Genomic DNA, 48,294 nt, shown 5'->3' with positions numbered 1-48,294 from the left:
GAGGATGTTCAATTCATGCTCCAAACAAACGTATTTACTTGCGGTTGCCCCGGATAAAGTGGCGTCGTAGGTAAAAAGAACGACACCAAACGGGGTAAAGCAAAAATGACAACAAGCGCGAGAGACCATTTCGCCGTTAGTACTGCGAATCTCAGACCGGTGGGCCGTCCATCCAAACCGGCCGCAGACTCGGCGTCGCTTACTTCGTTGCTTTGGCTGGTCCTGCTGACTCCGCTTTCAGTCTGCGGAGCTGCAGGACCGCTTTCTTACGCGCCTCATCAAGCGCCTGTTCAGGGAACCCTTTCGCGATGAGATCCAGCAACATCGCGCGGATCTCTTTCTGCTCCGCAGCAGTCAGCGGCGCTTCGTTCAAGCGGCCTCCGCTGTTTCGCGTTGTCGGCGGCGCGCCGCTCGGATCACCGAGCTATGCAGCTTCTTGATCGCGTCGACGGTGTCATGCCCTGGCCGCTTACCTCGCCGCCCCGTCATCTGCTGCGAGACGGTGGACTGGGAAAGGCCTGTCCGACGCGCAATCTCGGTCTGAGTCAGACCGAGCGCCATCATTTCGGCGATGAGAAGAGGGGTGGTTTTCGTGTCCATGGAAGCCATCTTAATGCATTTGCACTTGCTTAACAAGTGCTTTGGCCATCGCTTCTAGCGCCAATGCGTTTGGCCGATCTATTACGATTGCACTATGAAAACACTCGCCGAACGCTTAAGAAGATGCCGTGAGGAATCCGGCATGTCACAAACTGAGCTCGCCAAGCGCGCTGGCGTTAGTCAGTCGACCGTTGCTAATATCGAAAGCGGACGGAATCAGGGAAGTAAGCATTTAATCCCTATCGCGGAGGCGCTTGGAGTCCGTGTCGAGTGGCTGAGCAATGGTCGCGCACCGAAGTTGATCGGTGACGCGCCCGGTGCGACGCCAGAAGATCGGTATCGCCTCCCGGAAGAAAAGGGAAACGTGGCCGTCTGGGAACACGAGGGCGACTTGCCAGACGTCGATGACGAGGATCGCGTTTGGTTGGACCGCTATGACTATCATTTTTCAGCGGGTACCGGTTTGATCCAGTGGGAAATCAGGGAGAAGAGGGCCCTCCCGTTCAACGTTGCGTTCTTCAAGGCAATCGGAAGCAAACCCAAGGACTGCAAGCTGGCGACGGCGCGAGGCGCCAGCATGGAGCCGTTTCTGTTCGATCGCGACATGTTCATGATCGACATCACGAAGGGAGCGCTGCGGGACGGAAAGATCTACGCAATCTATTTCGAGGATGAGCCTCTGGTGAAACAGGTGTTCAAGAAGCCGGGCGGACATATCGTCTTGCACTCATTCAACCCGAATTACCCCGACGTCGAAGTCGGGCCGGCCGACATGGAGAACGTTCACATTGTCGGTGAGCTCGTTTATCGCTCGGGCTCAGGATTCAGTTCGCATTAAAGTCTGCATGGCCAAAGCAGTCGGAAAGCTCGCCCGAAGAAGCCGAGCTGCAACGAGGGAAACACAATGAAAAAAACGGTACTTTCAGGAGTTGCCGCGGCGGTTGTGCTCGCCGCGTGCGGAGGAGGCGGTAGCCCGGACCAGAGCAAGATTCCGCCACCCGTGACGCCAGTAGCTGAAGCAAACGGGATCTATCAGGGCACGGACTCGAACAACGATGCCATCGTCGGCGTCATCCTCGACACTGGCGTCTACTACTTCGCCTACACGAATTCGACCAGCAACCAGATCGGCCTAGTCCAGGGCACGTCCACATCGTCGGGCGGCACGTTCAAATCGACCGATGCGAAGAACTTCTACATCGCCCAGAACACCGTGCTGAACGATACCGTCTCTGCCAACTACACGGCGAAGAGCAACATCACGGGGACGATCGCGCCCGCATCGGGCAACGGCGCAGGCATCACGTTCACCGGCACCTACAACGCGCTCTACGACCAGACCCCCAGTTTCGCGTCCCTCGCTGGAACGTACGCGGGCGCCGGCGGATCGGTGAAAGGCGGCGAGCCGATCACGCTCACCGTTGCCGCTGACGGAAGCTTCACGGGCAAAGGCCCGAGCGGCTGCACGTTCAAAGGGCTGACCGCGCCGCACAACGGCAAGAACGTTTTCGACGCGACGATCGTCTTCGGCGGCGCACCGTGCACCTACCCCGGCTCGACGATCGTCGGGATCGCCGTGCAGAACAACAACGAACTGATCGCCGCCGCCGCGTTGCCCGACCGCTCGGACGCCTTCTTGGTCGTCGCCAGCAAGTAACCCCGCCACACGCCTCCCCTGAAAACCTCGCTCCGGCGAGGTTTTTCTTTGTCCGCGCCGCCGAAGGATCGCAAAACGTTGCAAACTTGCAACGTTAAATGCAGCGAGCATCGGCCAATAGGGTTCGGTATTCCTCAGATCGCCGGCCTTGTAGCCGACCCGACAACACGGCTATGAGCGCGATTTTCTCGCACGCCGAGAAATATTGCGTTTGCACTTGCAATCCCGTAGTGCATTCGCCATAATGCACTCATGCACTTACCGATGCACTGGAGGAAGAGATGGCAGATCAAATGAACGTCGTGGCAATTGCTGTGACGATCGCCATGCTCGTGACGGTGGGTGGCATCTGGCTGATGTCGATCTGACGAAGCCTCGCGCCGCCTGGGCGGACTGCGATCGTTCTTTAAGAATGCCAGCGCGCGGAGACCCGCAAGGGAGGAATCCGCCGGCCACCGGCCCCGAGAGTGCCGGATGTCTCACCAGTGCGCCACGCGATGACGCAGCGGCAAGACAAGGAGATCGACATGAATCGTGTTTTGAACGACAACGCCCTGCTCCGCGACGTCAAGCGATTGCAGGATGCGAATACTCTGATCAAGGCGGTCGGAGTTGGCAGCCTCTACGCAATCGGCATTGCCTGCGTCTGGTTTCTGTGTGTCGCAGTTCCCGCTGGAGCGCTCTGGAAATGAAGCTCTGGCAGATCTGGGGCATGACGCTCATCGTCGTGGCCGTGTTCCTCGCCCTCGACTCAGAAACGTCGCACCGCAACGCTCAAATGGAACGCTGCGCTCACACGCGCTGCATCTAATTCACTCTCCCGAAAAGGCTCACCATGCTTTCAATCTGCGTAGGACTGCTGATCTGTGGCGCGATGGCGTATCTGCTCGTGCGCGGCGCTGATGAACGCCTGATCGACATCGAGCAGCGCAAGAACAGCATCCACTGGCCGGCAGGCAACTGATCACCATCACCGCGTGCCGACGCGTAATCCGGCAGGAATCCCTGAGAGGAGGACGGCGCGGCATGTCTCTCTGAGGCTCGCCTTGCGTGGACGAAGTGAAGCGCAAAACAGTCGTGACAGGTCGGAGAGACGGCCATCGAATTCAACCACACGATCGGAGGATCGGATGAAGAAGGCTTTCACGCAGACGCTGATGGAGTTGCGCGGCGGCGCAGTCGTCGAAGAAGCGACGAACGAACTGAACACCCTCGTCGCGATGGTCCGCGACACCGGCAAGGCCGGGAAGATCACGATCACCGTCGAGGTGAAGCCGTTCGCCAAGGTGCAGGACGCGCTCGAGGTGACCGGCAAGGTCGTCGCCACACTGCCGCGCGAGAAGGAATCGGCTGAAGTCTTCTTCCCGACCGTCGAGAACAACCTGTCGCGCCATAGCGAGCGGCAGACCGAACTGCCCGGCATCTCGCTGGCAGATAACAACGCCAACGGCCGGTCCGCCTCGTACGGCTGATCGCAGCTGCTGCGGCCCTCTACAACTCCACCAAGGAAACCTCATGCTCGAAAACTTCAATGGCGAGAAAGACGTCGCTGCCCTTCTCGCCGCCGGCGTGGCGCTCGCAGATCCGAAGAAAAGCCCGCTGCCCGATGGCAAGCCTTTCGTGATCGTCCCGGAAGGCTTCCAGGCGAAGCCCCTCGATGACGTCTTCGAGAACCCCGCCCGCGCCGCCGGCACCGTCAAGCTGCGCGACGCTGCGAGCTTCATCGCGTACTTCAACCGCCAGAAGCGCGCCGAGAGCCTCATCTACGCGTCGCTCGACCCGGCGCGCATCCTCGGCGTAATCGACGACCACCGCGCCTACGGCTCTCTCCACGGCGAGCACGACGGTGCGAACTGGCGCGCGTACCGCGTCGAGTTCCCGGTGCCCGCCTCCCGCGAGTGGAAGACGTGGACCAACAAGGATCGCCAGCCGATGGGCCAGCTTGAGCTCGCGGAACTGATCGAAGACAACTTGCCGGACATCATCAGCCCGGACGGCTCGACGATGCTCAGCATCGCGCTCAACTTCGAAGCCAGCAAGGAAGGCAACTTCGTGTCGGCAGCGCGCCTCCAAGACGGCAGCACGAACTTCGTCTGGAAGGAAGACGTGAACGCCACTGGCAACAAGATCGCGATGCCGTCGCTGATCACGCTGAGCATCCCGGTCTTCGAGAATGGCGCGCCCTACTCGATCGATGCGCGGATCAAGTACCGCATCAAGGATGGCGTGCTGAAGATCTGGTACGAGCTGATCCGACCGCACAAAGTGCTCGAAGCCGCGTTCCGCGCAGTCTGGGCGCAGATCGAAGAACAGACGGCCACGAAGATCCTGCTCGGTACGCCCGAGTAACTGTTTCCCTCAATCACTCCGCGCGCCGGCGCGTCATCCGGCGCGAACAACGTGCAGGGTTGCATCACCGGTCAGCTATCGAGGTAGCCTTCCGCTTTGCTTTCGGGCAAATGCTGACCCGCCCGCGTATGCCTCCTCTTCGCTTCCATATCGAAGAGTGCCTTCGAATCGGATCTGTTCGATTTTTCCATTTGCTCGATCAACTTCGATGCAGGTGTATGTGAATCCGCCGCCAGCCAGCGACTCGACCACTACGTGAAACTCTAGAGCTCCAATTCTCATCAGGCGCGACATTTAGAACTCCGTTAGTGAACATGCGCATTTACGGCATGCAAATTTGACCGAACGCAATAGACAAGCGCGTATTTCTGATGTGGAAGGTAGTCAAGTCGACTGACTATTCTCGTCTTCGTCGTTGATGCAGCCGTCGATGAACCTCTTAGCTTGCCGCTCCGCGTATCTGACACCCGCGTCGGGTGATAGGAAGTTCAGCTGCTCAGGCAGGCTCACTATGGGAGTAGCGTCAGGCGCAGGGAAAACAACGCACCAGGACACGGCGTACCGGAGCTGTTGGCCGTCGATTGATGGTGTCTTACTGCAAGCGACGCGAACGTCGATTGTGTACCCGCGATAGGGGACACAGGACTGGTTTTCCATGTTCGCTCCGTAATACACACCGGAAGCGGCATGTCAAACCACTATACGCCCTTCGCGATGGCTCTACGAGCGATTGCGAACGGAGGCGCATCAATCATGAGACGCGTGCCTCCACCCACTCGGCCCTTTGAATTGAATGCTTTGCTCTCTGACCGTGTTGGGTAGCCGCGCCAAGACGACAGGACAGCAGCACCATCAACCGAGACGAGAGCGTCGATGCTGATGGCGAACCTCGAAATCGGCTGCTGTTAACACAATAGGTCGTTGCGTCGTCGCATGTGACTTGGAGATAGCCATAAACAGGATCTCGACGACGTTGAACTGCAAAGCGTCTTGATCGCCGTGGTCACTCCCGTCGGAACCGAAAACATCGCGAAGGCAGCTGTGCGTGACGGCAATCCTAACAAGTTCACCTTCAATCATGTAATGAAAGTGCAGGTCGCCTCCAAAGGGAGTGGCATGAACCTCCATCCAAGAAGTCATGGAAAACCTCCTTGCTTAGAAAGAATGCGGCGCTCGCTTCCGCCAGGCCCTCAATTTGAGCAGGTCGTATCTCACTATTAGACCCCAACAGGCCGCGCCAGCTCCCTAATCCAGTTCGACGGAAGCAAGGTGGCTGTGGGGCGACAGACAAATCGATTTCATGGGGCGAACCAATAGTCAGTTCAGTGGATGAAGTACTTGATCAATGTAATCCATGGCTTTGTTTTTCGCCGTGAGCAGGGCTTCCTCCTCCGTAGAGGACGGCTGGCCGCTCGATACGCAAAATGCCTTTCTGTCGACATTGTATGCCCAACCCCACTGCCCACTTGACTCTTGTACGGCTTGAACCCTGACGCATTTGCCTCGGTATTCGAACTCGTCGGAGTGCATGTCTGTTTTTAAGCACGCGAGAAGGTATTGATTATGACCGAAAGTACTTTGTGGATGCTCCACATGCAAGGCCCGGACGACATCGTCGCCGCGCCTTCCCGCGACCAGGCAGACGCGGTCGCCGCTGCGTTCAATGAGTACTGGGGCGCGTATCTCACCAAGCAGCGCGCGCAGTCCGTTGCCGATGGCCGCAATCCGGATCACTGGCCGACCGTCTCCGCCGTCGTATCGGAGTGGCAGGGCACCGCGCGCGAGCACGCGAATAGCGTCGAGAAGTACTGGCCCGACTATGCCGAGTACCTGAAGCTCACCGCCGCCTAACCCGACCGCGCGCTCCCCGACTCCCCCGAAGCGCGCGAAACAAAGAATGAGGATGAGATGGGCGACTGGCTCAATAAATGCCATTTTGGTGACTGCCGCGACGCGATGCGCGCGATGATCGCCGACGGCGTGAAGGTGCAGACGATCGTAACGAGCCCGCCGTATTGGGGGCTGCGCGACTACGGCGTCGATGGCCAGATCGGTCACGAGCCGACGCTGCGCGACTTCATCGGCACGCTCGTCGATGTGTTCGAACTGTGTCGCGAGCTGCTCGCTGATGACGGTACCGCCTGGGTGAATATGGGCGATAGCTACGCTAACGACGGCAAGTGGGGTGGCTCGAGCGGCGGAAAGCACGTGAAGGCGCTTCACGGCAACACCGGTATTGGACGTCAAAAAGTAACGACCGGGCTGAAGCCGAAGGATTTGGTCGGCCAACCTTGGCGCCTCGCCTTCGCGCTGCAAGACGCCGGCTGGTACCTGCGGCAGGACATCATCTGGAGCAAGCCGAACCCCATGCCGGAGAGCGTGCGCGATCGTTGCACCAAGGCGCATGAGTACGTGTTCCTGCTTTCGAAGAGCGAGAAGTATTTCTACGACGCGGAGGCCGTGAAGGAACAGGCGGTATCCGGCTTAGAACCCCGCAGCGTTGGCTTTGGATTCGGCACTGACGCGGAAGAACGCGGCCGCGAGCGCGTGAAGCGTGTCCCGTCCGGATGGGATACGAGAGACGGCGGCCATCGCGAAATGACCGGCCGGTACAAGGGGCCGGGCAACAAGACGCATCGCGGCGCGGATGCCTACGAAAGCGGCGATGAGCATCACAGAACGAAGGCCGGGCTCGTCGGCTACGCATCAAAGGTGCGCGAGGCCGGCGGCACTGACCTGCGAAACAAGCGTTCGGTCTGGACGATTCCGACTCAGTCGTTTGACGGAGCGCACTTCGCGACCTTCCCGGAAGCGCTCGTCGAGCCGTGTGTGCTCGCGGGATCCCGCGTTGGCGACGTCGTATTCGACCCGTTCTTCGGCAGTGGCACGACGGGCCAGGTCGCGCAGCGCCTCGGCCGCCGCTTCATCGGCTGCGAACTGAATCCTGAGTACGAGCAGCTTCAGCGCGATCGCCTGCGGCAGCCAGGCCTGATGTTCGAAACCGCCTGACCCGCTGTCTCGACGCAGCGACAACGATATTGGGGATGACATGGGAGTTCGACGAGGACAGGGGTATGGGGTGCCCAAGCCGAAGCGCGCCCGCTGCCCGGACTGCAGAAAAAAAGGCGTGACGCAGTGGAAGCTTTCGCCGTGGAACGGCATCTGGTTTCGCGAGTGTCAGTATTGCGGCGCTTCGTGGACAGAAGCTTCGTGGAAGCTGATTCAAACGACATTGGAAAAAGCATGAGCAAGAGCCAATGGAACTACCCGCGCAAAGCCGGAAAGGTTGGACGCAAACTGGTTGCGGCCAGTCAGAACGACTTAGCCGGTTCAGCGACAACGATATTGGGGATTGAAATGATTGAAGAACTGAAGCCGTGCCCGTTCTGCGGCACCGTACCGAAGCTGGTCGAGATGGGCGACATCATCGGAATCGAGTGCGGCGGCGACTGCGACAAGACAGGGCTCTGCGTGGCGTTCGCGCCGCACAAGCGCGACACCGCGATCGCAGCATGGAACCGCCGCGCCGCTCTCGCACCAGCGCAGCCGATCTATCAGGTTCAGCAGAGGGACGGGTTCTGGTTGGACGTGTCTGAGCACATCTACATGGTCACGCCGCCGACCGCCCGACGACTTTCCGACGCAGCCCCATCGCCGTCAGGATGGATCAGCGTGAAGGATCGGCGGCCGGAAAACGATCAGACCGTTGCATTCGTTGTGAAGGCTGATCGCGAGTCGCCCAATTGGCATCTCAATGGCCACGTTCTAGGCGGAACCTATCACGAGAATTCGGGGTTTTCGACACCAGGAGTCGGTCACCGCGCGTCGCACTGGATGCCCCTGCCCGCGGCCCCGTTGCTGCCCAAGGAGACGCACGATGGCACGGCTCAATAAGGCGGATCGCGAGACTGTGCGCGCGATGTTCGGCGGCCGGTGCGCGTACTGCGGCGCCGAGCTTGCCGAGCGCTGGCACGTTGACCATGTCGAGCCGTCGCTGCGCAAGCTGGAGATCATCAAGACAGACCGCGGCACGCAGTGGCGAGCCGGCGCGACCACGCGCCCCGATCGCGATGTACTGACGAACTACATGCCCGCGTGCCCGCCCTGCAACATCGACAAGCACGCGATGTCGCTGGAGAACTGGCGCGGCAAGCTGGCGCGGACCATCCAGGTGCTGACGAACAACTCGCCCACCTTTCGGCATGCGGTCAGGTTCGGGATGCTCCACGTGCTGGAAGCGCCTGTCGTGTTCTATTTCGAGCGCTGCGTGGCGCCGCGCGCGCCGAGCAAGGACGAAGCTTCAGTGCAGGCGTGATGGTCTGAGCTGCTCAAACGGCGGCTCGATGATCGCAAGCAGGTCGATGTGCGTGTATCCGGGTGCGCGGGCCTTCACCAGCGATTCGAAGACGGCTTGATGCGCATGGCGATGCACGCCGTTGTCGTCGTCGTATTCGCCGAACTGAGCCGCGATGATGGTCTCGGCATCCTGGTCGGACGATTCAAGAATTTGGGTGGCTTGGGTCTTGTTCATGCCCGCAGTATCGGCAAGCCCGGCCAGAACTTTAGGAAATGGAATGCAGCAGCAAATCGAAGAATTCATGCGCACTACGGCGCACTATTTATGGGGAAGAGCATGCCGCGACTGATACCGCTCTCAGACTGGGCTGTCGAAGTGTTTGGGGAACACAAACCGCATCCGAGCACGCTTCTGCGCTGGGTGCATGATGGCCGCATCAGGCCACTCCCGAGGAAGATCGGTCGCACATACTTCGTCGAGCCGAAGGCTGAGTATGTGGAGATCGAATGTGACTTGCTTGAGAGGACGATGTGAACGCACGTAGACGACAGGCCGCGCGACGGAGCTGGCCGGAAAATCTCTACCAGAACGCCGAAGGGTATCTGTGGTTCAGAAACCCGATGACCAAGAAGTCAACCGGACTTGGCAGAGACTTGGTGGGAGCCATTAAGAAGGTCAAGCGTGCGAATCTCGAACTGGCTCGTAAGGTGGAAGAGCAAAATTTGCTCACACTCACGGGTGACGGACCGAAGACTTTGGAGCAGCATTGCAAAGACTACGAGAAAGAGTACGCGGCAGATAGAAAGCCGAACACCATCAAGAATTACAAGTCGCAGATTAAGGCGATTATGGCAGACGAGCGGTCTAAAAAACCAATCGATCAGTTCACGCCAAAGGATGCCGCGGACCTGATTAAAAAAGCAGAATTATCTCGTGGCGCAGCAATGGCCACAACCATTCGAACCAGGCTTAAAGACATCTTCAGAGATGCCATTACGAATGGATTAATCGAGGCGGGCAAAAATCCTGTTGAATCGGTGCGCAAGCCTAAGGCGGATGTAAAACGGTCGCGCATGACAGAGGATGATTTTTGGAAGATTCACGAGAAAGCCGAGTATTCATGGCTGAAGAACGCGCTTTTGCTCGCCCTTTTGACCGGGCAACGTGTGAGTGACATTCGGACCGTGCGCTTTGACGACGTGCGCGACGGATTCGTGTGGATAGACCAGATCAAGAAGAACGGGAAAACCAAAATCAAAATCCCGTTGGACGTATCGCTTGGTAGCCATTCCGTGGCCAGTGTGGTGTCTCAGTGCAGGGATGACGTGGTGAGCCGGTTCCTGATCCATTTCCAAGGCGGCAGGTATGCATCCATGCGAGGCAAGGCGGTGAGCTACGAAACGCTCAATGCGGCTTTCATAGCGGCGCGTGACAAGGCCGAAATTAAGACGGCGGACGGGCTGACGCCGACCACGTTCCACGAGATCCGTTCTCTCTCTGCACGGCTTCACGCCAAAGCTAACGGCGAGGACTTTGCGCAGGCCCTTCTCGGACACGGATCTAAGGCCATGACAGACCTTTATATCGACCTTCGTGGGCAGCAGTGGGTAGAGGTTCAACTGCCCAAAAAGACGGGTTGATTTTGGAAGATTGTTGAACGAATTTTGAACGCGTCTCGCAAAGCCTTGCGTCGTAAGGATAGCTAGTCGATACGGACTCCAGCACCGGGTCCGTCACGACGCGGCGCACATAGGTCTGCAGCCAGCCCGGCGAACACGCCGCCAGGATCACATGGGTATCGTAGGTGGCGCGGCCGGGCGCCGAACCCGGCGTGGCCGCGAGCCAGTGGAACAGGGCGAACGTGCCGCCGTGGCGCCGGCACACCGCGCGCATGAGTCGCGACACGTCGAGTTCGCTCGTGCATTCGGACACGTGCGCCGGATGGTGCGCCGCGCCGTGCGGATGCGCGCGGTGGGCAATGGCGTCGAGACAGGTGCGGTAGCGTTGCGCGAGCATTTCCCTGTACGGATCGCGCTCGCGGAATTCGATCAGTTCCGCCACCCCGGACACCGGCAACAGCTGCACGACGACGCTGCCGTCGCGCCGCGTGAGCACACGCTGGAGCATGACTTCGTCGTCGCCGGCATCGTCGAGCCGCAACTCGACCGACCCTTCCCGCACCACGACCCGCTGACTTTCGGCAATGCTGCCGCCCGCCTCACGGTACAGATTGTGGAGCTCACGGCTCATTGCTCAAGACTTCCGCCGGACAGTAGGTTATGTGTTGCGCGCCTGAATCCGCACGAGGCCCGAGTTGATCAGTTGCGTGTCCCAGCGGGCGGGTTCGCCAACCTCCTCGATCAGATGATCGACGAGCACCTTGATGCGCGGCGGCGTGCCTACCGTCTTGCGATACACCGCCGAAATCCGACCGCCGCACGGCGCGTAGTCCTGCAGCACCGGCACCACGTCGCCCGCCAGGATGGCATCCGCCGCGACGAAGGTCGGCAGGATCGCGAGTCCGAGCCCGGCGCGCACCGCTTCCAGCAGGACGGCGCCCGAGTCGGCGCGCATGCGCCTGCCGATGCGGAACGAGCGGTACTTGCCGTCCATCATCAGGCTCCACATGCCGTTGGGTTCGAAGTTGCAGTTGTTGAGGCCGTCGTGATGAATCAGGTCGCCGGGATGCGTCGGCGTGCCGCGCCGTTCGAGATACGCCGGACTCGCGCACACCAGCGTGTGATTGGCCGTGATCGTGCGGGCTACCAGCCGGGAATCCGGGAGCTCGCCGGTCCGGATCGCGACGTCGTACTGTCCGTCCTGCACGTTGCCGATGCGGTTCTGCGCTTCCACGTCGAGGTACAGATCGGGATGCCTTGCCGCGAAGGTCGTGAGGACTGGCCCGAAGTGCGACGCCAGCAGGCTGGTCGGCACCACGATCCGCAGCGCGCCGCGCAGGCTTGACTGGCTATCGCGCACCGACTCTTCCGCGAACTCGACTTCCTCCAGGATCTGCACCGCGCTCTTGTAGAACACGAGGCCCGGCTCGGTCGTCCGCAGCGGCCGGCCCCGTTCGAGCAATGCGCAACCGAGATAGCGTTCGAGCTGGGTGATGCGCTCGCTCACGATCGACTTGGTGGCGCCAAGCCGCCGTGCGGCCTCGGAAATACTTGCCGCTTCCACAACGGCCACGAACGTCGCCATGTCGCTGAACTTGTTCATACTCTTCTCCCCTGATGCGAAAAGCCTGTTCGCGTACCGCTTTTTTGATTCGGCATCCCTGCCTGACCCTTGCATGAAACCGGCAGTGCCGGCGCACCTCACGACGCACAGAGATGTCGATTTTGCGAGATTTTCATGGGGCTGGATCGCCACTTGATATTTTTTGGCGAGTCCTGAATCTAAAATCGTATTCAGCGTTTATTTCGCTGACCAATTCAGAAAATACTTAATGCCCATTTATAAAACACTTAACCCGTTTGCATATTAAACGTTTGAGCGCGGGTTGCCACGGCGGTTAAACCGTGAGCAAGATAAATGACAGGGAAACAAAGGAATTCGAAATTTTCGCATAGGCGCCGGCTTTACCGGGCACTTCGATCGAGGATTCCAATTCGGAGTCCGCGACGGCGCGGCTGATTCATTTCTTTTGGAAATTCATTCGAGACAGCTGGAAAATGACGCGATCACCCCCGGCCCGCGTTGCGCAGTCTACGATGCCAATCTTCGCCGCCGTTAATGATATTAATTTATAGCGGGATAACTTCGGAGAATTGCTTCGGAACGCGACCTTCATCCCAAATATTGAAGATAGCCGTGACAGGGGTGTTATTGCGGATCCAGAAAATCACCATTGCGTCACTTTGGTAATACACGTTAAAGAACGGTATTAATCCAGCAGATTTTCAGCCGCATGTCATTTCAAATCGGCCAAGTGGGAGAAGAATGCGGAACGCAGAAAAGGGCCGCAAGCCGACGGCTTGCAGCGCTCGTATAAAACTCGAATGAACCGTGGCTCGTCCCCACGAAGCCAGCGGCGCACAGGCGGATCAACGCCCTGCCGTGCGCAGATTGCGGCTTTCGAGTTGCGTAATGACCCGCTGCAACGTGCGTTCCGCGCGACCAGAGAGTTCGATGAAGCGGCAGCCGAGCACGGTGCGCGTTTGGCCGGAAGGCGTGATGCTCTGACGCGGCGCGACGATTTCGAGATTGACCGTCACCAGGCTGAACGCGCCCATTTGCAGCGTGACGTCGTTCCAGACAGTCCCGCGCGGCAGCGTTGCAAAGCGTGCGTCGGAGGTCCGCAACGCAATGCCGCCGAGCGACATGTCCTGCAGGTCGAGATCGAACGGATCGCCTTCCGCATCGATGCCGCTCGCGACGAACGGTTCGCCCACCGGCGTCTCCACGCGATGAAACTCGCGCCGCTGGACGAAATACAGCAGTGCGGGAAATGCGGCTTCGAAGGCCGGGCGGCCCTCGAAGCTCACCGGCGTCGCGCGGCCCGTGTCGAACTCCGTGCGGATGCCGCCCGGATGGCTGCGAAACGTGAGGCTGTCGGCAGCGGCCAGCGCGGCGTTGTCGCTGCGCGCGCCGCCGTAGTCGAACACGAAGCGGGCCCTCCGGGAATCGACATCGAGGAGTTGCGTGACAATCTGGCCGCCTTCGAACCCGGCCACCAGAAAGTCCCGGCGGGCCACCAGCCCGCGCAGACAAAGCGCCATCTGCAGCGGATGGCGCAACGCGTAACGCGCGTCGATCTGGCTCGGGCGCGCGGCGGTATCGGCGAAAGTGAGTTCGGCAGTCATGTTGGGTTGGTCTCAGCGTATGGTTTTTTTTCGGCGCATGAAGCGCCGCCTTTCACCATGCAGAGCCCGTGCCAACCTGCGCTGAGGCCGTCTGGTCAAGCGGGAGCGGGTTTTAGCCGCCCCCGAAGTGCCCGACGTTACGTTACGTCACGTTCCTTCGTCACGCACATCGAACCGCACGCGGCGGACTACTTCTTGCCGTCCACCACCGCGACCACCTCCTCGCGCGTGTATTCCTTGTTCGCGAGCGCGCCGGCCGGCGTCTTCGCGAGCACGGCATCGAGCTCGTCAGGCTTGACTTCGAGCACCGGCATGCGGATGTCGTGCGGCACTTTCTTGCCGGCGAGAATCTGCTGCGTGACCCAGAACGCAAACGACGACGCCCCCGGCGGAATGGTCACCGACATCGTCTGATAGCCGCTCTTCTTCTGCTCGGCCCACCACGCGAGTTCTTCCTGCCGGTTGCCGAGGATGATGATCGGCGTCGGACGGCCGGCCGCCTTGAGCGCCTGCGCCGCGCCGAAGCCGTCGCCGCCCTGCGTGACGACCGCGTCGATCTTTGGCAGTGTCGGCAGGATGCCCGCCACCTGCTTCTGCGCGACCGTTTGCGTCCAGTCGCCATGCACCGACCCGACGATCTTCATGTCCGGGTACTTCTTCAGCTCGTCGACGATGCCCTGATGGATCTCGTCATCCACCGACACCCCGGCCAGCCCGCGGATCTCCAGCAGGTTGCCCTTGCCGTTGAGGCGTTTGGCGAGGTAATCGACCTGCATGCGCCCCATGCCCTGGAAGTCCACGGCGATGCGATACGCACACGGTTCGGTCGCGATGCCGTCGAACGACACGATGGTCACGCCCGCGCCGCACGCCTGCTTGATGACGCCGTTGAGCGCCGTCGGCGAGACCGCGTCCACTGCGATCGCCTTGTAGCCCTGCAGGATCAGGTTCTGGATCTGCTGCACCTGTTCGGTGGCCTGGCTCTCGGCGGTGGTGAAGCTCGGCGCCGCCGCGACCACCTTCTGCTTGACCGCCGGATCGGCGACATTGGACCAGCTCTTGAGCATCTGCTGGCGCCAGCTGTTGCCGGCATAGTTGTTGGACAGGGCGATCTTCATCGCCGAGGTGTCGCCGCTGGCAACCTGCGCGAACGCGGATGCCGACAGTGCCGTCATGAGCAGGCCCGCGGCCAGTCGATGCAGATGCATGCTGAGTCTCCTGTGGTTGTGCTTGCCGCTCAGCGGCCCGCGCCTCGCACGCCCACGTGCAGCGAGTAGATGGACGAGGTCGCGGCAATGAACAGCCGGTTGCGGTTGAATCCGCCGAAGGTGAGATTCGCCACCACTTCGGGGATCAGGATCTTGCCGAGCAGCGTGCCGTCGGGGGCGTAGCAGTGCACGCCGTCATCGGCGCTGGTCCAGACGTTGCCGTGTTCGTCGAGGCGCATGCCGTCGGGCACGCCGCTCTGCATCTCGATGAACACGCGGCCGTTGCGCAACGCGCCGTCCGCTGCGACGTCGAATACGCGGATATGACGGGGCGCGGCGTCGTCGTGCGAGGCGCCGGAGTCCGCCACATACAGCTTCGTCTCGTCGGGCGAGAACGCGAGGCCGTTGGGCTTCACGAAGTCGTCGCAGGCAATCCGCACCTGCCCGTTCTCCGTCACGCGATACACGTTGCAGCGCCCGATCTCGCTGTCCGCGCGATAGCCTTCATAGTCGCTGAGAATGCCGTAGTCGGGATCCGTGAACCAGATTTCGCCGCGCGAATCGACGATCACGTCATTGGGCGAATTGAGCCGCTTGCCTTCGAACTTGTCGGCCAGCACGGTCACGCTGCCGTCGTGCTCGGTGCGTGTGACGCGCCTTGCGCCGTGCTCGCAACTGACGAGCCGTCCTTCGCGGTCGCGCGTGTTGCCGTTGCTGTAGTTCGACGGCGCGCGATACACGCCCACGCCCATGCCGGGCGCCCAGCGCAGCATGCGGTTGTTCGGGATGTCGCTCCAGATGAGCAGGTCCGAAGCCGGGAAATACACCGGGCCTTCGGCCCACAAACACTGGTCCGTCAGCTTGCTCAGGAACGCGTTCGGCTGCAGCAGCAATCTGAAGCGCGGGTCATGGACTTCGATATCGCTGGCTTTCATGTCTCCTCGTCCGGTTGGGTTTTTTCAAGTTGCGCGGTTCAGCGCAGCGCCTTGCCGCCCGCCGCGACCGTCACCGCGATGATGAGCACGCCATAGACGATCGAGCGCACGCCCGCGTCCGCGCCCACGGCGTTGAGCACGGCGTTGGTCAGGAACAGGAACATCGACGCGCCCCACACGCCCGCGATGCTCGCCTTGCCGCCGGTCACGAGCGTGCCGCCGATCACGACCACGGCGATCGAGATCAGCATGTACTCGACGCCCATGTCGAGCGACGCGCCGCCCGACACCGCCGCGAGCAGCAGCGCCGCGAGCGCCGCGATCATCGACGACAGCACGTAGGCGAGGCAGCGCGTGCGATGCACGTTCACGCCGGCGAGCCACGCGGCGCGCGCGTTCTGGCCGATGGCCGAAAGCCGGCGTCCGTACACCGCGCGATGCAGCAGCACGGCGAGCGCGAGAGACAACGCCAGCGCCACGAGCGCGATATAGGGCACGTCGAGCAGACGGCCCGTCGCGAACGCCCCGAGCGCGGGCGGCGGCGGCGGGAGCTGGCGGCCCTGCGTGATCGCGACCGACTGGATGATGAAGCTCGAAGACAGCGTCGCGATGATCGGCGGAATGCGCAGCAGGCGGATCAACGCATAGTTGGCGATGCCCACCACGACGCCCACGCCGAGCGCGGCCGCGACGCCGGTGGCGATCTGGGCGTTGTCGGCGTGCATCGCGTGCATGCCGACGACGCCCGCGAGCGCGATGGTCGAAGGCACGGACAGGTCGATGTTGCCGACGCCCGAGGTGATGACGAGCATCTGCCCGAGCCCGACCAGCACCATGAACACGCCGTAGGTGAGCGCCGTCTGCGCGACATTGCCCGCAATGCCCAGCCCGAAGATCCCGGCGATGGCGATCCACACCAGCACCGCGCCCACGAACGACCACGCCCAGGGCGCCTGGATGTTGCGCAGCCGCGCCCAGCCGCTTTGCGCGGAGGTGGCGACGGCGTCGCTGGAGGATTGCGGATTCATCGGCGTTCTCCTCGTTGCAGCAGCACGCGCAGCGACAGCACGACGATCAGGATCGCGCCCTGCATGCCGACCTGCCAGTCCGCCGAGATGTTGAGGAAGGCGAGGAACGACGCGGCCAGGGTCAGCGTGATCGCGCCGAGCACCGCGCCGATCACGCTCACGCGTCCGCCGACGAACTCGCCGCCGCCGAGGATCACCGCCGCGATCGAGAGCAGCGTGTAGCGCAGGGCGAGATTGGCGTCGGCGGACGTGGTGAGGCCGAGCAGCGACAACCCTGACAGCACGCCGAAGCAGCCCGCCACGCCGTACAGCGTCGCCTTGCTGCGCACCAGCGACCAGCCGAAGCGGCGCATCGCGCGCGGATTGCCGCCCGCGCCGCGAATCCGCACGCCCGCGGAGGTGCGCATCAGCAGCAGATGGCCGATGGCCGCGATCAGCACGGACCAGACGATGGGCGCGGCGATCCACGGCGTCTGATAGCTCATGGCCGTGCCGAGCCACGCGGGACTCGTGCCGCCCGGCGACGGCAGCAGCACGATGGCAAGACCGCTCCACACGAACGAAAGCCCGAGCGTGACGACGATCGACGGGATCTGCCGAAGTTCGATCAGCGCGCCGACGGCGGCATACGCGAGCACGCAGCCGGCCAGCGCCAGCACGCCGAGCCACGGCTGCTTCACGAGCAGCGTCGCGCCGATGCAGGCGACCAGGCTCACGAACGGACCGATCGAGAGATCGAGATCGTTCACGGTGATGATCGCGAGTTGCGCGAGCGTCGCAAGCACGATGGGCACCGCGAGATTCAACAGCAGGTTCGAGCCGAAGTAGCTCATCACCGCGGGCTGCATGACGAGGATCGGCACCAGCACGGCGATCAGTGAGATGGCGGGCAACGCAGCGCGCAAACGCCCTTGAGCAATGGCGAGACTCATGCGGCGTGCTCCTGGAAACTGGCGGCGAGCAGCGCTTCTTCCGTGCATTCGTCGGCGTGCAGGATCCGTGTGACCGCCGACGAGCGGAACACATAGGTACGGTCGCAATGCGACAGCTCTTCGTTCTCGGTCGTGTACCAGACGAAGGTGCGGCCCTTCGCGGCTTCGTCGTGCACGAGCTGATAGATGTCGCGCTTGGTGCCGACATCGACGCCGCGCGTGGGATCGTCCATCAGGATGAGATCGGCGTCCGAGGCGAGCGCGCGCGCGAACAGCACCTTCTGCTGGTTGCCGCCCGATAGCGACAGGATGCCCGCGCTCATCGACGCGCCGCGTATGCCGATCTTCGTGCGCCATGCCTCCACCACCGCGCGCGCCGCCGCGAAGTCGATCAAACCGCGTTTCCTGCGCGCGCCGCCGAGCAGCCAGCGCAGGTCAAGATTGCCGGCAATCGACCAGACCGGGAACACGCCGTCGCGGCCACGGTCGCCCGCGACGAACGCGACTTTTGCGCGCGCCGCGCCATGACCCGTCGCGGCCGTGTAGATGGACAGCAGCGCCTCGGTCTGCCCCTGCCCCGCCAGCCCCGCGAAGCCGACGATCTCGCCACGCGCCGCCTCGATCGCCGTGTGCCTGCGCGCGCCGACCTTCCAGTGGAACTGCGGCCCGGCCTCACGCACGGCACGCGCGCGTTGCGCGGCGGGCGTGCGTTCGGCTTCGAGATGCTGACCCATCGCCTGGATGATCGACGCACGGCTCGTCGCCTCGCGCGGCAACACGCTGACGATGCCGCCGTCGCGCATCACCACGACCCGGTCGGCCACGCGTTCGATCTCGCCCAGCATGTGCGTGATCAGCACGCACGTGATGCCGCGCTCCGCCGCCTGGCGCACGAAGGCGAGCAGCTGGTCGGCGGTGTGGGCGTCGAGCGAGGACGTGGGTTCGTCGAGAATCACGAGCCGCACCGGCGTATCCGTCACCGTGAAACCGCGCGCGATCTCCACCATCTGTTGCTGCGTGAGCGTCAGGTCGGAGACGAGTTCGTTGCCCTTCAGGCCATTGCCCGGAAAGATGGCTTCCAGCGTCTCGCGCATCAGCGCCGTCGCGCGGCGCCGCCAGCCGCGTCCGTGCAACTGCGGATGCACGATGCACATGTTCTCGGCCACCGTCAGGTTCGCGCACAGCGACAGTTCCTGGAACACGCAGCGCACGCCCGCCGCGCGCGCCGCGTTGGCGTCGTAGTGCGGCGCGGCCTGTCCGTCCACCTCGATGCGGCCGTGCGTCGGCGGATAGACGCCCGCGAGCACGGCCATCAGCGTCGACTTGCCTGCGCCGTTGTGTCCGGCGATGCCCACGCATTCGCCGCGCTCGAACGCGAAGTCCACGCCTTCCAGCGCGCGCACCCGGCCGAACGTCTTGCCGATGCCTTCGAAGCGAATCAGCGCGTCATTCATCCACACACTCCTTGCGGGCAGTTATTTCTTGTCGAGCAGCGCGACCGTCTGCGGCAGCGTGTAGGTCACGTCGGCGATGCCGCCCGGCGGCGTGGCCGCGAGCGTCGCGGGCAGTTGCTGCTGCGAGATGGCGAGCAGCGGCACGTTGATGGTCACGTCCTTCGGCAGCTTCTTGCCCGCCAGCACTTGCTGCGCGACCCAGAACGCGAAGCTCACCGCGCCCGGCGGATTCGACAGCGAACGCGACTGGTAGCCGCTCTTCGTCTGCTCGTTCCACCACTGGAGTTCGGGATAGGTGCTGCCGATGATCATCGGCGGCGCGGGACGGTTGGCCGCCTTGAAGGCCTGCGCGATGCCGAACGACATCTCGCCTTCGGTCGCGACGCCGTCCACCTGGGGGAGCGTCGGCAGGATGCCCGCGACGGCCTTCTGCGCGACCGACTGCGTCCAGTCGCCATTGACGGAGCCGACCAGCTTCATGCCCGGATGCTTCTTGAGCCCTTCGAGGACGCCTTCGTGCATCAGGTTATCGACGGAAATGCCCGCCACGCCGCGCACTTCCAGGATGTTGCCCTTGCCGTTCAGCCGCCCGGCCAGATACTCGACGCCCTGCTCGGCCCAGCCCTTGAAGTCGAAGTTCACGCGATACGCGCAGGGCTCGTCGACGATGCCGTCGAACGACACGACCACCACGCCCGCCGCGCAGGCCTTCTTGATGGTGCCGTTGAGCGCGGTGGGCGAAACGGCGTCGATGACGATCGCGTTATAGCCCTGCAGGATGAGGTTCTGGACCTGCTGCGCCTGCTCGGTGACCTGATTCTCGGCGGTCGTGAAGGCGGGCGCGGCGGCGACCTTCTTCTCCGTCACCGCCTGCTGCGACACGGCGTTCCAGCTCTTGAGCATGGACTGGCGCCACGCATTGCCGGCGAAGCTGTTGGAGAGCGCGATCTTTTTCTGCGATGTGTCGCCGGTGGCGACTTGTGCGTGCGCGGCCTGAGTGAGCATGCAAGCGGCCAGCGCGGCCGTGGCCAGCATTCCTGTGCGGAACATACCGTTGTCTCCTGCTGTTCTTGTTGAGCGAACTGCGCCGATGTTCAGCGGCGGTGACGGGATGCGCGGCAGGCGGGAAAGCGGGTGTGGCAGGCGTGGCCCGAATGCGGGAAGGACGGATGGAACGACATCATCTTGAGCACGCCTCCTTGGGAGCGCCTCGGTGCGATGACCGAAGCCTTGCTTTCGAACAGCTGCCGGAGTGTTTCCATTTTGGTCAGGCCAATCAGAGTGGTCAGGCCAGACCGCCGACGCAGTATAACGATTGCTCAACGGGCATGCAATTCGTTCGAGGAACGGCTTGAGGGCGGCGTGGAGCCTGTGCCGGAGCGGCCGCCGTCAATTTCTGTTGCCGATAGTCAGCGGAACGCCCGCTTCCCTGGAATCTTTAACCGCGCCCCCTCGGCTCCGAACATCCGCACAGGAACGCCTCATGTATCGTTTCCCCGTCAGGCTCCGAACCGCGCTCCCAAAGCGCACGCTGGCCACGATTGCGGAACAGGACGAGACACAGGCGAGTCCGTCGCTGATGCAGGACGCCGGCGCCTTAGACCCGGCTAAGCAGGTCGAAGCGGAGGCCCTCGAGTCGCGCTTGCAGACCCTGGAGAACCTGACGAATCTGCCGGAGTGGCGGGAGGTCTGTCACGACCTGGACCTGAGTGCGCCGCTGGACCACGAGCAGGAGGGCGCGGAGCCGGACGAGACCCATTCGCGCCGGGCGTTTGCCGTGGTCCGCAACCCGTTCAGGAAGGTCGGCTTCAAGTCGGCCAACAAGGTCCGTCCGGACGATCCGGCCAGCGCGCAGCGCGCCTTGACCGCCAACAACATGGTCGGCGCGCTGCTGGAATGCGTGTAGGGCACCATGCCGCCCGATTCGTCCTTCCGATGATCGGGGGCTGCGGCAATTGTGGCGAAATGAGCGGCGCCGCAGCGCGCCTCCTCCGACGCGCCGGCGTGCAGGCATCGATCCATGCGGTGGACTACGAGGGCCGTCGTGCCTTCACGCTGGTCGGCGCGAAACTCCGTCAGGCCCTGGACGACGTCGGACTGACGGACTATCACGGCTGCTGGGTCGTCGATGCATGGGCCGGCATCGTGTGCCCCGCCACTCGCTACGGCGATACGTTCCTCAGCAAGAGGAACACGTGGGCGGAGCGAGGCAAGATGATCCTGCATGGCGAGCAGTGGATCAACGCCAAATGACCCGGACTGGCTCGATACGGTCATCAAGGGGCCCAAACACCCCGCCGTCGCACATCCCTGAACTCCTTGCGCGGCAAGCACATCGCCGCCGCCCTCGCAAGCTCGATGACCCGACCGCGCGCCTATGCCGCAGGCCTGTTCCGGCGCTTTATTACATATTGTCAGGAATGTGCTCCAGCGCATATTCCGGTACAGACGTGCACGTGAAACTGGTCGCCGATCTGCTCGCATCGAAGCAGAGAAGCACAACGAGAAGTGCAATGACTCCGCACGGGACGCTACGGTTGCGCGTCCGGCAGGGGAATCACTCAAGGGGCCGGAGACATGAACAGCACATCGGATGACGGCGGTACGCTTCCAGACGGATTCACCCGCGCGGCGGACCGGAGGCTCAGCATCGAGGCCTGCCGCGACCTCGAAACCTTTCGGCAGCTGCGCGACGAATGGAACGAGCTGTCGCAGCGCGCCCAGGGCCGCTACTTCCAGTCGTTCGAATATTGTCACGGCAGTCTGCTCGCCGAACATGCCGGCACCGCGCGCACGCTGCATTGCGTCGTTGCGCGGCGTGACGGACGACTCGTCGCGGTGTGGCCGCTGCTCACGTCGACGCGGCGCTGCTGGACCTTCGCCGAGCCGCTGGCGCCGCGCAACCAGTCGCCGAGCGATATCCTCGTCGCGCCCGAACCCGACGCCGATGCCATCGTCAGAGCCGTCTGGGAACATGCCGCGCGCACGAGCCGCGCTGACGTGTTCGAGCTGTGGCGCATCCGCAAGAGTTCACCGCTGCACGCCTGCCTGAAGCAGCACGCGATGATGCGTCGCGAAGTCGATGAAGTCACGCCGTTTGCCGCGTTGCGCGAGGAGCGCGACTGGGTGGCATATTGCCGCTCGCGCCCCGCGCGGGAGCGCAATGCGCCCGAGTATCTGAAGCGGCGCCTGGCGAAGCACGGCGCCTTTGCGATCGACATGATCGAGCCGACGGATGCGCGCCTGCCTGCGCTGATCGAATGGTTTGTCGCGCAGAAGCGCAAGTGGGCCGAAGAGAAAGCGTCCGACAGTCAATGGACGTTCTCCGCAGCGAGCCAGCGCTTCTGGCACGCGTTGCTCACGACAGATGCAGGCGCGCACACCGGGTTTCGCCTGTTCGTCCTCACGCTCGACGGACAAGCCATTGCCGCGAATATTCTCGCCATCGACAGCGGTACGGTCAGCCTCGTCGCCAATACCTACGATCTCGCGCAGCGCAAGTTATCGCCGGGAACGGTGCTCGTCGATGAGTGCGTGCGCTGGGCTTTCGAACGTCAATTGGACTTCGACTTCGGGCCCGGCGAACAGCGTTACAAGACCTCGTGGAGCGCGGGGGCGGCCTATGCCAGCGCGTCGTTCGTCGTCCTCGCCACGCGTTGGGGACAAGCGGGCTACATGAGCAAGCAGGCCTTTAAGCAGGCGCGCGATCTCGTGATGCGTTGGGCCGATCGGCTCACACGCCGCCCCAATTTCAGCGAACGATTACCACGTGTGGCTTCGACAACAATCGATCCATGCACCAGCAGATAACATTTGGCAACACCTTGCATGCATTGGCAGTTACTGCATCGACACGGGATCGGCGTTGGCCGGCACATCATTGAGGTGTGTCCTTGCCTGAAGCGCTTCGCCACGCATCCCGATGTTGCCTTTGAACAGCGCTACACGACGTATCGACCTGTTCCGAACCGTACAACACTAGATAATGGTCCTGAATGTATGGAATCGACACTCGCCGGCAAATTCCCAAGCTTCGAGACGAAACACAAGTCTTCATCCAGGAAGTTCCACTTCGAAAGCGATCTTCGAACCACGCCAGGACGCGTCGATCAGGTAACCGCGCAGCCGGTCCAGGCCGAAGCGCCGGCAACGGTCATGGCCGCCCCGCTTCCCGCCCGCTCGATCTTCCATGAACCCTGGTGGCTCGACCTCGCGACCGACGGCAACTGGCAAGCGGCCACCGTCCGCCGCGGCAACGAGGTCGTGGGTGAAATGCCCTACTCGCTGCAACGCAAGGGATGGTGGACCACGTCGAAGATGCCGCCGCTCACGCGCACGCTCGGCCCGGCGTTCAGGCCATCGACCGGCGATACGACCCGCACGATGCTCGATCGCATCAGCATCACCGAGGAACTGATCGCACAGATTCCCGAGGTCGACAGCTTCTATCAGATCCTCGATCCGCGCATCGAAGACGCGCTCGCCTTCGGACTCAACGGCTTCACCGTCGCCACGCGCTATACCTTGCAGTTCGCGCCGGACCGGGACATCGAAGCCTTGTGGAAAGGACTGAACGGCAAGACGCGCAACCTGATCCGCACGGGACAGAAGTTTCTGACGGCGCGGCGCATCGAATCGCCCGAAGAGTTCAACGCGTTCTATGAAGCGAACCTCGCAGTACGCAGCCGCACGAACGTCTATGGCACGCAGCTGATGCGCCGGCTCGTCGAGGCATTCGTCGAGCGCGACGCGGGCTATCTGCTCGGCGCCTACGATGCCAACGGCAAGCTGGTTGCCGCGATCGGCGTGACCTTCGATTCCCACGCTGCCTACTACCTGCTCTCATCGCGCGATCCCGGCGCGCACGCGGGCGCGATCAGCGTGCTGATCTGGGAAGCCATTCAGGATGCGCAGCGTCGCAATCTGATCTTCGACTTCGACGGCATTCCCAATGCCAGCACGTTCCGCTTTCTCTGCGGCTTCAAGCCGATGCTCAAGCCGCGTCTGGTGATCGAGCGTCACAAGTCGGTGTGGTCGATGGCACGTGCTGTCAAGCGCGTATTGCGCCCGGGCCGGTCGGAGTGGTTCCTTCCCACTGCGTGAATGAAGGCATGAAATGACGAGGGCGGACATGATTCATGTCCGCCCTTTTTGCATGCTGCATCGAAACATTCAATACAAGCCGCGGCGCTCACACGCCGCGGCTTGTTTCATGCTGCCGGATGTTCAGCGCCGCTGCCGCTGGCCGGCACGGTAGCCACATGGCGACGCGCGCGATTCGCGCGCCACTCCTTGAGCTTCTTCGACAGCAGTTTCGCGTGGAAGGCAAAGCGGCCCCAGCCGGAGATCGCGATCTGATAGCTGCGCGTCGAGTCGACGTTGCCGCGGCTCCAGTACGCCTTGAACTCTTCCTTGCCGACGCCGAAGTCGAGATCGAGCCGATGGTCCCAGCACCATTTCACGCAGTGCGCCATCATGATCGCGCCGGGGGAGAAGCGCGAGAAAGCCGGATCGAAACCGGCGATCAGACCGCTCGCCGAGGTATCGGCCAGTCCCACGATGTTGACGACCAGCGGCACGCCGTCGAGCGTCATCACGAACATCACGCCGAGCGGCGTTGCACGCGTGCCGTCGAGCAGATCGACGAGGAAGCTGCGATATTCCTTCGAGTACAGCCAGGGTCCGTTCTTGCCCGAGCGCTCGGCCCATTCGCGCTTGCGCGCAAGCATCCAGTCGACCCATTGCGCGTGGGCGGCGGTATCGTCGCCGGCGAGCTCGCGGATCTCGAGCGCGCCCTCTTTCATCAGGCGCCGTTCGAGCGCGGCTGGCTTCTTCTTCGAGAGCTTGCCGAGCGAATCACGGTACGCGTCCCAGTCCGGCTCCGCGCGCAGCAGCGCCGTGGCGCAGACATCGGTGGTGGTTTCGGCGAGTCCCGGATGACGCGTCGCGAGCTGGTCGAGCCGTGTGTCGCGGCCGACGTAGGGCAAGGCGAACACATCGCCGCGACATTGCCGGGTCGCCGCTTGCCAGGCGGCGTCGATGGCCGCGCGCGCATCGCTGCGGGCGAGGATCGCGCTATGTTCGGCCGTGCCCGGCGTGAGCGGCTCGATGACATTCCACAACAGGCGGCGCTGGCTGACGAGCGGCCATACGAGCACCAGTTCGCCTTGCTCACGCACCACGATGCAATGCAAGCGCCGGCCACGCGGACCGGCCACGCGCGTCCAGCACAGACGGCAGACCTCGAAGGCCTGGTTATGCTGCCCCTCGACGGCGCTCCAGAGCGCATCCCACTCGCTCTTCAATGCAAGAAACGCGGCTTCATCGCTGATGATGCTCAGGCCGTCGGGCTGAACTTCCGTGTTGCGGTCTGGGTTGCTGTCTGATGGCATGGCGCTGGTCGTTTTGTTTTGATGGTCGTCGATCGTGCCTCGCACGTCCCGATGCATGCTGATGCGTGCAGCAGGGACGAACACGGACGTGCCTCGGGACATCGGCAGGTGAGAGCCGATGGCCTTCGACATCCATCAAGCTATCGGATGTCGCGTTCGGCAAATGGGCGCTTGCGCACGAGCAGCGCAGCGATGGCGACAATCCACTCGGCTTTGTCGCGACACGACTGGAGCCATCCGGCACGACGACCGGCGGACGGCTGCGGCGGCATCCGGCGCGCCGCTTGCCGGCGCGTCGCTGGTTCTCTGAAGACAATCCCCGGCCTCATGTCGATCGTCCTTTGCTGTTCCTTTTGTGCGCGTCGGGCATCGCGAAGATGCGCCAACCCGGTGCAAAGTCTAGACCCGCTCGCGTCCGTGCGAACGTTCGATCACGCGCATTGCTGATATCACGGCCCGACGTTCAGCCCGACACTCAGCCCGGACTCGCCCGCATCACGCGATTGCGCCCGCGCGCCTTCGCGTCATAGAGCGCTTCGTCGGCGGCACGGATGAGCGCGCTGACATCGTCGTCGCGTTCCGGCTTCCAGCTCGCGAGCCCGATGCTCGCCGTCACCCGGCCGAACTCGCTGCCCGCGTGCTCGATCGACAGATCGCTGATCGCCTTGCGAATCTGCTCGGCGACGCGCGCGGCGCCGTCGGCGGGTGTATCCGGCAGCACGACGACGAACTCTTCGCCGCCGTAGCGCGCCGCCGTATCGAGCGGCCGCCGGATGTTCTCGCCGATGCAGCGCGCCACGGCCGCGAGCGCGTCGTCGCCGGCCTGGTGGCCGTAGGCGTCGTTATAGGCCTTGAAGCGATCGATATCGACGAACAGCAGCGAGAACAGACTCCGGGTACGCCGCGCGCGCCGCCATTCCTGATCCAGGATCTCGCCCAGCGTGCGGCGATTGTGCAGCCCGGTGAGGCCATCCGTGCGCGCCAGCAATTGCAGCTCGGACTCCGCGCGAATCCGCCGCCGGAACTGCGCGGCCAGCACGAACGACAGCGTGATGAAGCCGATCGCGAGCGCGCCCATCGACGAGCCGATGATGATCGCGCGCCGCGTCCACGCCGCATAGATGTCTTCCTCCGCTTCGGCGACCATGATGATGAGTGGCAGCTTCGGAAAGTTGCGGTAGAAGTAGAGCCGCCGCGTGCCGTCGATCGACGAAGTCTCGCTGAAGCTGCCTTCCGGTGCGTTCCGGAAGCGCCGGAAGGTGTCGGCGCCGCGAATGTCGCGGCCGATCACCTCCGAGTCGAACGGCTGACGCATGATCATCAAACCGTCCTTGCTGATGAGCGAAACGGCGCCATGCCGTCCGAGCGAGAGGCCCGCGAACAGAGTCCGGAAATAATCGAGATTGATCGTGATCATCGCGATGCCCGCGAACGAGCCGTCGGGATTCTTCAGCCGCCGGCTGAGCGCGATGCTCGGCGCGCCGCCGCGCAGCCGCGATGCGAACGGGCTGCTGATGTACAGCCCGGCATTGGGGTTGTCGCGCTGCACGGTGAAGTAACTGCGGTCGGCGAAGTTGCCCTTGCGCGGCGTGACGCTGCTCGAATCGATGACGATGGTCCCGTTCGCATCCAGCACCAGCAGCGAACCCAGGTCGCGCGCGGTCGCGGCGCGGTCGAACAGCACGTCGTTGCGTAGCGCCGGCGGCAACGCAGCTACTTCCGGCCGCTCGACGCCTTCGACCACCGCCTGCAACGACAGCTCATACAGCTCGAAGTTACGTTCGATATCGCGTTCGGCGAGCAGCGCCAGGTTGCGCGAGGTGTCGCGCGCGCGGTCCAGCGCGTCGACCCGGCCCTGATAAAGCACCAGCGCGCACAGGCCCATCATGACCAGCGCGATCAGCGTGCCGCACAGGACGATGATGTTCGGCGTTGAGATCTCCGGCTTCGCCGCCGGTGGATTCAAGGTCGGGTGAGAGAGTTTGTCGATTGCCACTATTAGGATTTCTCGAATGCCGCAAAGCAAAATGCATCTTTGCTCAGCACGGTCCTGGTTAGCGAACGTCGACGGTATTCTCTCCTATTTGTCCGACACGGGTCGAATAAGCAACAAATCGACCGATCCGTTTCGGTTCCTGCAATCATCGGCCGGCACGGAAGCTCAGGCAGCTTTCTGTCGCCTGAGACCATCGTCGATGGCGTCCTTCGCGGCCGGCACGGCGGCAATGGCCGCGGCCAGATCGGCGAAGCCATCATGCGGGAAGCGGCCCTCCGGCTCGTGCAGATCGCGCAGCGGACACGGCTCCCCGCCCACCGGATCCTCGACGATCAGCACATACCGCCCCGCGTGATTGGCGCTCACGCGCAGCAGATAGCCGCGGTGCGATTCCCGATATTCAATCGACGACGGTCCCGTGACCTGCGTCGCGGTGAAAGCGTCCGCCCCTGCGGACGGCTCCGCGCGCCTGTTTCGCCGCAACGTCCTCCGGATCAATGATGGCAAGCACATGAAGTCGATACCCCCGAAACGGCCGCTTGGTCATTCGAGCACCATGGGCAGGCGCGAGCGGCCTTGCGCCTTTGTCGTCGCCGCGAGCGCCGCGCCGGTCGTGAATGACCAGCTCACGGAAAACGCAGTGGGCGTGGTGATCGAGGTGTTCGTCAGTGAACCGGTCACTGTCACGAAGTATTTCGAATTGGCCGCCAACGGCGCGTACGGCACGCACAGCGCGAGGCGGGTCGAATCATCGTTGTTGGAATTGTCGGATTCCTCGCATGGCACCGCGTTGCCGGACGCGTCGGTGATCGCGAAGCGCACGTCCGAAAACGCGCCGTTGCCCGAGGCATTCAGCGTCACCGGATAGCCGACGCTCTTCATGATGTATTGCGGGACGCGCGCCATCGGGTTCGGGCTTTCGTTCGCGATCCACGAGGGCTTCACGTTCGTCTGGCCGTCGTACGGGTAGGCGATCAGCCGGTTGTCCGGCGTCGCCGCGACGTAGTCGACGAAATCGGCAACCAGGGTCGCGTATTGGGTGGGATCGGTCGTCGGAACCTGGCCGATGCCCACGCTGGTCGTGTCGAACAAAAAGATCGAGCGATGGAACGGGGCGTCGAACAGGGCTTCGATCGCCTGAGTCGAATTCAGGAAGCCGCCGCCATAGCCCGCCGCGATTTCTCCCGTCGAATTCGTGGTGTAGCCGGCCGCCGCGACGCGGTCCGCAGGCTTCACGCCCGAAAAATACGGTTGCCCCGCCGTCTCATAGTGGCCGATGGCGCCGGCCGCCTGCATGTAGCGCGCGTGATTCGCCGCCGCCACGCCCACCGCCGACACGTACCCGAGCGCTCCGAGATTCAGTTCCGCGCGGCGCGCGTTGATATAGGCGAAGGAATCGTTGACGATGTCGCCTGTCGTGGCTACCGCAGGGGCCGCCGCAGCGCCCGCCGGAGCGTACAGCGCGATGGCCGCCGCATCCTTCGTGGGGGCGGTGGTGGGCGTGGCGACCGGCGTCTGGGTGGAGTTACCACCGCTACTGCCGCTGCCCTTGCTCGATTGCGTCGCACCCGTGGTCTGCGCTGCCGCGCTGCTATCTCCGCCTCCGCCGCCACCGCCACAGGCAGCAAGCAGAAATGACAACGCCGTTACGGCAGTCCAAGCCGTCTTTTTCATCCAATACCCCGTCAAAATTCATTATTTGTCCACGCGCTCGCAGGGACGCGCGGTAAGTGTTTGCATGGATGTTATCGGCGCGTCGGCTCGGGACTTTCGGTTTGTCTCTCAGGTTCATTCAAGTTCGTGTATCCGCGATGATCTCCCAGCGAAACTGTCGGCGTCGGACAAAGTGTCCGCAAAATCTTCCCAAATCGTCCGGAGCTGTCTTGCGCCGAGCTTTGAGAGTCACTGCGCCACTTAAGCTCCAGCTTAAAACCGCCGATAACCCGGAAAACCTGAAAGAATTCAATACGTAACGAGACCCCGGCCCCTCCGCCGCGGACCTTTTCCATGCCGCAACCGCTCTACTTCGACAGTGCGTTCCTCGACGCCCAGGCCGCCGAGGAGATCTGGCGCGAGAGCCTCAAGCCGATGTACGAGATCCATCGGCCGCGCAGCGTGCCGTTCCGGGCCTCGATCCGCACCTGGGACTTGGGCGGCGCGCTGCTGATGACGCATCACGGCGCCGGCGACGAAGTCCAGTTCCGGCGCACGCGGCGGCGCATCGCGACGAGCGGCGTCGATCACTACCTGCTGCATTGCCTGCTGGGCGGCGCGCTGACGTCCGAATCCGTCGATGGCGAGCAGCGCGTGCCGGTCAACAGCATCGCGATCCGCGACATGGCGGTGGAAAACGTCGGCATTGCCCGCGATGCGCCGATGCTTACGCTCAGCATTCCGCGCGCGGCGCTGGATCGACGCATGCCGGCTGGCGCGCGGCTGCATGGCGCGTGCTGGGACGCGCACGATCCGATCGGCGGAATGATTGCCGCGCATCTCTGCTCGCTGGCGAAACTCGCGACCGACATGGACGACGCGCAGGCCGCGCTCGCCGCCGAAGCCACACTCGAACTGCTCGGCGCGTGCCTGATCCCGAAAACGAGTCTGGATGTGAAGAAGGACGATCCGCGGCTCGCGCCGATGCTGCGTGCGCGGGCCTTGTCCTACATCGAGCAGAACCTCTCCGATCCGACGCTCGGCGCGGACACGCTGCGCGGCGCGCTGGGCGTGTCGCGCACGGCGCTGTACGCCCTGTTCGATCAGGCGGGCGGCGTCGCGCGGCATATCCGCGACCGTCGGCTCGACGAATCGATGCGTCGTCTGGTCGCGCCGCGGCATCGTCACGAACGCATCGTGGAAATTGCGTATGCGATGGGCTTCGGCAGTGAGAAGACCTTCAATCGCGCGTTCCGGGAGCGCTTCGCATGCGCGCCGGGCAAGGTGCGCGAGCAAGGCGAGATGCGTCCGGCGAAGCGTGCGGGGTTCGAAGAAGCAAGCGATGTCGGCACGATCGCCGCGCAGTATCACGCGAAGGTGCGCGGCATTCGCGGATAAGACCGCGCGCCGGGAATGCTCGGCCGATGAAGGTCAGCGATTATGATTCGGCGACGGCCATCGCATGCGCGCATGGCGTTCACTTGCGTGTCGATCCCAAGGAGACTCACGATGCTCGAATTGCGCCCCGGCTGCGAATGCTGCGACAAGGACCTGCCTCCCGATGCCGTCGATGCCCTCATCTGCTCGTTCGAATGCACCTTCTGCAAGGACTGCGCGGATCATGTGCTGAACGGGTCATGTCCGAACTGCGGCGGCGAACTCGTCTCGCGTCCGCGACGTCCCGCTGCGAAGCTGGCGAAGAATCCGGCTTCCACGAAGCGCGTGTTCAATGCGCAATGCCGCGAGCAACACGCGAAAGCTTGAGTTATCGCATGCCTGCGCTGCTTGCCTGAATATCGAACGTCTCTGCGCATGCAATTCGAAAGGCGCATGCGCGGGGGACAGTTAGTTGCTCAAGCGACGACGCTTCTGTTCAGCAAGCCCGATCGCGATCAGCATCAACACCACGCCTGCCAGTTGCACGCTACCGAGACGCTGATCCAGCAACAGCCAGTCGACGACGATGCCCACCGCCGGATAAACAAACTGGAGAACAGCGATGCGTCCCGTATGCAGCCGCGCCATGCCGCCGTACATCAAGCTATAGGCGAGGCTGGTATGGATGACGCCGAGCCCCGCGAGCCAGAGCCATGACGCGCCCCATACTGGCCAGCCGTGCTGCATGGGCCAGATCCACAGCGTCAACGTGCCGATCGCGCATTGCCACCACGCAAGCGTACCGGCGGGCAGATCACGCAGACGGCGCGCGATGATCGTCACGCAGGCCATGCAGAACGCGCCCAGCAGACACGATGCAACCGCGAGCCAATACCCCTCGCCGTCCACTCCGTGCCCGATGACGCCGGTCGCGAGCACGAGGCCGATCATCGCCACCGCGACCGCTCCGGCGCGCCGCCTGCCGACGCGCTCACCGAGGCACACCGCGCCGAGCGCCAGCACCCACACCGGTTGCACATGGAACAGCACGATCGCCATGCCGGTCGGAATGTGTTCGATGGCGGTGAAGAACAGGCCCCAGCTCAGCACCATCAGCGAGCCGGCTGTCAGAACCCACGGCCCCGTTCGTCTGCCAAGCCTCAGGAAGCGCGTCTGACCGCGCAGCGCGAGCCAGAGCGTCAGGCCGGCCAGACCGAACACGCAGCGAAACCATGTGGCCGTCAGCGGATCGGCGTGCGCCTCATGCACGAAGAGCCCGATCGTGCCCAGCAAGACACAGCCGAAGACGAAGGGGACTGCGCCGGATGGCTTCGCAAAGCTGGCCATCGGGGAATGGATCTGCGGGTTGGTATTCATGCAGCCAGTGTGGTCCGCATCGACCTGTCAGAAAAGCGCATAATTCATCTGGCATCCATTCGAAAATCGAAAGTAACCGAAACGATGAAACAAGGCGATCTGCAAACCGACTGGCTCAAGTGCTTCGTCGCAGTGGTCGATGCGGGTTCGTTGTCGAGCGCGGCCGGCGAGGTCAACCGCTCGCAATCGGCGGTGAGCATGCAGCTCAAGAAGCTCGAAAGCGCGCTCGGGTTGCGGCTCATCGAACGCGGCGCGCGCACGCTCGAACTCACCCACGACGGTCAGACCTTGCTCGGCTACGCGCGCCGCATTCTCGACTTGCACGTGCAAGCTCAGGTCGCGCTGCAAGGCGAGCAGCTGACCGGACGCGTGCGCCTCGGCGTGCCCGACGACTACGCGGAGAAGTACCTCACCCCCGTGCTGAAGCGTTTCGCGCCGCGCCATAGCGGCGTGGAGATCGAGTTGTCGTGCGAGCAGTCAACTTCGCTGATTCCGCGCGTGGCAAGCGGCGACCTGGACCTCGCGCTGATTTCGCGCGATCACGCGCGGCGCGGCACGCTGCTGTTTCACGAGCCGATGGTCTGGGTCGGCGCGCCGCAGTTCGAGTTATGGCGGCGCGATCCGCTGCCGATCGCCGTGTATGAAAGCACGAGCCTCGCGCGGCAAAGCGCGATACATTCGCTGGCGCAGCAGGGACGACGCTACAAGGTGGTCTATCACAGCTCGAGTCTCGCCGGACAGATCGCGGCGGTCGACAGCGGCCTCGCCGTGGCCGCGCTCACGCAATGCAGCGCGCCCGGACATCTGCGCATACTCGGCAGCGAGGAAGGCCTGGGACCGCTCGGGCCGATGCAGGTCGCGGTCTATCGCAGCCGCGATTCGCGCGGCTCGAAGGCGGTCGATGGCCTGCATGGCCTCTTGCTCAAGACGCTGCGCGAGTCGGCTTCACTGTGAGCCGCGGCGCCTCGCGATCCCTTCGATCTCGACGAGCAGATCCGTCCGGCAGATATCGACGTTGAGGAAGCGCACCTCGGCGCGCGGATGAAACGCCGCGCGCGCCAGTTGCATCACCTGCGGCAGAGCCTCCGCGCGCCGGTAGTAGACCTTGATCTGATCGAGATCCTGCAACGTGTAGCCGTCCGACACGCCGTGCGCCGCGAGATTGCCCGCGCTGACGAGATGCGCCACGTTGTCCGTCGCCACCTCCCACTGTTTCAGCAGATCGCCTGCATGCAAGGTTTCGTGTCCGACAATGCTCGCCGTGCCCGACACATACAGCGCACCGTGTCGATACGTGGCGCGCGCGAAGCTCGGCGGCTTCGGACCATAACGCTCGGGATAGCGATACGCGGGCATCTGCCGCGTGTTCTCGATGTGCTGCGCGGCATCGTCGCGGCAGGCGAGCAGATAGAAGCCGACGCCCTCGCCCCAGGTACCGATGCCCGTGGCCGCGGGCATGCCCGCATGTCCCGCGTCCTCTGCTTCGAACGCGAGCGCGCGTCCCCGGCAGAAATCGCGATAGACCTCGAGCCCGTCCGGAGTCTCGCCATTGATATCCGGGATGTAGTTCCACATGCGGAAGATCGTCGGGAAGCCGAGCGTGCGAACCAGCGCGAAGGCATCGGCATAGGTTTGGCGCGCGGTTTCCGTATAGCCTGCGCCGGCCGGAATAAAGCCCGCGCAAAAGAGCAAGGAGTCATCGTGACCGTAGACGAGACCGTTCTCCCTGCCGCAACGCGTTTCGCCGGCCGTGCGCCAGACTTCAGCGAAGGCGTCGCGGGCGTCGTCGATCATATGCAGGGGGAGCGTCGGCACGCCGTCTTCCAGACGAGGCGCCCCGCTCACCGCGCCGAACACGACCCGGCCGAGCGCGCCGCCGCCTTCCACTGCGCCGCTAGAGACGAAGCGCGCCTCGATCCCTCCACGTTCAGCCGGCCTCAATCCGTCTCCTCCGCGTGCTCCGTGCCGAACAGATCGGCGGTCGGGGGGTTGTCCTTCGGCGTTGGCAACGCGCCGCTGCGCACTTGTTCCAGCACGTCCGGCGGCAGCCAGGTGTCCTCCAGCGCGCCGATGCCGTTTTCGATCATCTGCTGGAGGAAGAACGATTGCTTGCGTCCCGTCACTTCTGCCAGGAGTCGCAGCCGTTGTTCGAATTGCGGATCGACCCGGACTGCGACCACCTTGAGCTTGTTTTCGGCGGTCCTTCTCACTGCATGCTCCTGTCACGTTGATGGCGCGCCGTTCTGCGGCGCATCGATGCGGTGCTTCTACCATGGCGAAACGCAGCGCAGCAAGCTAAAGCTTCGCTCAGCCTGCCGGCACCCCGCGTGCGCGGCCCGGCGCCCATGCAGGGCGGACGAAAGCTCAACCTGTTAAAGAGTGTCCGACACCCCAACGACCGCCACGGAGACCTTCGCCCATGACCGACGCCGCATCCGTCCGCGTGCATCCCGATGCGCTGCGCGCATTCGTTTCGCAAGTTTACCGTTCCGAGGGCGCGCCTCCCGAAGATGCGCTCCTCGCCGCCGATGCCATGGTGCAGGCCGACCTGTGGGGTCATCAGTCGCACGGTGTGCTGCGGCTCGGCTGGTACTACGCGCGCCTGCGTTCCGGCGCGATGAAAGCGGTGACGCAGCCCACCTTTCCCGTCGATGCCGGCGCGATCGCGGTGCTGGACGGCAACGACGGCATCGGTCCCGTCATCGCCCGGACGGCCGCGCTCGACGCAATCCGCCGCGCGAAGGCGCATGGTATCGGCGCTGTGTCGGTGCGTCACTCGAATCACTTCGGCACGTGCATGTTTTTCACGCGCATGGGCGCGGAAGCGGGCTGCATCATGCTCGCGATGACCAACGGCGGCCCGAACATGGCGCCCTGGGGCGGTCTTGGCAAGATGATCGGCACCAATCCGTGGTCGGTGGCCGCGCCCGCCGGCCGCCATCCGCCGATGGTCATGGACGTGGCCAACTCGGGCGTCGCGCGCGGCAAGATCGTGCTGGCGCAGTTGCGGCGCGAGACCATTCCGCCGGGCTGGGCCATCGACGAGCGTGGCCGGCCGACCACGGACCCGGTGGAAGGCCTCAAGGGCTTCATCCTGCCGATGGCCGGGCACAAGGGCTATGCCATCGGCACGATGGTGGACGTGCTGTCCGGCGTGCTGTCGGGCAGCGGCTTCCTCGACGACGTGCGCGGTCCTTATGTACCGGACGGCCGCAGCAACGTGGGGCATCTGATGATCGCGCTGAACATCGCCGCGTTCCAGCCGCTCGATGCCTTCGAGGCCCACATGGAGCGGTACGTGGAGACCTTGAAATCGGCGCGGCGCGCGGAAGGCGTCGACGAAATTTTCTATCCCGGCGAAAAGGAAGTTCGCGCGCAGGAAACACAGCTGGAGCAAGGCCTTTATCTTCCCGCCGATACCCTCAAGGGCCTCGACGATGTTGCCTCGCAAGCCGGCGTGACGGCCGTGGCGCGCGGCTGATTTCAACGCATGATCGTGCCGGGTGCATGGAGGCGCGCGTGCTAACATCGACGACGCTTCGAGCCCACCGGTTCATGCTGTCGAACGTACCTGCCTGCACTGGCTTCATGGAAGAACCAGAAGAACTTTCCGGCTTCGGCACCGCGGAGCCGCTCCCCGCACTGCCGCCTCTCGACTTTCGCGCCGCGCGCAGGCGCCTGTTTGCCGCGCTCGCCGCGTCCATCGCCATTCCGGTCGCCTTCTTCGCGCTGTACGGTTATTACACTTACGGACGCGCGCTGAGCGAGACCGGCGAGTCGCTGCAACGGCTCGTGCGCGTGATCGATCAACAGGCGAATACCGTCTTCAGCATCAATCGCGAACTGATCTCGCGCGTCGAGGAGATGCTCGGCAGCGGCGATGCAGACTTCATCGCGCGCAGCCAGACGGAACTGCAAGACAAGCTGGGACATCTGGTCGAGAGTCATCCGCAGATCGCGGCCATCTCGGTACTCGACAGCAACGGCAAGCTCCTCGCCAGCAGCCGCTTCCTGCCGGTGCCGGACGTGTCGATCGGCGATCGCGAGGACTTCATCGCCACACGCGACACGCGTTCGAAGTTTCATGTGTCGATGCCCGAACGCGGCCGCATCAGGAACACCGACATGATCAACACGCTCACGTCGCGCTTCGCGCAGGACGGGCGTTTTCTCGGCGAGATCTCGATTGCATTGCGGCGTGACACGCTGATCGATTTCTATCGCCAGCTCTCGTTGAACGAACCTGCGCTGACGCTCGCCCTGCATCGCGCCGACGGCGGCGTGCTCGCGCGCTTCCCCGCCCCGACCGCACCCAATGCGCCCGCTCGCCACGACGTGCTCGCAAATGCCTTCGCGTTGCAAAAGACCGAGGGCCTGATGCGCTACGTCTCGCCACTCGACAATGACGAGAAACTCTCCGCATGGCGGCGCGTCGGCGGCTTTCCGCTGTATGCGGCGGCGGGCTTTTCGATCCACGATGTACGGCTCGCATGGTGGCGGCACGATGTGTCGATTGCGTCCATCGCATTGATCCCGTGCATCGCGGTATGGATGCTGATCGGCTTCTCGTTGCGGCGGCTTCGTGCGGAAGAAGCGGCGTGGCTCAACTGGCGCGGCGAACTGGCGCTCCGCCGCAGCGCCGAGGCCACGACGCGCCGCATGCAGCGCATGGGCGCGCTCGGCAATCTCGTCGCCAATGTCGCGCATGACTTCAACAACCTGCTGATGGTCGTCACGTCGAACATGGAGATCGCGCGGCGCAAGCGCTTCAACGGGCTCGAGAAGGAAGTGACCGCCGTGGAGCGCGCGTCGGTCAACGCGCAGGCACTCGCGCGCCGGCTGATGAGCGTGGCGCGCCGCCAGCCCTTGCAGATGCAGGTCATTCATCTGGACCGCTGGATGACGGAAGCGGAGCCGCTGATCCATGCATCGGTGGGCGAGAAGATCCGCGTCCACACGCGCGTGCCGGAAGCAACCTGGCCCGTGCGCGTCGATGCCACCGAACTGAACTCGGCGCTCATCAACATTGCCGTCAATGCGAAGGACGCGATGCCGAACGGCGGCACCTTCCAAATCCAGTACAGCAACGTGCGTCATCTGGACGGACAGGAAGGACTGGATGGCGGCGAGTACGTCGTGATCTCGTGCAAGGACAGCGGCACCGGCATGCGGCCGGAGGTCGCCAAGCATGCGTTCGAGCCGCTCTTCACGACCAAGGGCGCGGGCGCCGGCACGGGGCTCGGGCTTGCGCAAGTGCAGGCGATGGCCGAGCAGGCCGGCGGCGGCGCGCGGCTCGACTCGGCATGGGGTTATGGCACGACCGTGGTCATCTATCTGCCGCACTGGACCGGCGACGACGACACTCCCGCCGACGCGCCGCCCGTCGCAAACGTTACGCGCGATGCGCCCTCGTCGACGGTGCTGCTGGTGGAGGACAACGAGGAAGTCGCGGCGGGCCTGTGCGCGGTGCTCGAAGTGCTGGGCTGGCAGGCGCGTCACGAACCTTCGGGCGATGCGGCGCTGCGTGTGCTGGAAGCGGGCGACGAATTCGATCTCGTGCTCTCGGACATCCAGATGCCCGGCGCGTATGACGGCATCAAGCTCGCCGAATGGATCAAGGCGTGCCGCCCGAAGCAGCCCGTCACGCTGATGACGGGTTATGCGGATCAGCTCGAACAGGCGCGGCGCACGGGCTTCGCGATCCTCGCCAAGCCCTTCAACATAGACGACCTGAAGGCGCTGCTGAACGGCCTGCCGATGCGCGGCGCGGGCAAGGCCTGACACGCTTTCACACGCTCACGCGGGCCTTACATCTGGAAGCGATCGCGCGTGGTGATGTAGTCGCTCGCGCCGAAGCGGCCGACTGGAAAATAATGTTGCAGCCGCACGCGCCATGATTCGAGATCGATGAGTTCGTCGCGCGCATGCAGCATCAGCACCTTGCCGATGAAGATATGGCGGCTCGCGGTCGTCAGCGTCTCCCACAATTCGCATTCGAATGCGACCGGCGCTTGCGCGATGCGCGGCGGCTTCACGCGCGATGAAGCAACAGCCGTGAAGCCTACTTCGTCGAGTTCGGAGATGTCGGCGGCAAAGCGCTCGCCGCAGCGATGCATCTGCTGCGCGATGGCTTCGTCGGCGAGATGCACGACGAACTCCTTCTCGCGCGGAATGTTCACCGCGGTGTCCTTCAACGTGCCGTCCGCCAGCCGGTTGATGCTGAGCATCACGATGGGCGGCTCCTCGCCCAGCATGTTGAACATCGAGAACGGCGCGGCATTCACGGTGCCGTCCGGGCCGAGCGTCGTCACGAGCGCGATGGGGCGCGGCACGATGAGGCTCGCCATCAGCTTGTAGCGCTGATATTCGGTGATCGCTTCGAAGTCGATTTCCATGTCGTTCCACTGCGGTTCGTTATGCGGGATCGATGCCGAGCAGGTGCGCGAGTCCCTTGGCGCCCGGCATGCGCGAGGTCTCGATACGCGCCTCCAGCGCGCGCAGATGCGCGCTCATGTGAGCAATGGCGCCTTCGGCGTCGCGGGCTTCGAGACAATCGAGGATAGCAGTGTGTTCGTCGTGTTCACAGGGCGCATGACCCGCGGACTCGTACGCGCCGACGATCAGCGAACAGCGCGACACCAGCTCCGTCAGATAGTGTTCGAGGATCGCATTGCCGGCAAGCGCCGCGATGCGCAGATGAAAGGTGCTCGCGAGCCGCGCCCATGAAGGCTGATCGAAGCGATGCATGGCTTCGTGCTCCTGGTGCAACTGCTCGCGCAGCGTGGCGATGTCGGCGGGCGTCGCGCGTTGCGCGGCGAGTTCGACGAGCGCGCGCTCCACGCCGCGGCGCGCCTCGAAGATTGCGCGGGTTTCCTCGCGCGTCGGCTGCGCGATCACCGCGCCCTTGTTCGGCCGCAGGACCACGATACCGTCGTAGGCGAGCTTTTCGAGCGCACGCCGCACCACCGCGCGGCCCACGCCGAACAGCGCGCAGAGTTCCGGCTCGGGCAGCTTCGTGCCGGGCGTGAGCTTGCGGCTCAGCACGCCTTCGAAGATCGAGCGATAGATGCGCGCGTCGGCGCTGGCTTCGCGCGGCTTCATGCAACGGACGCCATGCGCGGGACCACTGTGCCGACGTGTTGTGCGATCGCACCGGGCGTCGTGAGCCAGATGTCCTGCCGTGCCGACACGATATGCGCGAGTGCGCGCCGCAGATGCCGCAACCGATACGGCTGCCCCACGACATACGGATGCAGTGCGATGCCCATCACCAGCGCCTGCGGCTCGCGCGCGCGTTGCGTCTGTTCGAGCATCTCGTCGAACTGGTCGACGATCATGTCGGCGAAGTCGCGCATGTCCATCTGCCGCGCCATGATCATCGGCAGATCGTTGAGCTCCTGCGGATAGGGAATGGACCACAGCGGACCGCCGCGCGTGTCCATGCGCACCGGGCGGTCATCGTGACACCAGTTGAGCGTGTAGCGATAGCCGGTCTCCGCGAGCAGGTCAGGCGTGCGGCGCGATTCGGAGATCCATGGCGAGAGCCATCCGCTTGGCGAGACGCCCGAACGCTCGGCCATGCGCGCGCGGCAATGCGCGAGCAGCGCGCGTTCGCCGGCTTCGTCGAGATCGCTCTGGCGATGCGCATTCGTGTGTCCATGCGCGATCAGCTCGTCGCCGCGCGCCGCGCAGGCTTCGATCAGCTCGGGGCAGTGATCGTAGAGCGAGGTATTGATGAGCGTGCCCGCGGGCATGTCGAGCGCATCGAACAGTTCGATGCAACGCCATGCGCCCACGCGGTTGCCGTACTCGCGCCAGCTGTAGTTGAGCACGTCGGGTTGCGGCGACAGCGGCCCGAGCGCCGCGCCGAGTCCTTCCCCGAACGCGAAGTGCTCCAGGTTGAAGCCGAGATAGACGGCGAGACTTGCCCCGTTGGGCCAGCGATATCCATCGCCATCGTGGATCGGGCGATAGCCGAAGCGCCCATGCGTCTGCAACGGTTCGAAGTCGTTCATGTCAGGTCCGTATGAACCGGTTTGGTCAGGTCATGCCCCATTGCGGACGTTATCCGCACCTCGATCGCACACGCTGGTCACGCTTGCGTGCCGACGATCGCGCCACGAAATCGTGTGCAATATGCGCGCCAATTCGTCGACACGCTTTATCGAGCATGCGTCGCGGGGCATCGCCCCTCAGGACTTGATGGTGCCGCGCAACGCAAATGGCATATGTCTTGCAATGGCTTGCGCGCTGCATCCTTTACGCGTTCTTACTCAGGACAGGCCTTCATGGTTCAGCCGGCATCCACCGTGGTTCACGCAAGCCCCGCCGATATCGAACTCGTCCACGTGACGAAGCGCTATGGCGATGCGCTCGCCGTCGATGCCATCGACTTGCGCATTCCCGGCGGTGCGTACTGCTGCCTGCTCGGTCCATCCGGATGCGGCAAGACCTCGACGCTGCGCATGATCGCGGGCCATGAATGGCTCTCCGAGGGCGACGTGCTGATTGGCGGGCGCAATGTCACGCGCGAGCAGCCCGTCGCACGCGGCACGGCGATGGTGTTCCAGAGCTATGCGCTGTTTCCGCATCTCTCCGCGCTCGACAACGTCGCCTTCAGCCTCAAGGTGCGCGGCGTCGCGAAGGAAGCGCGCAGGAAGCGGGCGGGCGAACTGCTCGACCTCGTCGCGATGTCGCCTTATGCGGAGCGCAAGCCCGCACAGCTCTCAGGCGGCCAGCAGCAGCGCGTCGCGCTTGCGCGTGCGCTGCTCAACGAACCGCGCTGCCTGTTGCTCGACGAACCCCTTTCCGCACTCGATCCATTCCTGCGCGTGCAGATGCGCGCCGAACTCAAACGCTGGCAGAAGGAACTGGGAATCACCTTCGTGCATGTCACGCATTCGCAGGAAGAAGCCATGGCGCTGGCCGATCTCGTCGTCGTGATGAGTCACGGTCATATCGAACAGAGCGGCACGCCGTTCGACGTCTTCAATCGGCCGCGCACGGAATTCGTCGCGCGCTTTCTCGGCGGCCATAACGTGCTCGGCACGCACGGCCGGCTCTTCACGGTGCGCGCGGATCATCTGCGCATCGCGCCGCAAGGCAGCGTGCCCGGCACGAGCGCAAGCGAGAGCGGACTGTCGCGCATCGGCGGACTGGCCTGCACGGTACGCGAGGCCGAGTATCAGGGCACGCATCTGCGCATGACGCTCGATCCGCTCGACGGCTCGCCCGAACTGGTCTCGGTCGTGAGCGACGCCGACTACGATCCGCAGCGCGCCGGCCCCGGCGCGCGCGTGACCGTGTGGTGGGACGAACAGAACGCGCATCCGCTTGCTGCATGAAACCAGCCCTTCACAAATCAGATTCGAGGAGAGTCCAATGAACGACGATCAAGCCAAGGCTTGCGAAGACAACGGCACGAGCACGGGCATTTCACGACGCACGTTCATCAAGGGCGCGGTGGCGGCGGCGGGCATTGCCGCCTTCCCCTATGTGCATGCGCAGGAAAAGATCACGCTGCGCTATCTCGGCACGGCCGTGAACCAGAGCGCGGAGATCGCGAAGAAGTTCAAGGAAGATACGGGCATCGAGATCCAGTACATCCCGGTCACGACCGACGACGTCACCAAGCGCATCATCACGCAGCCCAATTCCTTCGATATCGTCGATACCGAATACTTCGCGCTGAAGAAACTGATTCCGGCCGGCACGCTGGCGGGCATGGATGCGAAACGCATCAAGCTCGCCGACAAGATCACGCCCGTGCTCACCAAGGGCGAGGTGAACGGCAAGAAGATCGGCGACCAGGGCACCGCGCCGAAGAAGGTGATGTTCTTGAAGGGCGCACGCTCGACCGAGTTCAGCGCGACGCCCACCGAATGGATGACGCTCATTCCCACCACCTACAACGCGGACACGCTCGGCATCCGTCCGGACCTGATCTCGCGTCCGGTGAGCACCTGGGCCGACCTGCTCAACCCGCAGTTCAAGGGCAAGGCCGCGCTGCTCAACATTCCGGCGATCGGCATCATGGACGCGGCGATGGCCATCGAGGCCATGGGCCAGGTGAAGTACGGCGACAAGGGCAACATGACGAAGGCCGAGATCGACCAGACCATCAAGGTATTGATCGAGGCCAAGCGCGCAGGCCAGTTCCGCGCCTTCTGGCGCGACTTCAACGAGAGCGTGAACCTGATGGCCTCGGGCGAAGTCGTGATCCAGTCGATGTGGTCGCCCGCCGTCACCAAGGTCCGCACGATGGGCATCGCGTGCAAGTTCCAGCCGCTCAAGGAAGGTTACCGTTCATGGGCATCGGGCTTCGGCTTTCCGCGTTCCCTGCAAGGGAAGAAGCTCGATGCGGCATATGAGTTCGTCAACTGGTTCCAGGACGGCTGGGCAGGCGCGTACCTGATGCGCCAGGGCTACTATCCCGGCGTGACGGACACGGCGAAGACCCACATGCAGGCTTACGAGTGGGACTACTGGATGGAAGGCAAGCCCGCCGCGCAGGACATCAAGGCGCCCGACGGCCAGTTGCTCGAGAAGGCCGGCACTGTGCGCGACGGCGGCTCGTACACCCAGCGCATGAGCGCCATTGCCTGCTGGAATGCCGTGATGGACGAGAACATCTACATGGTCCAGAAGTGGAACGAGTTCATCGCTGCCTGAAGGAGCGCCGTTAAAGATGGCTTCTGTCGACTATCTCCCGCAGTCGAAGCCGGCGCCGGTGCGTCACCGGCGCGTGAGCGCATGGCTCCAGGCCACGCCGCTCACGCTGACCTTCGTGCTGTTCTTCATCGTGCCGCTGGTCATCACGTTGATCGTGAGCTTCTGGGACTTCAACGAGTACCAGATCATCCCCGCGTTCACGCTGAAGAACTATGCGGCGATATTCGACGGCTGCGGCTCGCTCACCGACGTCTGCGTGACCTTCAAGACCTACTGGTCCACGCTGCGGTTCTGCGCGATCGTATGGGCCGTGACGTTGCTGCTCGGCTTCACGATCGCCTACTTCCTCGCCTTTCATGTGCGCACCACGGCGATGCAGACCGTGCTGTTCCTCGTCTGCACGATTCCGTTCTGGACCTCCAACGTGATCCGCATGATCTCGTGGATCCCCCTTCTCGGGCGCAACGGCCTCGTGAACCAGGCGCTGCTTTCGGCTCATCTGGTCGAGCGGCCGCTGGACTGGCTGCTGTATTCGAACTTCTCCGTGGTGCTCGCCTTCGTGCACCTGTACACGTTCTTCATGATCGTGCCGATCTTCAACGCGATGATGCGGATCGACCGCTCCCTGCTCGAAGCCGCGCGCGACGGCGGCGCGAATGGCTGGCAGGTGATCCGCGACGTGGTGCTGCCGCTTTCGAAGACCGGCATCGTGATCGGCTCGATCTTCGTCATCACCATCGTGATGGGCGACTTTCTCACGGTCGGCGTGATGGGCGGACAGCAGATCGCCTCGGTCGGCAAGATCATCCAGGTGCAGACAGGCTATCTGCAGTTCCCCGCTGCCGCCGCCAACGCGATCATCCTGCTGGCGGTGGTGCTGATGATCGTGTGGGCGCTGACGCGCGTGGTCGATATCCGAAAGGAGCTGTGACATGGCGGGCGCCATCATGCATCGAGAACATCGGCCGGCGAGCTTCTACTGGCTCGCGCTGGTCTTCGGGCTCTTCGTGCTGTTCCTCTATGGGCCCGTCATCACCATCTTCATCCTGTCCTTCCAGGGACCGGAAGGCGGCCTGACCTTTCCGATGCGCGGCGTCTCGCTGCACTGGTTCGCCGCTCTGCGCGACGGCGTGGGCGACATCGACATCTGGGCCGCATTCGGCCGCTCGGTGAAGCTGGCGCTCGCCGTGACCGTGCTCACCGTGCTGTTCTCCGTGACCGCCGGGCTCGCGTTCAGACGGCGTTTTCGCGGCGATACGGCGGTATTTTATATATCGGTGGCGAGCTTGATCATGCCGTCGATCATCGTCTCGCTGGGGATCGGCCTCACGTTCCGGCTGCTCGATACGTGCATCAAATATCTCGCGAACGCATGGGGCTTCGAATCCTTCGCCGACAACTGGACCACCTCGATGGGCCTCTACACGTCGGCGCTCGGCGCGCATCTCACCTGGACCTTGCCGTTCGGCCTGCTCGTGATGTTCGCCGTGTTCAACCGTTTCAACCCTGCCTACGAAGAGGCCGCGCGCGACCTCGGCGCCTCCCCGTGGCAATCCTTCAAGCATGTGGTGCTGCCGATCATCGGGCCTTCGGTGATCGGCGTCGGCATGTTCGGCTTCACGCTCTCGTGGGACGAGATTGCGCGCACCTCGCAGGCCATCGGCGATCAGAATACGTTGCCGCTCGAATTGCAGGGCCTGACGACCTCGGTCACCACGCCGGTGATCTATGCGCTCGGCACGATGACCACGTTGCTGTCGCTGGCGGTGATGATCGGCGGCTTGCTGATCGTCCGGACGATCTCGAAACGCAGGGGTTGAACGAACACGCTTGTCTTTCCATTTTTCCTTGAGCCATTCCCTGATGCTTCCTGACTCGAACGACGCCCTCGACGCTTACGCCGATGCCGCGCTCGCCCTGCACTTTCCCGCGCTCTCCGGTGAAGCCGCCCTGCGCGTGAAGGCCCAGTTCATGCGGATTGCGCAACTCGCCGCACCGGTGCTCGCCTATCCCCTCGAAGCCGGCGACGAAGCCGCGCCGGTGTATCGCCCATGAACGCGCGGGAGCCCTTTCCCGACGGTGCGCTCGCCATCGCGCGCGCTTATGCAGACGGCGCGTTCAGTGCGCGCAATCTGATCGAAGCGACGCTCGCGCGCATCGATGCCGGTAATCCGCATGTCAATGCGTTCACCGCGATCACGCGCGACCGGGCGCTCGCCGAAGCGGATGCGCTCGATGCATGCCGCGCGCGCGGCGAACCCTTGCCGCCGCTTGCGGGCGTGCCATTCGCTGTAAAAAACCTGTTCGATATCGAAGGTCTCACGACGCTCGCCGGATCGCGCGTGCTGGCCGACGCCGCGCCCGCCACGCACGATGCAAGCCTCGTGAAGCGCCTTGCCGCACACGGCGCGATCCTGGTCGGCGCGCTCAACATGGACGAGTTCGCGTACGGCTTCACGACCGAGAATCATCATGCGGGACCGTGCCGCAATCCGCACGATCTGACGCGCTCGGCGGGCGGCTCGTCCGGCGGCAGCGCGGCCGCGGTCGCGGCGGGCTTCGTGCCGGTGACGCTCGGCTCCGATACGAACGGCTCCGTGCGCGTGCCGGCTTCGCTGTGCGGCGTGTTCGGCGTGAAGCCCACGTATGGCCGCCTGTCGCGGCATGGCGCCTGGCCGTTCGTCGCCAGCCTGGACCATATGGGTGCGTTCGCGCGCAACGCCGACGACCTCGCGGCCGTCTACGACGCCTTGCAGTTCGCCGATCCGCTCGACCCCGCCTGTGCCGCGCGCGCATTCGAGACGGCGCGCAAGACGCAGGGCGCGTTGCGCGTCGCGCATTTGGGCGGCTACTTCGACGAGCATGCAAACGACGATGCCCGCGCCGCCTCGCATGCCGCGGCCGAGGCGCTGGGCGCGGCGCAGACCGTCGAATTCCCCGACGCCGATGCCGCACGCGGCGCGGCGTTCCTGATCACAGCGGCGGAGGGCGGACAGCTGCATGCGGGGAATCTGCGCGCGCGTTATGACGAACGTGAGCCTTTGTCGCGCGACCGGCTGATCGCCGGGGCTCTATTGCCGGCCGCGTGGATCGTACAGGCGCAGCGCGTGCGTGCTGTCTTGCGGCGGCGCGTACTCGAACTCTTCGCGCATCACGACGTGCTGATCGCGCCCGCCACGCCGATGGTTGCACCGCGCATCGGTGACGAATTCATGGAGATCAACGGCGAGACGCTCGCGGTGCGGGCCAATCTCGGCCTGCTGACGCAGCCGGTATCGTGTCTCGGCCTTCCGGTCGTCGCCGTGCCGATGCGCACGGCCAGCGGCCTGCCGATCGCTGTGCAATTGATTGCGGCGCCGTGGCGCGAGGACCTCGCGTTCGAGGCCGCGCGCCGGCTCGAAGCGGCGCAGCTTGCGTACTGCCCGCCGGCGCCATCATTCGACGCTGCACTGGCATGATGGAGATCAATCGTCCGGACGTGCTCGCCGAAGTCGAGGCGGCCTTCGACGCCTATGAGCAGGCGCTCGTCAGCAACGACGTCGCCATGCTCGACCTGCTCTTCTTCGACTCGCCGCACACGCTGCGCTATGGCGCAGCGGAAAACCTGTACGGCTACGACGCCATCCGCGCGTTTCGCGCCGCGCGGCCGGGCAAGGGTCTTGCGCGCACGGTGACAGCGCGCGTGGTCACGACTTATGGCGATGCATTCGCCGTAGCCAACATCGAGTTTCGTCGCGATGGCGAGCCGCGTACCGGACGGCAAAGCCAGACCTGGGTAAAGATGCCCGAAGGCTGGCGCGTGGTCAGCGCGCATGTCAGCTGGATGGAGCGCAAGGGCTGATCGGCGGCGGCGCTATTCGATGCCATAGACGCGCGCGGCGGTATCGTGGAACAGGGAGGCCTTGTCGCGCGCGTCCAGGCCCGCAGCAATCCGCTTGTATGCGTTCCAGATCACGCCATAGCTGAAGCAGCCCTTGTCCACCGGGAAATTGCTCTCGAACATGCAACGCGCCGGGCCAAACAGTTCGATGCAGGTTTCGACATAAGGCCGGATCGCCTCCGCGACCCGCGCGGAATCCGGCGGCGTGACCGTGGTGTGAAAGTCGAAGCCGAACAGCGCCATGCCGAATCCGCCCAGCTTCACGTGCACCTGCGGATAGGCCGCGAGCGCGGCCATCTCCTTGTGCCACGCGTCGAACACTTCCGCACGATGTCCGCGATACGGCCCGAGAGCGAGCGGCCCGCCCACATGATTCAGCACGATCGTCGTCGACGGATGCGCCTCGGCAAGCCCGCGCAATTCGGCGAGCTGCGTATGCACGAGCCATGCGTCAAAGGCAAGCGAGCGCGCCGCGAGTTCGCGCATGCCCTGGTTGAAAGCGGGTTGCAGCAGCAGTCGCGGCGGGGGCGTCGCGGCCGATGCGCGCACGTTCGGGTCTGCATGCCATACGGCGATGTTGCGGATGCTTTTGAGCCTTCCCTCCGATACCTCGATCATGCGGTCGAGCACCGGTCCCACGGCCGCGCCGAGCGCAAGATCCGCATTGCCCACCTGTGCCGCGGCCACGCGCGTCTGCGTCTGCATTTCCGCCTGCGCCCGTCGTGCCTCGCCCAGCGCGAATTCGGTTTCACCGATCGGCGCATATTCCGGCGGACCGTCGCTGCGATAGTGCGTGTGACATTCGACGAATACCGTCGCTTTCACGTTGTGGCCCGAATGCAGATCGCCGACAAAATCCTCCGCGCGATAGATCTTCCCCGGCAACTCCCACAGATGATGATGCGCATCGATGATCGGAAGCGCCGGCTCCAGCGCATCCTCCACATGTTGCGCAAGCCATTCCGGACGGATCGCGATGTGCGGGGCGTTGGGGCGGACTTCCGTTGCGGTTGCGTGCGTGCTTGCGTGCGTGCTTGCCTCGCTCATGTCAGCCTCCGACCTGTTCGGACATCGCGGCGGCCGCAGCCGGCACGCGACGCGCGCCGATGTGGGAACGCGTCAGCAGCCACGACGACAGCGCGCCTACCACGAGCAGCCCGCCCGCGACGGCGAACGCCGCGTCGAAATGGCCCGTCGCCGACACGACATAGCCGGTGACGATGGGGGCCAGGAAACCGAATATATTGCCGCCGACGAGTTGCAGACCCATCGCGCGGCCGAGGTCGCTGCGCGAGTTGAGCAAGTCGCTCAGCAGCGTCATGTTGAGTGCGAGCCCGCCCGACACGCTGCCGAGCGCGATCGTGATGAGCAGCAGGATCACCACCACGCTTGACACGAACGGCACCAGCAGAATGACCGCGCCCCCGAGCATCACCGCGCCGAGCAACAGGCGCCTGCCGCCCGCTTCGACGGCGCTCGCCGTCAGCAGCCGGTCGCTCAGCAGGCCGAGCGCAATCGAGATCACCATTGAGCCGATGTACGGCGCGGCCATCGCGGTGCCGCTCGTCATCAGCGTCATGCCGCGTTCGGTTTGCAGATAGTTCGGCAGCCAGGTCAGGAAGAGGTATTGCGTGTAGGCGCCGGTGCCTTGCGTCAGCATGAGACCCCACATGGTCGGAC

Annotated in this window: 54 protein-coding genes (1 of these 54 only partly in view); 29 read left to right on the top strand and 25 right to left on the bottom strand. The window is 63.8% G+C overall.

Going from position 1 to position 48,294, the window contains the following annotated elements:
* Positions 1-199 precede the first annotated feature (199 nt).
* Both QCE64_RS15860 and QCE64_RS15855 read right to left on the bottom strand, forming a co-directional pair.
* Positions 200-373: a hypothetical protein gene (locus QCE64_RS15860; RefSeq protein WP_310004736.1), complete on the bottom strand. Its 174-nt coding sequence runs from the start codon at positions 371-373 to the stop codon at positions 200-202.
* On the bottom strand, positions 370-600 hold the full coding sequence (locus tag QCE64_RS15855) for a helix-turn-helix domain-containing protein (RefSeq protein WP_310004734.1): 231 nt from the start codon (positions 598-600) through the stop codon (positions 370-372). The genes QCE64_RS15860 and QCE64_RS15855 overlap by 4 nt, the downstream gene beginning before the upstream one ends.
* Positions 601-694: 94 nt before the next feature.
* Here QCE64_RS15855 and QCE64_RS15850 point away from each other — a divergent pair, with 94 nt between their 5' ends.
* The 7 genes from QCE64_RS15850 to QCE64_RS15820 all read left to right on the top strand — a co-directional run bounded on the left by QCE64_RS15850 (position 695) and on the right by QCE64_RS15820 (position 4,606).
* Positions 695-1,438: a S24 family peptidase gene (locus QCE64_RS15850; protein WP_310004732.1), complete on the top strand. Its 744-nt coding sequence runs from the start codon at positions 695-697 to the stop codon at positions 1,436-1,438.
* A gap of 105 nt (positions 1,439-1,543) precedes the next feature.
* Complete coding sequence (locus QCE64_RS15845) at positions 1,544-2,257, top strand: hypothetical protein (protein ID WP_310004730.1); 714 nt, start codon at positions 1,544-1,546, stop codon at positions 2,255-2,257.
* A 527-nt stretch (positions 2,258-2,784) separates the two neighbouring features.
* Positions 2,785-2,949, top strand: coding sequence for a hypothetical protein (locus QCE64_RS15840; RefSeq protein ID WP_310004727.1), 165 nt, complete (start codon positions 2,785-2,787; stop codon positions 2,947-2,949).
* Positions 2,946-3,068 (top strand): hypothetical protein, encoded by a 123-nt coding sequence (locus QCE64_RS15835; RefSeq protein WP_310004725.1) that lies wholly within the window; start codon positions 2,946-2,948, stop codon positions 3,066-3,068. Before QCE64_RS15840 ends, QCE64_RS15835 begins: the two co-directional genes overlap by 4 nt.
* A 24-nt stretch (positions 3,069-3,092) precedes the next feature.
* Entirely contained in the window at positions 3,093-3,221 is a 129-nt protein-coding gene (locus tag QCE64_RS15830) for a hypothetical protein (protein ID WP_310004723.1), read from the top strand.
* 166 nt (positions 3,222-3,387) lie between these two features.
* A complete protein-coding gene (locus QCE64_RS15825; RefSeq protein WP_310004721.1) occupies positions 3,388-3,729 on the top strand; it encodes a hypothetical protein in 342 nt (113 codons plus the stop codon).
* Between the two features lie 43 nt (positions 3,730-3,772).
* Entirely contained in the window at positions 3,773-4,606 is an 834-nt protein-coding gene (locus QCE64_RS15820; RefSeq protein WP_310004719.1) for a YfdQ family protein, read from the top strand.
* A gap of 852 nt (positions 4,607-5,458) precedes the next feature.
* Here QCE64_RS15820 and QCE64_RS15815 read toward each other — a convergent pair.
* Entirely contained in the window at positions 5,459-5,746 is a 288-nt protein-coding gene (locus QCE64_RS15815) for a hypothetical protein (RefSeq protein WP_310004717.1), read from the bottom strand.
* Between the two features lie 453 nt (positions 5,747-6,199).
* Between QCE64_RS15815 and QCE64_RS15810 the strand changes: the two genes are divergently transcribed.
* The 4 genes from QCE64_RS15810 to QCE64_RS15795 all read left to right on the top strand — a co-directional run bounded on the left by QCE64_RS15810 (position 6,200) and on the right by QCE64_RS15795 (position 8,921).
* The gene (locus QCE64_RS15810) at positions 6,200-6,457 is read left to right on the top strand and encodes a hypothetical protein (protein ID WP_310004715.1); all 258 of its coding nucleotides are present in this window, start codon (positions 6,200-6,202) and stop codon (positions 6,455-6,457) included.
* A 57-nt stretch (positions 6,458-6,514) separates the two neighbouring features.
* Complete coding sequence (locus QCE64_RS15805) at positions 6,515-7,615, top strand: site-specific DNA-methyltransferase (RefSeq protein ID WP_310004713.1); 1,101 nt, start codon at positions 6,515-6,517, stop codon at positions 7,613-7,615.
* Positions 7,616-7,741: 126 nt separating this feature from the next.
* The gene (locus QCE64_RS15800) at positions 7,742-8,500 is read left to right on the top strand and encodes a Lar family restriction alleviation protein (RefSeq protein WP_310004711.1); all 759 of its coding nucleotides are present in this window, start codon (positions 7,742-7,744) and stop codon (positions 8,498-8,500) included.
* Complete coding sequence (locus tag QCE64_RS15795) at positions 8,484-8,921, top strand: HNH endonuclease signature motif containing protein (RefSeq protein WP_310004710.1); 438 nt, start codon at positions 8,484-8,486, stop codon at positions 8,919-8,921. Before QCE64_RS15800 ends, QCE64_RS15795 begins: the two co-directional genes overlap by 17 nt.
* Here QCE64_RS15795 and QCE64_RS15790 read toward each other — a convergent pair.
* A complete protein-coding gene (locus QCE64_RS15790; protein ID WP_310004708.1) occupies positions 8,907-9,206 on the bottom strand; it encodes a hypothetical protein in 300 nt (99 codons plus the stop codon). The genes QCE64_RS15795 and QCE64_RS15790 overlap by 15 nt on opposite strands.
* A 21-nt stretch (positions 9,207-9,227) precedes the next feature.
* Here QCE64_RS15790 and QCE64_RS15785 point away from each other — a divergent pair, with 21 nt between their 5' ends.
* Positions 9,228-9,437, top strand: a complete 210-nt coding sequence (locus tag QCE64_RS15785) for an excisionase (RefSeq protein WP_310004707.1) — start codon at positions 9,228-9,230, stop codon at positions 9,435-9,437.
* On the top strand, positions 9,434-10,543 hold the full coding sequence (locus QCE64_RS15780; RefSeq protein ID WP_310004705.1) for a tyrosine-type recombinase/integrase: 1,110 nt from the start codon (positions 9,434-9,436) through the stop codon (positions 10,541-10,543). Before QCE64_RS15785 ends, QCE64_RS15780 begins: the two co-directional genes overlap by 4 nt.
* On the opposite strand, the gene QCE64_RS15775 is transcribed toward QCE64_RS15780, so the two are convergent.
* From QCE64_RS15775 to QCE64_RS15735, 9 genes are all read right to left on the bottom strand, one after another.
* Positions 10,464-11,153 (bottom strand): hypothetical protein, encoded by a 690-nt coding sequence (locus QCE64_RS15775; RefSeq protein ID WP_310004703.1) that lies wholly within the window; start codon positions 11,151-11,153, stop codon positions 10,464-10,466. The two genes, QCE64_RS15780 and QCE64_RS15775, sit on opposite strands and share 80 nt — an antisense overlap.
* Positions 11,154-11,180: 27 nt before the next feature.
* Complete coding sequence (locus tag QCE64_RS15770; RefSeq protein ID WP_309922138.1) at positions 11,181-12,125, bottom strand: LysR family transcriptional regulator; 945 nt, start codon at positions 12,123-12,125, stop codon at positions 11,181-11,183.
* A gap of 827 nt (positions 12,126-12,952) precedes the next feature.
* On the bottom strand, positions 12,953-13,711 hold the full coding sequence (locus QCE64_RS15765) for a flagellar brake protein (RefSeq protein ID WP_309922141.1): 759 nt from the start codon (positions 13,709-13,711) through the stop codon (positions 12,953-12,955).
* 188 nt (positions 13,712-13,899) lie between these two features.
* Positions 13,900-14,919, bottom strand: a complete 1,020-nt coding sequence (locus QCE64_RS15760) for an ABC transporter substrate-binding protein (RefSeq protein WP_309922143.1) — start codon at positions 14,917-14,919, stop codon at positions 13,900-13,902.
* Positions 14,920-14,948: 29 nt separating this feature from the next.
* Positions 14,949-15,854: an SMP-30/gluconolactonase/LRE family protein gene (locus QCE64_RS15755; protein ID WP_310004701.1), complete on the bottom strand. Its 906-nt coding sequence runs from the start codon at positions 15,852-15,854 to the stop codon at positions 14,949-14,951.
* A gap of 38 nt (positions 15,855-15,892) precedes the next feature.
* Complete coding sequence (locus QCE64_RS15750; protein ID WP_309922148.1) at positions 15,893-16,882, bottom strand: ABC transporter permease; 990 nt, start codon at positions 16,880-16,882, stop codon at positions 15,893-15,895.
* A complete protein-coding gene (locus tag QCE64_RS15745) occupies positions 16,879-17,814 on the bottom strand; it encodes an ABC transporter permease (protein ID WP_309922150.1) in 936 nt (311 codons plus the stop codon). Before QCE64_RS15745 ends, QCE64_RS15750 begins: the two co-directional genes overlap by 4 nt.
* Positions 17,811-19,268 carry a sugar ABC transporter ATP-binding protein gene (locus QCE64_RS15740; protein WP_309922153.1) on the bottom strand — a complete coding sequence of 486 codons (1,458 nt, stop codon included), beginning with the start codon at positions 19,266-19,268 and terminating at the stop codon, positions 17,811-17,813. Before QCE64_RS15740 ends, QCE64_RS15745 begins: the two co-directional genes overlap by 4 nt.
* A gap of 21 nt (positions 19,269-19,289) precedes the next feature.
* Positions 19,290-20,318 (bottom strand): ABC transporter substrate-binding protein, encoded by a 1,029-nt coding sequence (locus QCE64_RS15735; RefSeq protein ID WP_309922156.1) that lies wholly within the window; start codon positions 20,316-20,318, stop codon positions 19,290-19,292.
* Between the two features lie 433 nt (positions 20,319-20,751).
* On the opposite strand from QCE64_RS15735, the gene QCE64_RS15730 reads away from it, so the two are divergent.
* From QCE64_RS15730 to QCE64_RS15715, 4 genes are all read left to right on the top strand, one after another.
* Positions 20,752-21,174: a hypothetical protein gene (locus QCE64_RS15730; protein WP_310004699.1), complete on the top strand. Its 423-nt coding sequence runs from the start codon at positions 20,752-20,754 to the stop codon at positions 21,172-21,174.
* A gap of 59 nt (positions 21,175-21,233) precedes the next feature.
* Positions 21,234-21,521, top strand: coding sequence for a hypothetical protein (locus tag QCE64_RS15725; RefSeq protein WP_309922160.1), 288 nt, complete (start codon positions 21,234-21,236; stop codon positions 21,519-21,521).
* Between the two features lie 324 nt (positions 21,522-21,845).
* The gene (locus QCE64_RS15720) at positions 21,846-23,078 is read left to right on the top strand and encodes a GNAT family N-acetyltransferase (protein ID WP_310004697.1); all 1,233 of its coding nucleotides are present in this window, start codon (positions 21,846-21,848) and stop codon (positions 23,076-23,078) included.
* 345 nt (positions 23,079-23,423) lie between these two features.
* On the top strand, positions 23,424-24,371 hold the full coding sequence (locus QCE64_RS15715; RefSeq protein ID WP_310004695.1) for a GNAT family N-acetyltransferase: 948 nt from the start codon (positions 23,424-23,426) through the stop codon (positions 24,369-24,371).
* A 107-nt stretch (positions 24,372-24,478) separates the two neighbouring features.
* Here the strand turns inward: QCE64_RS15715 and QCE64_RS15710 are convergent, their stop codons facing one another.
* The 4 genes from QCE64_RS15710 to QCE64_RS15695 form a co-directional block, all read right to left on the bottom strand.
* Positions 24,479-25,660 (bottom strand): GNAT family N-acetyltransferase, encoded by a 1,182-nt coding sequence (locus QCE64_RS15710; protein ID WP_310004693.1) that lies wholly within the window; start codon positions 25,658-25,660, stop codon positions 24,479-24,481.
* Between the two features lie 475 nt (positions 25,661-26,135).
* Complete coding sequence (locus tag QCE64_RS15705; RefSeq protein WP_404987382.1) at positions 26,136-27,656, bottom strand: diguanylate cyclase; 1,521 nt, start codon at positions 27,654-27,656, stop codon at positions 26,136-26,138.
* 165 nt (positions 27,657-27,821) lie between these two features.
* The gene (locus QCE64_RS15700) at positions 27,822-28,139 is read right to left on the bottom strand and encodes a hypothetical protein (protein WP_309932531.1); all 318 of its coding nucleotides are present in this window, start codon (positions 28,137-28,139) and stop codon (positions 27,822-27,824) included.
* Positions 28,140-28,199: 60 nt separating this feature from the next.
* Positions 28,200-29,330 (bottom strand): CAP domain-containing protein, encoded by a 1,131-nt coding sequence (locus tag QCE64_RS15695; protein WP_310004692.1) that lies wholly within the window; start codon positions 29,328-29,330, stop codon positions 28,200-28,202.
* A gap of 333 nt (positions 29,331-29,663) precedes the next feature.
* On the opposite strand from QCE64_RS15695, the gene QCE64_RS15690 reads away from it, so the two are divergent.
* Together QCE64_RS15690 and QCE64_RS15685 are read left to right on the top strand one after the other, a co-directional pair.
* Entirely contained in the window at positions 29,664-30,707 is a 1,044-nt protein-coding gene (locus tag QCE64_RS15690; RefSeq protein WP_309932533.1) for a helix-turn-helix domain-containing protein, read from the top strand.
* A 111-nt stretch (positions 30,708-30,818) separates the two neighbouring features.
* Positions 30,819-31,073 carry a DUF1272 domain-containing protein gene (locus QCE64_RS15685; protein ID WP_309922180.1) on the top strand — a complete coding sequence of 85 codons (255 nt, stop codon included), beginning with the start codon at positions 30,819-30,821 and terminating at the stop codon, positions 31,071-31,073.
* Positions 31,074-31,154: 81 nt separating this feature from the next.
* On the opposite strand, the gene QCE64_RS15680 is transcribed toward QCE64_RS15685, so the two are convergent.
* Positions 31,155-32,063, bottom strand: coding sequence for a DMT family transporter (locus QCE64_RS15680; protein ID WP_310004690.1), 909 nt, complete (start codon positions 32,061-32,063; stop codon positions 31,155-31,157).
* Between the two features lie 84 nt (positions 32,064-32,147).
* Here QCE64_RS15680 and QCE64_RS15675 point away from each other — a divergent pair, with 84 nt between their 5' ends.
* Positions 32,148-33,017 (top strand): LysR substrate-binding domain-containing protein, encoded by an 870-nt coding sequence (locus tag QCE64_RS15675; RefSeq protein ID WP_310004688.1) that lies wholly within the window; start codon positions 32,148-32,150, stop codon positions 33,015-33,017.
* Here QCE64_RS15675 and QCE64_RS15670 read toward each other — a convergent pair.
* On the bottom strand, positions 33,009-34,004 hold the full coding sequence (locus tag QCE64_RS15670; protein ID WP_310004686.1) for an FkbO/Hyg5 family chorismatase: 996 nt from the start codon (positions 34,002-34,004) through the stop codon (positions 33,009-33,011). The genes QCE64_RS15675 and QCE64_RS15670 overlap by 9 nt on opposite strands.
* Complete coding sequence (locus tag QCE64_RS15665) at positions 34,001-34,273, bottom strand: hypothetical protein (protein WP_309814594.1); 273 nt, start codon at positions 34,271-34,273, stop codon at positions 34,001-34,003. The genes QCE64_RS15670 and QCE64_RS15665 overlap by 4 nt, the downstream gene beginning before the upstream one ends.
* A 209-nt stretch (positions 34,274-34,482) precedes the next feature.
* Here QCE64_RS15665 and QCE64_RS15660 point away from each other — a divergent pair, with 209 nt between their 5' ends.
* Together QCE64_RS15660 and QCE64_RS15655 are read left to right on the top strand one after the other, a co-directional pair.
* Complete coding sequence (locus QCE64_RS15660) at positions 34,483-35,544, top strand: Ldh family oxidoreductase (protein ID WP_310004684.1); 1,062 nt, start codon at positions 34,483-34,485, stop codon at positions 35,542-35,544.
* 107 nt (positions 35,545-35,651) lie between these two features.
* Complete coding sequence (locus QCE64_RS15655; protein WP_310004681.1) at positions 35,652-37,844, top strand: ATP-binding protein; 2,193 nt, start codon at positions 35,652-35,654, stop codon at positions 37,842-37,844.
* Between the two features lie 26 nt (positions 37,845-37,870).
* Here QCE64_RS15655 and QCE64_RS15650 read toward each other — a convergent pair whose 3' ends face one another.
* The 3 genes from QCE64_RS15650 to QCE64_RS15640 are packed head-to-tail and all read right to left on the bottom strand — an operon-like array spanning position 37,871 to position 40,078.
* Complete coding sequence (locus QCE64_RS15650) at positions 37,871-38,458, bottom strand: flavin reductase family protein (RefSeq protein ID WP_309922199.1); 588 nt, start codon at positions 38,456-38,458, stop codon at positions 37,871-37,873.
* Positions 38,459-38,477: 19 nt separating this feature from the next.
* Complete coding sequence (locus QCE64_RS15645) at positions 38,478-39,164, bottom strand: GntR family transcriptional regulator (RefSeq protein WP_309932546.1); 687 nt, start codon at positions 39,162-39,164, stop codon at positions 38,478-38,480.
* Positions 39,161-40,078 carry a polysaccharide deacetylase family protein gene (locus tag QCE64_RS15640; RefSeq protein ID WP_310004677.1) on the bottom strand — a complete coding sequence of 306 codons (918 nt, stop codon included), beginning with the start codon at positions 40,076-40,078 and terminating at the stop codon, positions 39,161-39,163. Before QCE64_RS15640 ends, QCE64_RS15645 begins: the two co-directional genes overlap by 4 nt.
* A 273-nt stretch (positions 40,079-40,351) precedes the next feature.
* On the opposite strand from QCE64_RS15640, the gene QCE64_RS15635 reads away from it, so the two are divergent.
* The 7 genes from QCE64_RS15635 to hpxZ are packed head-to-tail and all read left to right on the top strand — an operon-like array spanning position 40,352 to position 46,575.
* Positions 40,352-41,407 (top strand): ABC transporter ATP-binding protein, encoded by a 1,056-nt coding sequence (locus QCE64_RS15635; RefSeq protein ID WP_309922207.1) that lies wholly within the window; start codon positions 40,352-40,354, stop codon positions 41,405-41,407.
* A gap of 37 nt (positions 41,408-41,444) precedes the next feature.
* On the top strand, positions 41,445-42,734 hold the full coding sequence (locus QCE64_RS15630) for an extracellular solute-binding protein (RefSeq protein ID WP_310004675.1): 1,290 nt from the start codon (positions 41,445-41,447) through the stop codon (positions 42,732-42,734).
* A 16-nt stretch (positions 42,735-42,750) separates the two neighbouring features.
* A complete protein-coding gene (locus QCE64_RS15625) occupies positions 42,751-43,665 on the top strand; it encodes an ABC transporter permease (protein ID WP_309922214.1) in 915 nt (304 codons plus the stop codon).
* 1 nt (position 43,666) lies between these two features.
* Positions 43,667-44,554, top strand: coding sequence for an ABC transporter permease (locus tag QCE64_RS15620; protein WP_309922216.1), 888 nt, complete (start codon positions 43,667-43,669; stop codon positions 44,552-44,554).
* Between the two features lie 43 nt (positions 44,555-44,597).
* A complete protein-coding gene (locus tag QCE64_RS15615) occupies positions 44,598-44,789 on the top strand; it encodes an AtzG-like protein (protein ID WP_309932549.1) in 192 nt (63 codons plus the stop codon).
* Positions 44,786-46,192: an AtzE family amidohydrolase gene (locus QCE64_RS15610; RefSeq protein WP_310004671.1), complete on the top strand. Its 1,407-nt coding sequence runs from the start codon at positions 44,786-44,788 to the stop codon at positions 46,190-46,192. The genes QCE64_RS15615 and QCE64_RS15610 overlap by 4 nt, the downstream gene beginning before the upstream one ends.
* Positions 46,189-46,575, top strand: coding sequence for an oxalurate catabolism protein HpxZ (gene hpxZ / locus QCE64_RS15605; RefSeq protein WP_309922226.1), 387 nt, complete (start codon positions 46,189-46,191; stop codon positions 46,573-46,575). Before QCE64_RS15610 ends, hpxZ begins: the two co-directional genes overlap by 4 nt.
* 12 nt (positions 46,576-46,587) lie before the next feature.
* On the opposite strand, the gene QCE64_RS15600 is transcribed toward hpxZ, so the two are convergent.
* Both QCE64_RS15600 and QCE64_RS15595 read right to left on the bottom strand, forming a co-directional pair.
* Positions 46,588-47,661: an amidohydrolase family protein gene (locus QCE64_RS15600; RefSeq protein WP_309932551.1), complete on the bottom strand. Its 1,074-nt coding sequence runs from the start codon at positions 47,659-47,661 to the stop codon at positions 46,588-46,590.
* Between the two features lies 1 nt (position 47,662).
* A protein-coding gene (locus QCE64_RS15595) for an MFS transporter (RefSeq protein WP_309922231.1) crosses the window boundary here: on the bottom strand, positions 47,663-48,294 show its 3' portion. Its footprint extends 673 nt past the window's final position; 632 of the gene's 1,305 nt are visible here — the last part of the coding sequence; its start codon lies off the right edge, out of view; the stop codon is at positions 47,663-47,665.

It is taken from the genome of Caballeronia sp. LZ043, from assembly GCF_031451075.1.
Classification (GTDB): Bacteria; Pseudomonadota; Gammaproteobacteria; order Burkholderiales; family Burkholderiaceae; genus Caballeronia.
The sequence above is the reverse complement of the archived record's forward strand: the minus strand, read 5'-3'. Positions and strand labels throughout refer to the sequence as shown.

Bases quoted from the DNA above. Each gene is read 5' to 3' on its own strand.
- QCE64_RS15660 (WP_310004684.1), top strand. From the start codon at position 34,483: ATGACCGACGCCGCATCCGTCCGCGTGCATCCCGATGCGCTGCGCGCA.
- QCE64_RS15790 (WP_310004708.1), bottom strand. From the start codon at position 9,206: ATGAATTCTTCGATTTGCTGCTGCATTCCATTTCCTAAAGTTCTGGCC.
- QCE64_RS15770 (WP_309922138.1), bottom strand. From the start codon at position 12,125: ATGAACAAGTTCAGCGACATGGCGACGTTCGTGGCCGTTGTGGAAGCG.
- QCE64_RS15640 (WP_310004677.1), bottom strand. From the start codon at position 40,078: ATGAACGACTTCGAACCGTTGCAGACGCATGGGCGCTTCGGCTATCGC.
- QCE64_RS15795 (WP_310004710.1), top strand. From the start codon at position 8,484: ATGGCACGGCTCAATAAGGCGGATCGCGAGACTGTGCGCGCGATGTTC.
- QCE64_RS15615 (WP_309932549.1), top strand. From the start codon at position 44,598: ATGCTTCCTGACTCGAACGACGCCCTCGACGCTTACGCCGATGCCGCG.
- QCE64_RS15610 (WP_310004671.1), top strand. From the start codon at position 44,786: ATGAACGCGCGGGAGCCCTTTCCCGACGGTGCGCTCGCCATCGCGCGC.
- QCE64_RS15850 (WP_310004732.1), top strand. From the start codon at position 695: ATGAAAACACTCGCCGAACGCTTAAGAAGATGCCGTGAGGAATCCGGC.
- QCE64_RS15775 (WP_310004703.1), bottom strand. From the start codon at position 11,153: ATGAGCCGTGAGCTCCACAATCTGTACCGTGAGGCGGGCGGCAGCATT.
- QCE64_RS15675 (WP_310004688.1), top strand. From the start codon at position 32,148: ATGAAACAAGGCGATCTGCAAACCGACTGGCTCAAGTGCTTCGTCGCA.
- QCE64_RS15735 (WP_309922156.1), bottom strand. From the start codon at position 20,318: ATGTTCCGCACAGGAATGCTGGCCACGGCCGCGCTGGCCGCTTGCATG.
- QCE64_RS15620 (WP_309922216.1), top strand. From the start codon at position 43,667: ATGGCGGGCGCCATCATGCATCGAGAACATCGGCCGGCGAGCTTCTAC.
- QCE64_RS15820 (WP_310004719.1), top strand. From the start codon at position 3,773: ATGCTCGAAAACTTCAATGGCGAGAAAGACGTCGCTGCCCTTCTCGCC.
- QCE64_RS15785 (WP_310004707.1), top strand. From the start codon at position 9,228: ATGGGGAAGAGCATGCCGCGACTGATACCGCTCTCAGACTGGGCTGTC.
- QCE64_RS15625 (WP_309922214.1), top strand. From the start codon at position 42,751: ATGGCTTCTGTCGACTATCTCCCGCAGTCGAAGCCGGCGCCGGTGCGT.
- QCE64_RS15740 (WP_309922153.1), bottom strand. From the start codon at position 19,268: ATGAATGACGCGCTGATTCGCTTCGAAGGCATCGGCAAGACGTTCGGC.
- QCE64_RS15815 (WP_310004717.1), bottom strand. From the start codon at position 5,746: ATGACTTCTTGGATGGAGGTTCATGCCACTCCCTTTGGAGGCGACCTG.
- QCE64_RS15695 (WP_310004692.1), bottom strand. From the start codon at position 29,330: ATGAAAAAGACGGCTTGGACTGCCGTAACGGCGTTGTCATTTCTGCTT.
- QCE64_RS15630 (WP_310004675.1), top strand. From the start codon at position 41,445: ATGAACGACGATCAAGCCAAGGCTTGCGAAGACAACGGCACGAGCACG.
- QCE64_RS15600 (WP_309932551.1), bottom strand. From the start codon at position 47,661: ATGAGCGAGGCAAGCACGCACGCAAGCACGCACGCAACCGCAACGGAA.
- QCE64_RS15650 (WP_309922199.1), bottom strand. From the start codon at position 38,458: ATGGAAATCGACTTCGAAGCGATCACCGAATATCAGCGCTACAAGCTG.
- QCE64_RS15810 (WP_310004715.1), top strand. From the start codon at position 6,200: ATGCAAGGCCCGGACGACATCGTCGCCGCGCCTTCCCGCGACCAGGCA.
- QCE64_RS15645 (WP_309932546.1), bottom strand. From the start codon at position 39,164: ATGAAGCCGCGCGAAGCCAGCGCCGACGCGCGCATCTATCGCTCGATC.
- QCE64_RS15825 (WP_310004721.1), top strand. From the start codon at position 3,388: ATGAAGAAGGCTTTCACGCAGACGCTGATGGAGTTGCGCGGCGGCGCA.
- QCE64_RS15835 (WP_310004725.1), top strand. From the start codon at position 2,946: ATGAAGCTCTGGCAGATCTGGGGCATGACGCTCATCGTCGTGGCCGTG.
- QCE64_RS15720 (WP_310004697.1), top strand. From the start codon at position 21,846: ATGAACAGCACATCGGATGACGGCGGTACGCTTCCAGACGGATTCACC.
- QCE64_RS15715 (WP_310004695.1), top strand. From the start codon at position 23,424: ATGGCCGCCCCGCTTCCCGCCCGCTCGATCTTCCATGAACCCTGGTGG.
- QCE64_RS15710 (WP_310004693.1), bottom strand. From the start codon at position 25,660: ATGCCATCAGACAGCAACCCAGACCGCAACACGGAAGTTCAGCCCGAC.
- QCE64_RS15750 (WP_309922148.1), bottom strand. From the start codon at position 16,882: ATGAATCCGCAATCCTCCAGCGACGCCGTCGCCACCTCCGCGCAAAGC.
- QCE64_RS15805 (WP_310004713.1), top strand. From the start codon at position 6,515: ATGGGCGACTGGCTCAATAAATGCCATTTTGGTGACTGCCGCGACGCG.
- QCE64_RS15830 (WP_310004723.1), top strand. From the start codon at position 3,093: ATGCTTTCAATCTGCGTAGGACTGCTGATCTGTGGCGCGATGGCGTAT.
- QCE64_RS15855 (WP_310004734.1), bottom strand. From the start codon at position 600: ATGGACACGAAAACCACCCCTCTTCTCATCGCCGAAATGATGGCGCTC.
- QCE64_RS15730 (WP_310004699.1), top strand. From the start codon at position 20,752: ATGTATCGTTTCCCCGTCAGGCTCCGAACCGCGCTCCCAAAGCGCACG.
- QCE64_RS15765 (WP_309922141.1), bottom strand. From the start codon at position 13,711: ATGACTGCCGAACTCACTTTCGCCGATACCGCCGCGCGCCCGAGCCAG.
- QCE64_RS15840 (WP_310004727.1), top strand. From the start codon at position 2,785: ATGAATCGTGTTTTGAACGACAACGCCCTGCTCCGCGACGTCAAGCGA.
- QCE64_RS15745 (WP_309922150.1), bottom strand. From the start codon at position 17,814: ATGAGTCTCGCCATTGCTCAAGGGCGTTTGCGCGCTGCGTTGCCCGCC.
- QCE64_RS15685 (WP_309922180.1), top strand. From the start codon at position 30,819: ATGCTCGAATTGCGCCCCGGCTGCGAATGCTGCGACAAGGACCTGCCT.
- QCE64_RS15760 (WP_309922143.1), bottom strand. From the start codon at position 14,919: ATGCATCTGCATCGACTGGCCGCGGGCCTGCTCATGACGGCACTGTCG.
- QCE64_RS15690 (WP_309932533.1), top strand. From the start codon at position 29,664: ATGCCGCAACCGCTCTACTTCGACAGTGCGTTCCTCGACGCCCAGGCC.
- QCE64_RS15755 (WP_310004701.1), bottom strand. From the start codon at position 15,854: ATGAAAGCCAGCGATATCGAAGTCCATGACCCGCGCTTCAGATTGCTG.
- QCE64_RS15680 (WP_310004690.1), bottom strand. From the start codon at position 32,063: ATGAATACCAACCCGCAGATCCATTCCCCGATGGCCAGCTTTGCGAAG.
- QCE64_RS15725 (WP_309922160.1), top strand. From the start codon at position 21,234: ATGAGCGGCGCCGCAGCGCGCCTCCTCCGACGCGCCGGCGTGCAGGCA.
- hpxZ (WP_309922226.1), top strand. From the start codon at position 46,189: ATGATGGAGATCAATCGTCCGGACGTGCTCGCCGAAGTCGAGGCGGCC.
- QCE64_RS15635 (WP_309922207.1), top strand. From the start codon at position 40,352: ATGGTTCAGCCGGCATCCACCGTGGTTCACGCAAGCCCCGCCGATATC.
- QCE64_RS15655 (WP_310004681.1), top strand. From the start codon at position 35,652: ATGGAAGAACCAGAAGAACTTTCCGGCTTCGGCACCGCGGAGCCGCTC.